49 protein-coding genes (2 of these 49 only partly in view) are annotated in these 56,249 nt (G+C 71.2%); 18 read left to right on the top strand and 31 right to left on the bottom strand.

Annotated features, from left to right (window positions below):
* Positions 1–1,399, top strand: the 3' portion of a protein-coding gene (cseC, locus tag ACFWYM_RS14255) for a two-component system sensor histidine kinase CseC (protein WP_384835202.1). The gene continues 38 nt to the left of window position 1, outside the view; the window shows 1,399 of its 1,437 coding nt (coding positions 39–1,437); its start codon lies off the left edge, out of view; it ends in the stop codon at positions 1,397–1,399.
* Between the two features lie 286 nt (positions 1,400–1,685).
* Here cseC and ACFWYM_RS14250 read toward each other — a convergent pair whose 3' ends face one another.
* A complete protein-coding gene (locus ACFWYM_RS14250; RefSeq protein WP_384835238.1) occupies positions 1,686–3,320 on the bottom strand; it encodes an MDR family MFS transporter in 1,635 nt (544 codons plus the stop codon).
* 187 nt (positions 3,321–3,507) lie between these two features.
* Between ACFWYM_RS14250 and ACFWYM_RS14245 the strand changes: the two genes are divergently transcribed.
* On the top strand, positions 3,508–4,089 hold the full coding sequence (locus ACFWYM_RS14245; protein WP_384835199.1) for a TetR/AcrR family transcriptional regulator: 582 nt from the start codon (positions 3,508–3,510) through the stop codon (positions 4,087–4,089).
* 52 nt (positions 4,090–4,141) lie between these two features.
* On the opposite strand, the gene ACFWYM_RS14240 is transcribed toward ACFWYM_RS14245, so the two are convergent.
* Entirely contained in the window at positions 4,142–4,798 is a 657-nt protein-coding gene (locus tag ACFWYM_RS14240) for a M23 family metallopeptidase (protein ID WP_384835196.1), read from the bottom strand.
* 509 nt (positions 4,799–5,307) lie between these two features.
* Between ACFWYM_RS14240 and ACFWYM_RS14235 the strand changes: the two genes are divergently transcribed.
* The 3 genes from ACFWYM_RS14235 (at position 5,308) to ACFWYM_RS14225 (ending at position 13,646) form a co-directional block, all read left to right on the top strand.
* Positions 5,308–8,400, top strand: a complete 3,093-nt coding sequence (locus tag ACFWYM_RS14235; protein ID WP_384835193.1) for an NACHT domain-containing protein — start codon at positions 5,308–5,310, stop codon at positions 8,398–8,400.
* Between the two features lie 18 nt (positions 8,401–8,418).
* A complete protein-coding gene (locus ACFWYM_RS14230; RefSeq protein WP_384835190.1) occupies positions 8,419–10,986 on the top strand; it encodes an NACHT domain-containing protein in 2,568 nt (855 codons plus the stop codon).
* Between the two features lie 92 nt (positions 10,987–11,078).
* On the top strand, positions 11,079–13,646 hold the full coding sequence (locus ACFWYM_RS14225) for an NACHT domain-containing protein (protein WP_384835187.1): 2,568 nt from the start codon (positions 11,079–11,081) through the stop codon (positions 13,644–13,646).
* Positions 13,647–13,743: 97 nt separating this feature from the next.
* On the opposite strand, the gene ACFWYM_RS14220 is transcribed toward ACFWYM_RS14225, so the two are convergent.
* On the bottom strand, positions 13,744–16,272 hold the full coding sequence (locus ACFWYM_RS14220) for an ATP-dependent Clp protease ATP-binding subunit (protein WP_384835184.1): 2,529 nt from the start codon (positions 16,270–16,272) through the stop codon (positions 13,744–13,746).
* A gap of 430 nt (positions 16,273–16,702) precedes the next feature.
* Between ACFWYM_RS14220 and ACFWYM_RS14215 the strand changes: the two genes are divergently transcribed.
* Positions 16,703–17,308, top strand: coding sequence for an SCO3374 family protein (locus ACFWYM_RS14215; protein ID WP_384835181.1), 606 nt, complete (start codon positions 16,703–16,705; stop codon positions 17,306–17,308).
* Here the strand turns inward: ACFWYM_RS14215 and ACFWYM_RS14210 are convergent.
* From ACFWYM_RS14210 to ACFWYM_RS14160, 11 genes are all read right to left on the bottom strand, one after another.
* Positions 17,287–17,622, bottom strand: a complete 336-nt coding sequence (locus ACFWYM_RS14210) for an Lsr2 family protein (protein ID WP_384835178.1) — start codon at positions 17,620–17,622, stop codon at positions 17,287–17,289. The genes ACFWYM_RS14215 and ACFWYM_RS14210 overlap by 22 nt on opposite strands.
* Positions 17,623–17,854: 232 nt before the next feature.
* Positions 17,855–18,388, bottom strand: coding sequence for an amino-acid N-acetyltransferase (locus ACFWYM_RS14205; protein WP_384835175.1), 534 nt, complete (start codon positions 18,386–18,388; stop codon positions 17,855–17,857).
* A 9-nt stretch (positions 18,389–18,397) separates the two neighbouring features.
* Positions 18,398–18,730 (bottom strand): BlaI/MecI/CopY family transcriptional regulator, encoded by a 333-nt coding sequence (locus ACFWYM_RS14200; RefSeq protein ID WP_384835172.1) that lies wholly within the window; start codon positions 18,728–18,730, stop codon positions 18,398–18,400.
* A gap of 203 nt (positions 18,731–18,933) precedes the next feature.
* Complete coding sequence (locus ACFWYM_RS14195; RefSeq protein WP_384835168.1) at positions 18,934–19,113, bottom strand: hypothetical protein; 180 nt, start codon at positions 19,111–19,113, stop codon at positions 18,934–18,936.
* Positions 19,114–19,126: 13 nt separating this feature from the next.
* Positions 19,127–19,729: a hypothetical protein gene (locus ACFWYM_RS14190; protein WP_384835165.1), complete on the bottom strand. Its 603-nt coding sequence runs from the start codon at positions 19,727–19,729 to the stop codon at positions 19,127–19,129.
* A gap of 95 nt (positions 19,730–19,824) precedes the next feature.
* Entirely contained in the window at positions 19,825–20,241 is a 417-nt protein-coding gene (locus ACFWYM_RS14185) for a hypothetical protein (protein WP_384835162.1), read from the bottom strand.
* A 71-nt stretch (positions 20,242–20,312) separates the two neighbouring features.
* Positions 20,313–21,119: a type III pantothenate kinase gene (locus ACFWYM_RS14180; protein ID WP_384835159.1), complete on the bottom strand. Its 807-nt coding sequence runs from the start codon at positions 21,117–21,119 to the stop codon at positions 20,313–20,315.
* A gap of 103 nt (positions 21,120–21,222) precedes the next feature.
* On the bottom strand, positions 21,223–22,239 hold the full coding sequence (gene nadC, locus ACFWYM_RS14175) for a carboxylating nicotinate-nucleotide diphosphorylase (protein WP_384835156.1): 1,017 nt from the start codon (positions 22,237–22,239) through the stop codon (positions 21,223–21,225).
* Positions 22,236–23,939 carry an L-aspartate oxidase gene (locus tag ACFWYM_RS14170; protein ID WP_384835153.1) on the bottom strand — a complete coding sequence of 568 codons (1,704 nt, stop codon included), beginning with the start codon at positions 23,937–23,939 and terminating at the stop codon, positions 22,236–22,238. The genes nadC and ACFWYM_RS14170 overlap by 4 nt, the downstream gene beginning before the upstream one ends.
* Positions 23,936–24,952 carry a pantoate--beta-alanine ligase gene (panC, locus tag ACFWYM_RS14165; RefSeq protein WP_384835150.1) on the bottom strand — a complete coding sequence of 339 codons (1,017 nt, stop codon included), beginning with the start codon at positions 24,950–24,952 and terminating at the stop codon, positions 23,936–23,938. Before panC ends, ACFWYM_RS14170 begins: the two co-directional genes overlap by 4 nt.
* Entirely contained in the window at positions 24,949–26,031 is a 1,083-nt protein-coding gene (locus tag ACFWYM_RS14160) for a Rossmann-like and DUF2520 domain-containing protein (protein WP_384835146.1), read from the bottom strand. Before ACFWYM_RS14160 ends, panC begins: the two co-directional genes overlap by 4 nt.
* Positions 26,032–26,191: 160 nt before the next feature.
* On the opposite strand from ACFWYM_RS14160, the gene ACFWYM_RS14155 reads away from it, so the two are divergent.
* Entirely contained in the window at positions 26,192–27,352 is a 1,161-nt protein-coding gene (locus tag ACFWYM_RS14155) for a threonine aldolase family protein (RefSeq protein WP_384835143.1), read from the top strand.
* Between the two features lie 22 nt (positions 27,353–27,374).
* Here ACFWYM_RS14155 and ACFWYM_RS14150 read toward each other — a convergent pair whose 3' ends face one another.
* The gene (locus ACFWYM_RS14150; RefSeq protein ID WP_384835140.1) at positions 27,375–27,593 is read right to left on the bottom strand and encodes a hypothetical protein; all 219 of its coding nucleotides are present in this window, start codon (positions 27,591–27,593) and stop codon (positions 27,375–27,377) included.
* Between the two features lie 240 nt (positions 27,594–27,833).
* Between ACFWYM_RS14150 and ACFWYM_RS14145 the strand changes: the two genes are divergently transcribed.
* Complete coding sequence (locus ACFWYM_RS14145; RefSeq protein WP_384835137.1) at positions 27,834–28,952, top strand: DUF5937 family protein; 1,119 nt, start codon at positions 27,834–27,836, stop codon at positions 28,950–28,952.
* Positions 28,953–29,006: 54 nt separating this feature from the next.
* On the opposite strand, the gene ACFWYM_RS14140 is transcribed toward ACFWYM_RS14145, so the two are convergent.
* Both ACFWYM_RS14140 and ACFWYM_RS14135 read right to left on the bottom strand, forming a co-directional pair.
* Entirely contained in the window at positions 29,007–29,681 is a 675-nt protein-coding gene (locus ACFWYM_RS14140) for a response regulator (protein WP_384835134.1), read from the bottom strand.
* A 59-nt stretch (positions 29,682–29,740) separates the two neighbouring features.
* The gene (locus ACFWYM_RS14135; protein ID WP_384835131.1) at positions 29,741–30,943 is read right to left on the bottom strand and encodes a sensor histidine kinase; all 1,203 of its coding nucleotides are present in this window, start codon (positions 30,941–30,943) and stop codon (positions 29,741–29,743) included.
* Between the two features lie 110 nt (positions 30,944–31,053).
* On the opposite strand from ACFWYM_RS14135, the gene ACFWYM_RS14130 reads away from it, so the two are divergent.
* Positions 31,054–32,130: an SAM-dependent methyltransferase gene (locus ACFWYM_RS14130; RefSeq protein WP_384835128.1), complete on the top strand. Its 1,077-nt coding sequence runs from the start codon at positions 31,054–31,056 to the stop codon at positions 32,128–32,130.
* Here the strand turns inward: ACFWYM_RS14130 and ACFWYM_RS14125 are convergent.
* Positions 32,095–33,249, bottom strand: coding sequence for an NADH-quinone oxidoreductase subunit D (locus tag ACFWYM_RS14125; RefSeq protein ID WP_384835125.1), 1,155 nt, complete (start codon positions 33,247–33,249; stop codon positions 32,095–32,097). The genes ACFWYM_RS14130 and ACFWYM_RS14125 overlap by 36 nt on opposite strands.
* Positions 33,250–33,347: 98 nt before the next feature.
* Between ACFWYM_RS14125 and ACFWYM_RS14120 the strand changes: the two genes are divergently transcribed.
* Together ACFWYM_RS14120 and ACFWYM_RS14115 are read left to right on the top strand one after the other, a co-directional pair.
* Positions 33,348–33,857 (top strand): PH domain-containing protein, encoded by a 510-nt coding sequence (locus tag ACFWYM_RS14120; RefSeq protein ID WP_384835122.1) that lies wholly within the window; start codon positions 33,348–33,350, stop codon positions 33,855–33,857.
* Between the two features lie 74 nt (positions 33,858–33,931).
* A complete protein-coding gene (locus ACFWYM_RS14115; RefSeq protein WP_384835235.1) occupies positions 33,932–35,206 on the top strand; it encodes a PH domain-containing protein in 1,275 nt (424 codons plus the stop codon).
* 82 nt (positions 35,207–35,288) lie between these two features.
* Here ACFWYM_RS14115 and ACFWYM_RS14110 read toward each other — a convergent pair whose 3' ends face one another.
* From ACFWYM_RS14110 to ACFWYM_RS14095, 4 genes are all read right to left on the bottom strand, one after another.
* The gene (locus ACFWYM_RS14110; RefSeq protein ID WP_384835119.1) at positions 35,289–36,458 is read right to left on the bottom strand and encodes a hypothetical protein; all 1,170 of its coding nucleotides are present in this window, start codon (positions 36,456–36,458) and stop codon (positions 35,289–35,291) included.
* Positions 36,459–36,700: 242 nt separating this feature from the next.
* A complete protein-coding gene (locus ACFWYM_RS14105; RefSeq protein ID WP_384835116.1) occupies positions 36,701–37,672 on the bottom strand; it encodes an ABC transporter substrate-binding protein in 972 nt (323 codons plus the stop codon).
* A gap of 36 nt (positions 37,673–37,708) precedes the next feature.
* A complete protein-coding gene (locus ACFWYM_RS14100; protein WP_384835113.1) occupies positions 37,709–38,392 on the bottom strand; it encodes an ABC transporter permease in 684 nt (227 codons plus the stop codon).
* Positions 38,389–39,117 carry an ABC transporter permease gene (locus ACFWYM_RS14095; RefSeq protein ID WP_384835110.1) on the bottom strand — a complete coding sequence of 243 codons (729 nt, stop codon included), beginning with the start codon at positions 39,115–39,117 and terminating at the stop codon, positions 38,389–38,391. Before ACFWYM_RS14095 ends, ACFWYM_RS14100 begins: the two co-directional genes overlap by 4 nt.
* Positions 39,118–39,272: 155 nt before the next feature.
* On the opposite strand from ACFWYM_RS14095, the gene ACFWYM_RS14090 reads away from it, so the two are divergent.
* Positions 39,273–40,430 carry an ABC transporter ATP-binding protein gene (locus tag ACFWYM_RS14090; RefSeq protein WP_384835108.1) on the top strand — a complete coding sequence of 386 codons (1,158 nt, stop codon included), beginning with the start codon at positions 39,273–39,275 and terminating at the stop codon, positions 40,428–40,430.
* Here the strand turns inward: ACFWYM_RS14090 and ACFWYM_RS14085 are convergent.
* Complete coding sequence (locus tag ACFWYM_RS14085) at positions 40,427–41,575, bottom strand: alpha/beta hydrolase (protein WP_384835105.1); 1,149 nt, start codon at positions 41,573–41,575, stop codon at positions 40,427–40,429. The two genes, ACFWYM_RS14090 and ACFWYM_RS14085, sit on opposite strands and share 4 nt — an antisense overlap.
* 228 nt (positions 41,576–41,803) lie before the next feature.
* On the opposite strand from ACFWYM_RS14085, the gene ACFWYM_RS14080 reads away from it, so the two are divergent.
* The 6 genes from ACFWYM_RS14080 to ACFWYM_RS14055 all read left to right on the top strand — a co-directional run bounded on the left by ACFWYM_RS14080 (position 41,804) and on the right by ACFWYM_RS14055 (position 46,742).
* Complete coding sequence (locus ACFWYM_RS14080) at positions 41,804–43,624, top strand: phosphatidylglycerol lysyltransferase domain-containing protein (protein WP_384835102.1); 1,821 nt, start codon at positions 41,804–41,806, stop codon at positions 43,622–43,624.
* Between the two features lie 54 nt (positions 43,625–43,678).
* Positions 43,679–44,548: a dihydropteroate synthase gene (gene folP / locus ACFWYM_RS14075; RefSeq protein WP_384835099.1), complete on the top strand. Its 870-nt coding sequence runs from the start codon at positions 43,679–43,681 to the stop codon at positions 44,546–44,548.
* Positions 44,545–45,033, top strand: coding sequence for a nuclear transport factor 2 family protein (locus ACFWYM_RS14070; RefSeq protein WP_384835096.1), 489 nt, complete (start codon positions 44,545–44,547; stop codon positions 45,031–45,033). Before folP ends, ACFWYM_RS14070 begins: the two co-directional genes overlap by 4 nt.
* A 200-nt stretch (positions 45,034–45,233) precedes the next feature.
* Complete coding sequence (gene folB / locus ACFWYM_RS14065; RefSeq protein ID WP_384835093.1) at positions 45,234–45,593, top strand: dihydroneopterin aldolase; 360 nt, start codon at positions 45,234–45,236, stop codon at positions 45,591–45,593.
* On the top strand, positions 45,590–46,201 hold the full coding sequence (folK, locus tag ACFWYM_RS14060) for a 2-amino-4-hydroxy-6-hydroxymethyldihydropteridine diphosphokinase (protein WP_384835090.1): 612 nt from the start codon (positions 45,590–45,592) through the stop codon (positions 46,199–46,201). Before folB ends, folK begins: the two co-directional genes overlap by 4 nt.
* Positions 46,202–46,250: 49 nt before the next feature.
* On the top strand, positions 46,251–46,742 hold the full coding sequence (locus ACFWYM_RS14055) for a DUF3180 domain-containing protein (RefSeq protein ID WP_384835087.1): 492 nt from the start codon (positions 46,251–46,253) through the stop codon (positions 46,740–46,742).
* Positions 46,743–46,781: 39 nt separating this feature from the next.
* Here the strand turns inward: ACFWYM_RS14055 and ACFWYM_RS14050 are convergent, their stop codons facing one another.
* From ACFWYM_RS14050 to dacB, 8 genes are all read right to left on the bottom strand, one after another.
* On the bottom strand, positions 46,782–47,780 hold the full coding sequence (locus ACFWYM_RS14050) for an aldo/keto reductase (RefSeq protein ID WP_384835084.1): 999 nt from the start codon (positions 47,778–47,780) through the stop codon (positions 46,782–46,784).
* Positions 47,781–47,932: 152 nt separating this feature from the next.
* Positions 47,933–48,928, bottom strand: a complete 996-nt coding sequence (locus tag ACFWYM_RS14045; RefSeq protein ID WP_384835081.1) for an aldo/keto reductase — start codon at positions 48,926–48,928, stop codon at positions 47,933–47,935.
* Between the two features lie 116 nt (positions 48,929–49,044).
* Positions 49,045–49,650 (bottom strand): GTP cyclohydrolase I FolE, encoded by a 606-nt coding sequence (gene folE, locus ACFWYM_RS14040; RefSeq protein ID WP_384835078.1) that lies wholly within the window; start codon positions 49,648–49,650, stop codon positions 49,045–49,047.
* A gap of 120 nt (positions 49,651–49,770) precedes the next feature.
* Positions 49,771–51,798 (bottom strand): ATP-dependent zinc metalloprotease FtsH, encoded by a 2,028-nt coding sequence (ftsH, locus tag ACFWYM_RS14035; protein WP_384835075.1) that lies wholly within the window; start codon positions 51,796–51,798, stop codon positions 49,771–49,773.
* Positions 51,799–51,997: 199 nt separating this feature from the next.
* Positions 51,998–52,558: a hypoxanthine phosphoribosyltransferase gene (hpt, locus tag ACFWYM_RS14030; protein WP_384835232.1), complete on the bottom strand. Its 561-nt coding sequence runs from the start codon at positions 52,556–52,558 to the stop codon at positions 51,998–52,000.
* A gap of 64 nt (positions 52,559–52,622) precedes the next feature.
* The gene (tilS, locus tag ACFWYM_RS14025; RefSeq protein WP_384835072.1) at positions 52,623–53,669 is read right to left on the bottom strand and encodes a tRNA lysidine(34) synthetase TilS; all 1,047 of its coding nucleotides are present in this window, start codon (positions 53,667–53,669) and stop codon (positions 52,623–52,625) included.
* 243 nt (positions 53,670–53,912) lie between these two features.
* A complete protein-coding gene (locus tag ACFWYM_RS14020; RefSeq protein ID WP_384835069.1) occupies positions 53,913–55,034 on the bottom strand; it encodes a zinc-dependent metalloprotease in 1,122 nt (373 codons plus the stop codon).
* Between the two features lie 152 nt (positions 55,035–55,186).
* Positions 55,187–56,249: the 3' portion of a D-alanyl-D-alanine carboxypeptidase/D-alanyl-D-alanine-endopeptidase gene (gene dacB / locus ACFWYM_RS14015; RefSeq protein WP_384835066.1), read on the bottom strand. Its footprint extends 434 nt past the window's final position; only the last 1,063 of its 1,497 coding nucleotides appear in the window; the start codon falls outside the window, past its right edge; the stop codon is at positions 55,187–55,189.

Genomic DNA, 56,249 nt, shown 5'->3' with positions numbered 1-56,249 from the left:
GCGTTCGGCACTCGGCAAGGGTGACGAGGGCCTGCGGGAGCGCGTCCGCACGGCGCTCGGCGAGGGGCTGCGCACGGGCGTGCGCTGGAAGATCAGTGCCGCCGTCGCCGCGGTCAGCGCCCTGGTCGCGGTGGCGCTGAGCCTGGTCGTGCACAACTCCGCGCGCGTCACGATGCTCGACAACGCGCGCGACCTGGCCGACGAGCGCGTCCAGATCGCCCAGCGGAACTACGAGGCGTCGCCCAAGCGCAAGCTGACCCCCTACCCGTTCGGCCAGAAGATCGACGACCCCGAGCTGCCCATGGAGCTGCGGGCGAAGATCGCCCCGGGGCGGCGCGCCACGTACATCAAGGAGAACTCGGACGGGGTGCCCGACATCTGGGCCGCCGTCCCGCTGAGCAACGGCCACATCCTGTCCGTGCACGACCGCTTCACGGACCGCAGCTCCACCGTCATGAAGGACCTCGACCAGGCCCTGGTGATCGGTGGCGTCGCGGTGATCTTCGGCGGCTGCGCCCTGGGCGTGCTGATCGGCGGCCAGCTGTCCCGGCGACTGCGCAAGGCGGCGGCCGCGGCGGGCGAGGTGGCGCAGGGGCAGTCGGACGTACGGGTGCGGGACGCCATCGGCGGTGTCGTACGGGACGAGACGGACGACCTCGCGCGCGCCGTCGACGCCATGGCCGACGCCCTCAAGCAGCGCCTGGAGGCCGAGCGCCGGGTCACCGCGGACATCGCGCACGAGCTGCGCACCCCGGTGACGGGGCTGCTCACGGCGGCCGAGCTGCTGCCGCCGGGCCGCCCGAGCGAGCTGGTCAAGGACCGCGCCCAGGCGATGCGCACGCTGGTCGAGGACGTCCTCGAAGTGGCCCGTCTCGACGGCGCCTCCGAGCGGGCCGAGCTGCAGGACATCATGCTCGGCGAGTTCGTCACCCGCCGCATCGGCGTGCTCAACGACGACATCACGGTCACCGTCGTGCACGAGTCGGAGGTCACCACCGACCCGCGCCGCCTGGAGCGCATCCTCGGCAACCTCCTGGCCAACGCCGCGAAGCACGGCAAGCCGCCCTTCGAGGTCAGCGTCGAGGGCCGGGTGGTCCGGGTGCGCGACCACGGCCCCGGCTTCCCCGAGTCGCTCCTCGAAGAGGGCCCCAGCCGCTTCCGCACCGGCAGCGCCGACCGCGCGGGCCACGGTCACGGGCTCGGTCTGACCATCGCGGCGGGCCAGGCCCGGGTGCTCGGCGCCCGCCTCACCTTCCGCAACATCCGCCCGCCGGGCGGCGCCGCACACGCCCCCGCCGAGGGCGCCGTCGCGGTCCTCTGGCTCCCGGAGCACGCCCCGACGAACACGGGCAGCTTCCCGATGCTGCAGCTCCCCGACAAGCCGAGCAAGTGGGTCTAGCCCACCGGACAGCGGGTTCTCGGCACCGTTTCACGCGGCGCTGACGTCCAGCCGGAGCTGCCCGGCCCACCCGCCCGGAGTCCTGCCGGGCTCAGCCGTCCGGAGTCCTACCCGGCTCAGCCGTCCAGAGTCCTGCCCGACTCAGCCCGTCCAGAGTCGTCCGCGGGTCGGTGGGGGCTGGTCGCGCAGTTCTCCGCGCCCCTTTGGGGCCCGGGACCGGACATGCGCAGGCCCCCGGCGCCGGGGGGACGCCAGGGGCCTGCGCGGCCGGGAAGTGACGGGCGGGTCAGACGGCCTCTGCCACCGCCTTGTCGCGCGCCTCAGGTGCGGCGTCCCCAGCCGCACCCCCGGCCGGTCCCTTGTCGCCGGACTCGGCCGGACCCGAGCCCCGCAGCGGCGTCTCCTTCACGAAGAAGGCCGCGATGAGCACGGCCACCGCGATCGCGGAGCCGAGCAGGAAGGCCGCGTGCGTGCCGGACGACACCGCGTGCTGGTACGCCTCCTTGGCCGCGACGGGGAGCTTGTCCAGGGCCTCCTTGGTCAGCTGCGCCGACTTCTCGGTGGCCTGGCCGCCCGTCGCACCGGCCCGCTCGGCCATCTCGTGCTGCACCCGGTTGTTGAAGAGCGCGCCCATGATCGCGACACCGAAGGACGAGCCGAGGGTGCGGAAGAGCGTGGCCGAGGACGAGGCGACGCCCATGTCCTTGAGCTCCACGCTGTTCTGCGCGACCAGCATGGTGATCTGCATCAGGCAGCCCATGCCGATGCCGAGCACGACCATGTACAGCCCCGTGGTGAACCGCGAGGTGCCGGTGTCCATCTGCGAGAGGAGCACGAGCCCGGCGACCATGAACACGCCGCCGACGATCGGGAAGAGCTTGTACTTGCCGGTGCTGGTGGTGAAGCGGCCCGCGAAGAACGAGACGGCCATCATCGCGAGCAGCAGCGGCAGGAGCAGCAGGCCGGAGTTGGTGGCCGAGGCGCCCTGCACCGCCTGCTGGTAGAGCGGCAGGAAGAGCATCGCGCCGAACATCACGAAGCCGGTGATGAAGCCGATCACGGACATCAGCGAGAAGTTGCGGCTGCGGAAGATGTGCAGCGGCATGATCGGCTCGGCGGCCTTGCGCTGGACGAAGACGAAGCCGACGAGCGAGGCGATGCCGATCCCGATGAGCTCCATGATCATGGCCGAGCCCCAGGCGTACTCCGTGCCGCCCCAGGTGGTGACCAGCACGAACGCGGTGATGCCGATGGTGAGCAGCGCGGCGCCCAGGTAGTCGATCCGCCCCTCGGCCCGCTTCTTGGGCAGGTGCAGCACGGCGGTCACCATGGCGAGGGCGACGACGCCGATCGGGACGTTGATGTAGAAGGCCCAGCGCCAGCCGAGGTGGTCGGTGATGGTGCCGCCGACGAGCGGTCCGCCGATCATCGCGACGCCCATCACGGCCGTCATCATGCCCATGTACTTGCCGCGCTCCCGCGGCGGGACCAGCTCACCGATGATCGCCATGACGCCGACCATCAGTCCGCCCGCGCCGAGGCCCTGGATCGCCCGGAAGCCGATCAACTGCCCCATGTCCTGGGCCATTCCGCTGAGTGCGGAGCCGGCCAGGAAGATGACTATGGACGAGAGGAAGGCGCCCTTCCGTCCGTACATGTCGCCGACCTTGCCCCAGATCGGGGTGGAGGCCGCGGTCGCGAGCGTGTAGGCGGTGACCACCCAGGACAGGTGCTCCATGCCGCCCAGGTCGCCGACGATGGTCGGCATCGCGGGGCTCACGATCATGTTGTCCAGCATCGCGAGGAGGATCGTGATCATCAGCGCCATGAGCACGACGCGCAGACTGCGCGGCTGCGGCTCGGCGACACCGGCGGCACCGGCGGCCGCCGTGCCTTCCGCCGTCCCCTCCGGCTTCCCCATCGGTTTCTTCATTTCCGTCGTCATGATCCCCACTCCCCGTATGTTCCCCAGCTACTTACTTGCCGCCCGGCAAGTTGACTACACTGAGGGAAGGTAGACCCCTAACTAGCCGGGCGTCAAGTAAGTTCATGACGGGCAGGCGTACATCGGGCAATACACCGGCACGAGGAGCACGAGGAGCACCACGATGAGCACGGGCACAGGCAAGCAGCAGCGCCGCGGGGACACCCGCGAGCGCATTCAGAACGTGGCCCTGGAGCTCTTCGCCGAGCAGGGGTACGAGAAGACGTCGCTGCGCGAGATCGCGGAGCGGCTCGAGGTCACGAAGGCGGCGCTGTACTACCACTTCAAGACCAAGGAGGACATCCTCACCAGCCTCTTCGAGGATCTGACGGGCCCCATCGACGAGCTGATCCTCTGGGGCAAGGAGCAGCCGCGCACCCTGGAGACCAAGCAGGAGCTGCTGCGCCGCTACAGCGACATCCTCACCGCCGCGGCGCCGCTCTTCCGCTTCATGCAGGAGAACCAGGGCACGGTCCGCGACCTGAAGTCGGGCGAGGAGTTCCGGGGCCGGATGCTCGCGCTGTACGACATCCTCAAGGACCCGGACGCCCCCATGACCGCCCAAGTGCGGTGCTTCAGCGCCCTGTTCACCATGCACGCGGGCCTGTTCGCGCTCAAGGACGCCGAAGGCGACCCCGAGGAGAAGCGCAAGGCCATCCTGGAGGTCGCCGTCGATCTGGTCGCACAGGCGCACAAGGACGCCTGACGGGTCGTACGGGGGTGGCCGTACGAGGGAGGGCCACCCGGGGGGGGTGGGGTCAGACGGTCACGCCCTGCGCGCGCAGGAAGGCGACCGGGTCGACCGCGGAGCCGTAGTTCGGCGTCGTGCGGATCTCGAAGTGCAGGTGCGGGCCGCTGGAGTTGCCCGTGTTGCCGGAGAGGGCTATCTGCTGGCCGGTGCCGACGGCCTGGCCGATGCGGACGTCGACCCGCGACAGGTGCGCGTACTGCGAGTACGTGCCGTCGCTGTGCTTGATCACGATCGCGTTGCCGTACGCCGGGCCGTCCCCGGCGCCGTTGCCGCCGGCCTTCACGACGGTGCCGCCGTGCACGGCCGAGACCGGGGTGCCGACCGGCACCGCGAAGTCCTGGCCCGAGTGCTTGTGGGACCACATGCTGCCGCCGAGACCGAAGGTCGCCGAGAGCGTGTAGTGCTGCACCGGGTCCTGCCAGGCGGCGGCCTTCTTCGCGGCGGCCTGCTGGGCCTGGCCCGCGGCCTTGGCCTGGGCGGCGGCCTGCGCGTCGAGGGAGGAAGCGGCCACGGCGGGCAGCGCACCGGCCTGGACGTCGCCGTCCGCGGCGGAGGCGACCCCGGCACCCAGCATCGCGGTGACTCCGACGCCCGCGGCGACGGCCGCGACCCGCGTACGGAGCAGGGGGGAGCCGGGATGGTGGGACTTGGCGCGCTTCGACATTTCGGATGACCTCCGGGGCTTTACGGCTGAGGGGGTACGTGGGGCCGCCACATCCCGGGGGCCCCGGGGGCATGACGGCCATGACAGACACGACGGGACCCGGCCCACGTGCAGCACGTGTCGCCGGGTCGGCCTCACCTTGGTAACCCGCCGCCCCACCCCCGCCCAAAACGCCCATCTACTACCCAAAGCCGTAGTGAAAGGTCGGGATTTCCTCTCCTTGACACGGCCAAAAGGGGACAAACACCCATCGGTCTCGTATCGAAATCTCTCGGGCCGCGAAGGTTTGGCCCCAGGTCGCGTCCGCCCCGCTCCCCCGCCACCTGCGGCCCGGCCGCTCGTCACGCCGGACGCGACGAAGGTCCCGGAGGTTGCGGACCGAAAGTCCCGACGTCGCGCACGGGCACATCCACTATTCCGCCTAGTACCGGACAAATCGCCTGTGCGTCATGTCACCGCGCTCTAAGATCCACCACCCCGGGAATGTGACGGCCGCTACGCTCGCGCGCATGGATCCGGCGGTCATCGGCACCGGCTCGCGGCTCGCCTCGCGGGCCGTCTCCCCCTTGGTGAAGAAGCTGTTCGTGCGGCCGGGGCCGGGCGCGGGGCTCGCGGACAAGCCCGTGCGCCTGGACGCCCTCGTCTCCTTCACGGGAGAGAAGCGGAAGCTGACCGGGAAGGACCTGGCGAAGCTCGCGCGGGAACTGGTCCACCAGGCCCTGCGGGCGGGCGAGCGCCCCATCGCCCCCGACGAGCAGCGGGCGGTCGCGGACGCCCTCGCGCGGACGCTGCATGCGCTGGGCGACCTCACGCTCACAGATGTGGAGGCGGTGGAGCTGGGCCATGAGGCGCTGGCGCGTCGGCTGCGGGAGGCGGCCGCGGCCGGTGATCTCCCGTCCCCGGAGCATTACCTGTCGGCGGACGCCACGTACTTCTACGAGCGCCTGCTCACCGCGACCTGCCTCCAGATCCTGCACTTCTTCACACAGCGGTCGACGTTCGTGGCGGCGACGCTGGTGGCGCAGAGCCGGAGGCAGGGTCAACTCATCGCGCTCGTGGACGAGTTGATCGCGCGGAGTCCGTTGCCGGGGGCGGAGGACGTGGCGTTCGAGGAGCGGTACCTGGCGTATGCGGCGAGGCGGCACGGGAAGCTGACGATCTTCGGGATCGATCTGGCGAACTCGCCGGGGAAGTGGCCGCTGGACGCGGCGTACATGTCGCTGGAGGCGACGAGCGGGGCGGCGATCACGAGGTCCGAGTACGTGCGGCAGCAGGAGCTCGGCGGCTGGCGCCCACCCGTCTCCATCGACGAGGACGAGGCGCTCGAGGCGACGATCCGTGAACTGAACCTGCGCGCCACGGCCCCCCGCCCCGCCGACCAGGCCCTCACCACCCACGACCGCGTCCTCCTGCGCGGCGAGGCGGGCTCCGGCAAGACGACACTGGTCCAGTGGCTGGCGGTGAGCGCGGCCCGGCAGGGCGCCCCGGACGACGACCGCATGTCCTACCTCCACGACCGCGTCCCCTACGTCCTCCCCCTGCGCACCCTCACCCGCCACGGCGAGCGCCTCCCCGCCCCCAAGGACTTCCTGGCCGCCGTGGACTGCCCCCTCTCCGGCGAGCAGCCGAACGGCTGGGAGTCCCGGGTACTCCGCGCGGGCCGCGCCCTCGTCCTCATCGACGGCATCGACGAGGTCCCCGACACCGAGCGCGCACGCACCCGCGCCTGGATGAGCGACCTCATCGACGCGTACCCCGGCAACCGCTGGCTGGTCACCTCCCGCCCCTCCGCCGTACGCGAGGACTGGCTCGCCGACGAAGCCTTCACCGAGCTCACCCTCTCCCCCATGGGCTCGGCCGAGGTCGCCGCCTTCATCAGGCGCTGGCACAGCGCCGCGACGACGGGCGCCGCCGACGAGGACACCGCCCTCTCCACGTACGAGAGCCAGCTCCTGGAAGCGGTCAGGACCAAGCCGGATCTCGGCCTCCTCGCCACCAACCCCCTGATGTGCGGGCTGATCTGCGCGCTCCACCGGGACCGCCGCGGCTTCCTCCCCCTCGGCCGCAAGGACCTCTACACGGCAGCCCTGTCGATGCTCTTGATACGCCGGGACCGTGAACGTCACATGGATGTACCGGAGTTGCGAGAGGAGCCCCAGCTCCAGCTTCTCCAGCGGCTCGCGTACTGGCTGATCCGCAACGGCCGTACGGTGATGGACCGTTCACGGGCCGAGACGATCATCGCGGACGCGCTCCCGTCCGTGCCGGAGGTCGCCGCGCTCGGCGACGCGCACGCCGTCTTCGAGCACTTCCTCCAGCGAAGCGGCCTGCTGCGCGAACCCGGCCCGGACACGGTCGACTTCATCCACCGCACCTTCCAGGACTTCCTGGGTGCGCGGGCGGCCGTGGACGAGGGCGACTTCGGGGTGCTCGCGCAGCACGGGGCGGACGACCAGTGGGCCGATGTCATACGGATGGCGGTGGCACAGGGGCGGCCGCGGGACCGGGCGGAGCTCTTGGAGGAGCTGATCGCGTTCGGGGACGCCCGCAACGAACAGGAGCGCATGCGGGTGCACCTCCTCGCGGCGGCCTGTCTGGAGCACGCGGCGGAGCTGGCGCCTGCCGTACGGGGAGAGGTGGAGCGGCGGACGGCTGAGCTGATCCCGCCGCGCACCCCACAAGAGGCCAACAAGCTCATAGAGGTGGGACCCGTGGTCCTCGATCTGCTGCCCGACCCCGGTGAGTTGAGCGACCGGGATGCCTGGCTCGTGGCGCTCACCGCGACGAACATCCCCTCGGATGCCGCGGTCCCCTTCCTCTCGCGGCTCGCCCGCCATCCCGGGCTCGCCTCCCGCAGCCAGCTCATGTGGGGCTGGAACCGCTATGACTGCCGCCTGTACGCGGAGCACGTGATCGCCCAACTCAACGATGGAGAGACAGAGTTCACGCTGCACAACGCGGACCAGGTCATGGAGCTGGAGCGGCTCGGGATCCATCCGAAGCTCCTGGGCATCCTCGCGACTGTCTCTCCCGCGACCGCCTCCCGCCTCATCGTGGCCTGCGAGCCGACCTCCCTGAGCCTGTGGGCGCCCCCAGCCCACCTCTCCCCCGAGGCCCTGGCTGCCCTACACCGCCTCGAAGCCCTCCGTCTCTTCGACATCGATGAGCACTGGAGCCTCTCCCTCTTCCCCACCGAGGCCCCGCTGCGCACGATCGGCCTCTACGACTCCTCTGCGCGGATGCGCCAGGACGACTTCGAACTCCTGGAGCGCTGGCCGGAGTTGCGGTGGCTCATTTTCGGAGGCGAAGCGCTCCCTGCCTCGGCCGAGCACTGGCGGATCCTCGCCCGCCTGCCCCTCCTGGAGAAGCTGAACCTGCCGATCGAGGCTCTGGCACACGCGCCTCACGGTCTGCGCCTGCCGGGTGTCAAGGCGGTGTCGCTCAACGACATGGCCGTTTGGGCCAGCCCGCGCACCGACGTCGAGCACCTCATGGCGCTCTTCCCCAACCTGGCCGAGCTGAGGGTCCCCGCGCCTTGGCACACCGAACTCGGCCCTCTCCCCGCCTCCATCCGACTCGACGTCTACCACCTATCCTCCTGACCTGAGACCCTCCCCCTCATGCCCGACCCCACAGCCTTAGGCGCCCGCCTGGCCTCCACAGCAGTAACCCCCCTCATCAAGAAGCTCTTCCTCCAGGCCCAGCCCGGCGCCGCCCTGGTCGACAAGCCCATCCGCATATCCGCCCTGGTCACCTTCGGCCACGAGAAACGCAACGTCACCCCGAAGGACGTCCAGAAGGTCGCCGACGAACTCGTCCGCCGCGCCCTCACGTCAACGCCCGCGCACGAACGCCCCGTTGACGCCTCCGAGGCGCTCGCCGTCCGCAACGCCCTCGCCCACTCCCTCACCGCCCTCGGCACCATCACCATCGAGGACTACGAGGCGGTCGCGCTCGGACCGGAGGAGTTCGCGCGGACGCTGCGCCGGCAGTCGGGCGCCGTCATCACCGCCTTCGGGCTCAGCGAGAGCGGCGAGCTCCTCTACGACCGCCTCCTGCACACCGCCGCCCTGCACATCCTGAACTTCTTCACCCGGCGCTCCACGTACATCGCCCGCATGCAGACCGTCCAGACCCAGCAACTGGCCAGGCTGATCACGACAATTGACGTACTTCTGGACCGCCTGCCGTCGCAGTCCGCCGAGGACGCCGCCTTCGAGGCGCGGTACGCCGACCACATCGCCGCCCGGCACGGCACGCTCACCATCTACGGGCTCGACGTCCACGCGGGGACCAGCGAGTGGCCGCTGGACACCGCGTATCTCAGCCTGGAAGCGGAAAGCGGACACTTCGGGGACGACGGCACCCACGTGACCGCCGAGCAGATCCTCGCCCAGCAGGACCACGTGCTGCTGCGCGGCGTCGCCGGGTCCGGCAAGACCACACTGGTCCAGTGGCTCGCGGTGAAGGCGGCGGACCGGACGTACGAGCACGGGCTCACTCACCTCATCGGACGGGTGCCGTTCGTGCTGCCGATGCGGCGGATCGTGCGCCCGCGCACCGAACTCCCCATTCCCGGCGACTTCTTGAGGGCCGTCAGCTGCCCCGTCGCCGGTGAGCAGCCGGCCGGCTGGGTGGAGCGCGTCCTGCGGGCACGGCGCGGCGTGCTCCTCGTCGACGGGATCGACGAGATCTCCGAGGAGCGCCGCGAGTCCGCCAAGCGGTGGCTGCGCGAGCTGATCCACACCTTTCCCGGCAACCTGTGGCTCGTCACGTCGCGCCCCTCGGCCGTGCCCGACAAGTGGCTGGACACCACCGGCTTCGCGGAGCTGACGCTCTCCCCGATGGGCCGGGACGACGTCGCCACCTTCGTACGCCGCTGGCATCGTGCCGCCGGGGCCGACGAGACCATCGGGATGGCCCTGCTGCGCTCCGTGCGCACCGCCGACGAACTCAACCGGCTCGCCACCAACCCGCTGATGTGCGGCATGCTCTGTGCCCTCCACCGCGACCGGCGCGGCTTCGTGCCGCAGGACCGCAAGTCCCTGTACGAGGCGGCCCTGAGCATGCTCCTGGAGCGCCGGGACGTCGAGCGGGAGGTCGACGGCCGGGGCGAGGTGCGCATCCCGTACGCGCAGCAGATCCAGTTCTTCCAGAAGCTGGCGTGGTGGCTGATCCGCAACAGCCGTTCGGAGATGGACCGTTCGGAGGCGCTGCACATCATCGGGCAGGCACTTCCCTCGGTGCCCGTGCCCGGCACCCCCGAAGAGGTGTACACCTCGCTGCTGCTGCGGTCCGGGCTGCTCCGCGAGCCCGCCGAGGGTCGCGTGGACTTCCTGCACCGGACCTTTCAGGACTATCTCGGGGCGCGGCTCGCCGTGCAGGAGCTCGACTTCGACCTGCTCCTGAACAACGCCGACAAGACCGAGTGGGAGGACGTCATCCTGCTCGCCATCGCGCACGCACGGCCCAAAGAGGCCGAGCTGATGCTGCGGCGGCTGGTGGAAAGAAGGGGCACCCCGCGCGGGAAGCTGCTGGCCGCCTCCGGGTTGCCGTACGCGGCGGAGCTGGCGCCGGACGTACGCGCACTCGTGGAGGAGGGAGTGGAGTCGCTGATTCCACCGCGCACGCTGGTACAGGCTGATCAACTGGCTCATGCAGGAGGCGAGTTGGTGCTCGCGCTGCTGCCAGGCCCGGAGGACCTCAGCAGCCGGACCACGGCGTACCGCGTGGTCGAGGCGGCGGCCCGCATCGGCAGCGACAGCGCCCTGCACTTCCTGACCCGCTTCCGCACCTACCCGGGCGAGGCGGTCCAGAAGACCCTGGCCGGGGCCTGGGACCGCTTCGACCGGGAGCGCTACGCCCATGAGATCCTCGCCCACCTGCCCGAGCAGCACCGGGTCATCGTCCGCACCCGCGAGGACCTGGAGACCCTCCGCGCCATCGGCGGCTGGGCCGACATCCGCGTCAAGGGCGCCTACCGGGTGGAATACCTCACCGAACTCATCGTCGCGGACCGACTCACCCACCTCTCCGTCGAAGCGCCCCACCCCGTCGAAGGGCTCACCTGGCTCGCCGCCTTCCCGAACCTCCAGGAGGTCTACGTGGAGTCGGAGGTGCCCTCGGCCATCGCCGAGCAGGTACCGGCCTGGATCGTCCTCACCACCCCGCGCGCCAGAGGGAGTTGACCTACCCTTGACTGCTTGAGCCCATCACCGACGACCGCTTGAGCCCACCACCGATGACCGCTTGAGCCCACCACCGATCCCAGGACGTCCCCATGCCCATGGAGCCCGTCGTCCGCATCCCGTCCACCACCGCGGCCCCCCTGATCCAACGGCTCTTCCAGATCCCGTCCGACCCCCCGACGGCCCCCGAGCTGATCGCCGCCCGCACCACCTGGCGCGGCCCGCACGCCCCGGCAGGCCCGGACGACGTGCACCACACCGCGGGCGAGCTGATCCAGCTGGCCGCCGAGACCCACTCCGCCCCGACGGCCGAACTCGAAGCCGTGGCCCAGGTGTTGACGCGGACGCTGCTCGCCGCCGGAGAGCTCGACCTCACGGACGCCGACGCGGTGCGGCTCGGCCCGCAGGACTACGCGCGCCGGCTGCGGGGCGCCGTCCAGGGCGCCGACCGGGCCCTGACGCCGGATGCCGCGTGGTTCCACGACGAACTGCTCGTCGCCGTCTGCCTGCACGTCCTGCACCATCTCGTGCGCCACTCCCCGTACATCCAGCGCCACCTCCCGGAGCGCTCCAGCCGGATCCGTCAGCTCGTGGACCTGAACGACACCGAGGCCGCCGCCCGCCAGCCCGAACGCCCGCGTGAGGACGTCGAGTTCGAAGCCGCGTACGCCGAAGAGGTCGTGCGCCAGCACGGCTGGCTGCGCATCGTCGGCGTGGACTTCGCCAACGCGCCGGACCGCTGGCCCCTGGAGGACACCTACCTCAGCCTGGAGGCCGAGGAGTCCAGCGGCAGCGGCGTCGCGGGCGAGCAGCGCACCGTGCTGCTCGCCGACCGGGCCCTGGAGGGGCACGAGCGGGTCATGCTGCGCGGCGTCGCGGGCTCCGGCAAGACGACGCTGGTGCAGTGGCTCGCCGTGGCCACCGCCCGTGCGGGCGCCCGCGTCCCCTTCGTCCTGCCCGTACGCCGGTTCGCCCGCGAAGGGTTCCCGGCCCCCGACGACTTCCTGAAGGCCGTGCGCCACCCCCTGGCCGACCGGGCTCCGGAGGGCTGGGTCGTGCGCACCCTGCTGTCGGGCCGCGCCCTCCTCCTCGTCGACGGCATCGACGAGGCCCCGGAGGAGACCAGGGGCGCCCTGCGCGACCAGCTCCGCCGACTGCTGCGCATCTACTCCGGCACGGGCTGTCTGGTCACCTCGCGGCCCTCCGCCGTCGAGGACGGCTGGCTCGCCGAGGAGCGCCTCGCGGACGAGGGCTTCGCGGAGCTGTCCCTCGCCCCCATGTCCCGCGACCAGGTCACCCGCTTCGTCCGCGACTGGCACACGGCGGCCCGCAGCGACGACCACTGCCGCGAACAGCGCGACCGGGACGAGCTGAAGGAGTACGAGCAGCGCCTCCTGCACTCCGTACGGCTCTACCGCGAGCTCCGCCAGCTCGCCACCAACCCGCTGATGTGCGGCCTCATCTGCGCCCTGAACCGGGACCGCTCCGGTTCGCTGCCCAAGGGCCGCAAGGAGCTCTACGACGCGGCCCTGGAGATGCTCCTGCAGCGCCGCGACCCGGAGCGCGACGTCCTGTACGCGGACGACGTACACCTCCAACAGGGCCCGCGCGAGCTTCTGTTGCGCAAGCTCGCACAGGCGATGCTGGACGAGGGCGTCTCGGAGCTGCCGCGCGAGCGGGTCGTGGCGATCCTCGACGAGGCGCTGCCCGCGATCCCCTCCGCGCGCGCCCAGGGCGACGGCGAGAAGATCTTCAGCCATCTCCTGCACCGCACCGGCCTGCTGCGCGAACAGGCGGACGTCTCCGTCGACTTCACCCACCGCACCTTCCAGGACTACCTGGCCGCGAAGGAGCTGGTGGCCCACGGCCGGCTGCTCTCCCTCGTCGACCACGCCCACAAGCCGGCCTGGGAGGAGGTCATCCGCATGGCCGCCGCCCACGCGCGCCCCGATGAGTGCGCCGAGTTCCTGGAGCGGCTCCTGTCCGCCGCCCCCAAGCTGCGCCGCCCGCAGGTCAACCACCGCCGTCTGATGGCCGTCGCCTGCCTGGAGCACGTCACGGAGCTCGACCCGGCGGTACGGGACCTCGTCCACGAGCGCACGAAGCACCTCGTACGCCCGACGACGGAGCTGGCCGCCCGGGGCCTCGGCTGGGTCGGCCCGATCGTCCTGGAGCAGCTCCCCGACCCCGAGCAGGTCACCGACGACGCACAGGCGCTGCTGCTCGCCATCACCGCGACCCGCGTCGAGGACGACGCCGCCATCGACTACCTGGCCCGGCTGCGCGACCGCTCCTCCCTCAGCGTCCGCAACGAACTGGCCCGCTCCTGGCGCCGCTTCGACACCGAGCGGTACGCCCGCGAGATCATCGCCCACCTGGACCCGAAGGGCCTGTACTTCCCGGTCTCCGACACGGCCGAGCTCGCGGCGCTGCGGAGCCTGGGCGGGCGGCCCCGGGTCGAGCTGGTCGGCGTCATGGAGACCGCGGAACTCCGCGAGGGCCTGGAGCGCGAGAGCCTCACCCACCTCTGGCTCAACGCGGGGCCCGTCGACCCGGACATGGCGTGGCTGGCGCACTTCCCGAACCTGCGGGTGCTGCGCGTGAATCCACGGCTGCCGCGGGTGCGGAACGTCCCGGAGGGAATCACGATCACGGCGTAGCCGACAAAGAAGCCGACAAAGAAAGGGGCTGCCCCGGACCGTGTGAAACGGTCCGGGGCAGCCCCTTCAAGCATTCAGGCGCGGTCGCGCCCGGAGGCTATGCCTCCTTGCTCAGGTTCGGTCCGGCTCCGCCGCCCGCCGCCTGCTCGATCGGCGGGACGTCCGGCAGCGCCGTCTTCTCCTCGCCACGGAAGGTGAAGGTCTGGGTCTCGCCCTCGCCCTCCGTGTCGACGACCACGATGTGGCCGGGGCGCAGCTCGCCGAAGAGGATCTTCTCCGAGAGGGTGTCCTCGACCTCGCGCTGGATCGTGCGACGCAGCGGCCGCGCGCCGAGCACCGGGTCGTAACCCTTCTTGGCGAGGAGCTCCTTGGCGGACTGGGAGAGCTCGATGCCCATGTCCCGGTCCTTCAGGCGCTCGTCCACCTTGCCGATCATCAGGTCGACGATCTGGAGGATGTCGTCCTGGCTGAGCTGCGGGAAGACCACGACGTCGTCGACGCGGTTGAGGAATTCGGGGCGGAAGTGCTGCTTGAGCTCGTCCGACACCTTGTTCTTCATGCGCTCGTAGTTGGACTTCGTGTCGCCCTGAGCCGCGAAGCCCAGGTTGAAGCCCTTCGAGATGTCACGGGTTCCAAGGTTGGTCGTCATGATGATGACCGTGTTCTTGAAGTCCACGACGCGGCCCTGGGAGTCGGTCAGGCGACCGTCCTCCAGGATCTGCAGGAGCGAGTTGAAGATATCCGGGTGGGCCTTTTCGACCTCGTCGAAGAGAACCACCGAGAACGGCTTGCGCCGCACCTTCTCCGTGAGCTGGCCGCCCTCTTCGTAACCCACGTAACCGGGGGGCGAACCGAAGAGACGCGAAACCGTGTGCTTCTCGCTGAACTCCGACATGTCGAGGGAGATCAGCGCGTCCTCGTCACCGAAGAGGAACTCGGCGAGCGCCTTGGAGAGTTCGGTCTTACCGACACCGGACGGACCGGCGAAGATGAACGAACCGCCGGGGCGCTTCGGGTCCTTGAGGCCCGCACGCGTACGCCGGATCGCCTTCGAGAGCGCCTTGACGGCGTCCTTCTGGCCGATGACGCGCTTGTGCAGCTCGTCCTCCATGCGCAGCAGGCGGGAGGACTCCTCCTCCGTGAGCTTGAAGACCGGAATGCCGGTGGCGGTCGCGAGGACCTCGGCGATCAGCTCGCCGTCGACCTCGGCGACGACGTCCATGTCGCCGGCCTTCCACTCCTTCTCGCGCTTGGCCTTGGCGGCCAGGAGCTGCTTCTCCTTGTCGCGCAGGGAAGCGGCCTTCTCGAAGTCCTGCGAGTCGATCGCGGACTCCTTGTCGCGGCGGACACCCGCGATCTTCTCGTCGAACTCGCGGAGGTCCGGCGGCGCGGTCATCCGGCGGATGCGCATCCGGGAACCGGCCTCGTCGATCAGGTCGATCGCCTTGTCCGGCAGGAAGCGGTCCGAGATGTACCGGTCGGCCAGGGTCGCGGCCTGGACGAGGGCCTCGTCGGTGATGGACACACGGTGGTGCGCCTCGTACCGGTCGCGAAGGCCCTTCAGGATCTCGATGGTGTGCGGCAGCGACGGCTCCGCGACCTGGATGGGCTGGAAGCGGCGCTCGAGCGCGGCGTCCTTCTCCAGGTGCTTGCGGTACTCGTCGAGCGTCGTCGCACCGATGGTCTGGAGCTCACCGCGGGCGAGCATCGGCTTGAGGATGCTCGCGGCGTCGATCGCGCCCTCGGCGGCACCCGCACCCACGAGGGTGTGGAGCTCGTCGATGAACAGGATGATGTCGCCGCGGGTGCGGATCTCCTTGAGCACCTTCTTCAGGCGCTCTTCGAAGTCACCGCGGTAGCGGGAGCCGGCGACCAGCGCGCCGAGGTCCAGGGTGTAGAGGTGCTTGTCCTTGAGGGTCTCGGGCACCTCGCCCTTGACGATGGCCTGGGCGAGACCCTCGACGACGGCGGTCTTGCCGACGCCGGGCTCACCGATCAGGACCGGGTTGTTCTTGGTACGGCGGGACAGCACCTGCATGACCCGCTCGATCTCCTTCTCGCGCCCGATGACCGGGTCGAGCTTGGACTCACGAGCGGCCTGGGTGAGGTTCCGGCCGAACTGGTCGAGCACCAGGGACGTGGAGGGCGTGCCCTCGGCAGGACCGCCGGCGGTGGCGGTCTCCTTGCCCTGGTAGCCGGAGAGCAGCTGGATGACCTGCTGCCGCACCCGGTTGAGATCGGCGCCCAGCTTGACCAGGACCTGGGCGGCGACGCCCTCGCCCTCGCGGATCAGGCCGAGCAGGATGTGCTCCGTGCCGATGTAGTTGTGGCCCAGCTGAAGGGCCTCGCGGAGCGAGAGCTCCAGGACCTTCTTGGCACGGGGGGTGAAGGGGATGTGGCCGGACGGGGCCTGCTGGCCCTGACCGATGATCTCCTCCACCTGCTGGCGGACCGCCTCGAGCGAAATCCCGAGGCTCTCCAGGGCCTTAGCGGCGACACCCTCGCCCTCATGGATCAAGCCCAGGAGGATGTGCTCGGTGCCGATGTAGTTGTGGTTGAGCATCCGGGCTTCTTCCTGAGCCAGGACGACAACCCGCCGCGCGCGGTCGGTGAACCTCTCGAACATCGTTAATCGCTCCTCAGAGCGGTCAGGCAGTAAGGGGTCGGTCCCCTCCCTGTCCTTCCGCAGCTTAGTCCCGCAAGCGGGGACCGCTCATTCCAACTGCCGACACCCGTCCTTGGCCTCCTGCCCCGAACGCCGACATCTGCTCCAACCTGATGGTGCGAGACGATGTTCCCGCAGGCCAAGCAGTTACCCACTCCGCCACTACGCCGATGGCGAACGTGCGGCTGCTTCGCGAGCGTGTCGCCCCTCCCCACAAGGGATGTCTTACCCGTAAGGACTGACACTCCATGCGGCGCACCCCGGTTCCCTCCGCTACGGGCGAACACCCTTGCGCCGCCGAACCACCTCGCACGCCCCCATTTCGGACACACACCGTATCCGAGCGACGACCCGGCGTAACCCTTGGCGGGCTTGGGGTGTTGCTCCGGACATGGTCCCCACGGTGCCCCACCCCCGGCCCCCGCTCGACCGGAACGATCCGGTCCGGCGGTGGTACGAGCACGAGCTCGGCTGGGCGACCGCTCCGGGCACCCCGGTGCGGCTGCGCACGGGGCTGCGCTTCGACGTCCTGGAGCTGCCCGTGGAGGCGGGCCGCGCGGTGCTGCACCACCTCGGGCCGAAGGCGCCGGTGGCGGTGCAGGGCGGGGTGATGCGCATCCTGGTGGCCGCGGGCGGGGCGGACGAACTGCCGGGGCTGCTCGACTGGCTGGAGTGGGGCGGACTGCCCCTCGATCTCAGCGCGATCGGCGCGGGCGGGACGATGGAGGCCCCGCTGCCCCCGGGCCTGACGGGCGACCACCCGGGCCTGACAGGCGTACAGGGGGCCGCTGTCTGGCTGCGACCCCCCGAACCGGGATGTGAGGTGGAGCCGACGCTTCCGGCGCTGCCTTCCCTGGCGTCCCCCGACGGCCAGGGCCCGCTCCCCGGCGGCGGCACCGCGGGCTCCGGTCTGGTACGGCTCGTGGACACGGCGGCAACGCAGTGCCACCGGGTCCGGCTGCGGCGAATGTGCCGTCAGCCGTTGGCCTTCTCGTAGGCCTCGCGGATCGACGCGGGCACCCGGCCGCGGTCGTTGACCTCGAAACCGTTGTCCTTCGCCCAGGCGCGGATCGCCGCGGTGTCCTGGTTGCCGCTCGCGGCGGGCGTACGGCCCTTGCCGCGGCCGCTGGCACGCCCTCCGGTACGACGACCACCCTTGAGGTACGGCTCGAGGAGGCCACGGAGCTTGTCCGCGTTCGCGGTGGTGAGGTCGATCTCGTACGACTTACCGTCCAGCGCAAACGTCACGGTCTCGTCCGCCTCGCCACCGTCGAGGTCATCGACAAGAAGGACCTGAACCTTCTGTGCCACCGGATTTCCTTTCATCGATAACTTCTGGGCCGGTCCACGCGGCGTGAGGTGAGCCGCTGAATCGCCGTCCCCTGTTATATGCAGTACTGCAGTACGTCGGAAAGCAAACCGCTTTTGCTGGAAAAACACAAACCCCTGGGAGAGACCCACAGCCCCGAGCGGCCTGGAAACATGCGCGTTTCGGACATAGGCGACCGGGGCAAGGGGACTGCCCGGAATAGCTTCGCGACGATCACAGATGCAGAAGCATCCGGCTGTTGCCCAAGGTGTTCGGTTTCACTCGTTCGAGGCCGAGGAACTCCGCGACGCCCTCGTCATAGGAACGCAGGAGCTCGCTGTAGACATCTCTGTCGACCGGGGCCTCGCCGATCTCCACGAAGCCGTGCTTGGCGAAGAACTCGACTTCGAAGGTGAGACAGAAAAGGCGTCGGACACCGAGCCAACGTGCTGTCTGCAGCAACTTCCCGAGGATCTGGTGCCCCACTCCGGCGCCCTTGACCACAGGGCTCACCGCGAGTGTGCGCACTTCCGCTAGGTCTTCCCACATGACGTGGAGGGCGCCGCAGCCGACGACCTCCCCGTTGTCGTCGCGTTCCGCGACCCAGAACTCCTGGATCGACTCGTAAAGCGTCACGGTCGCTTTGTCGAGCAGGATGCCCTCACGGGCGTACGAGTCGAGGAGCTGGCGCACGGCCGGAACATCGGAGGCCCGGGCCCGGCGTACGGTGACCGCTTTCGCGCTGAGTTCGGCTGGCTCTGCTGGCATGGACGGACGCTATCGCCCCGGGGGCCGCTCCGTTGCCCCGGGGTTCTCCGGTCCTTGCACGATGCGCATCGCGTCGCTGAGCGCTTCTCGTTGTTCCGGCGACATCATGCCGAAGAAGGCGACGAGTGCGGCGGCGGGGTTGTCGCTCTGGGACCAGGCTTCGTTCATCAGTGCGGCCGCGTACGCGGCGCGTGTGGAGACGGCCTCATATCGATAGGCCCGCCCTTCCGCTTCACGGCGCACCCAGCCCTTCTGGTGGAGATTGTCCAAAACGGTCATGACCGTGGTGTAGGCGATGGACCGTTCCTGCTGAAGGTCTTCCAGGACTTCTCGAACGGTCACGGGGCGGTTCCACTTCCACACCCGTGTCATGACTGCGTCTTCGAGTTCTCCCAATGGACGAGGCACAGCAGAACAATAGTGGGAGATGTCACTAATGGCGTGATGGACGTGGCATACCTGTCATTTCCGCAACAAAAAGGGCGCACGACTCGGAATACCGACGAGTCGTGCGCCCTGGTCGGGCGTCGGGGGCGTGCGCCCGGTCAGGCGCCGCCGGTGTTCGGGGTCTGCCGGACGGCTTCGGCCCGGGCGACGGCGGCGTCCACGGCCGCGTCCTCCTTGGCCTTGTTGGCGCCGCCCTGGGTCTTCACGATCGTCACGATGAGACCGATGAAGAACACAGCCATCACTACGGGGGGTACGAGCGCGGAGACGTAGTCCATGCCCCCAGGGTAGCTAGCCCGCCTCGAGGTGCTGCGCCGGGTCCTCGGGCGGGGCGGGGCGGCGCTTGGGAGGGAAGACCTCGGCCGGGGTGGGGACGGGGCGGGGGTGCTCGGGCGTGGGGGCGGGGCGCTCGGCGGGCGGCTTGGGGCGGGGGTCCTCGGCGCCGCGGCCGCCGGGCAGGGCGAGCAGTCGGGTGCGCGACGCGGGCACCGCGGCCGGGGCGGGCGCCGCCGCGGGGACGCAGCGGCCCGCGAGGCGGGCGCGCACGGCCTGTTCGGCGAGGGCCCGGCAGCGGTCGAGGAGGGCGGCCGCCACGGGGTTGCCGCGCAACGCGCGCAGCGCCGCGAGGTCGTCGGTGCCCGGCTGGTACCCCGAGCCGAGCACCTCCTCCAGGAGCGTGAGATAGCCGGCCGCGGTGCCGGGCAGGGCCGCCCGGTAGCGGGCCAGGTCGGCCGTCAGGAAGGCGCGGAGCCGGGCCGCCTCGCGTACCGCCTCGTCGACCGAGCCGGCGAGGCGGAGGCAGTCCTGGACGTCCGCGTCGGAAGCGGTACTGGGGTGCAGGGCGAGGGCCAGAGCCCGGCGGAGCACACGCAGCTCCTCCGCGCCGAAGGCCATGCCTCCGCGTGATCCGTATGGCGTGGGCATGGGCCGAGATTACGCGCCAATCGGACAAAATCCGCTTAACGCCAATTTCTGGCGTGGCCCGGGTGTCAGTCGGGGCGGCGGCGGGAGAGCGCGAACGCGACGGCGCCGACGCCGAGCGCTGCCGCCGCGAGGACCGCGATCCAGACGAGGAGGCCGGCGCCGGTGTCGGCCAGCGGGGCGTCCTTGGTGATGTGCGGCTCGCCGTCCGGGCGCGCGGGCTCCTGCGGGCGGGTGGGGGCCGGGGTCTCCGTGACGGTCACCGTCTCGGTGGCGCCGGGAGCACCGGGGGTGTCGGGGGTGTCGTACGACGTGAAGTGGGCGGTGTCCGGGCGGACTTGGGGTGGTCCGCCGGCGGCGGGCGCGGCGGCCGCAGGGGCTGCCAGCGCGGTCAGTGCGGCCGCGGTCGTCGCCGCCGCGGCCCAGCGCCTTTTACGTCTCGCCCTGGTCTTCGTCTTCGTCACCCAGCCACGCCCATCAGACACCGCCCCAATTCCCGTCCCTGCGCAGACTCTTGCAGGGCCGGGATGGTTGTGCGCGACTTCTTGACGGGTCGTCAGCTGCGCGAGACGTTCCGCTCGTAGACCAGGCGCAGGCCGATCAGGGTCAGCCAGGGCTCGTGCTCGTCGATCACGGATGCCTCGCCGAGGACCATCGGGGCGAGGCCGCCGGTGGCGATGACCGTCACGTCGTCCGGGTCGCCGCCCGCGCCCGCCAGTTCGCGCGCCATGCGGTGCACGACGCCGTCGACCTGGCCCGCGAAGCCGTACAGGATGCCCGCCTGCATGGCCTCCACGGTGTTCTTGCCGATGACGCTGCGCGGCCGGGCCAGCTCGATCTTGCGGAGCTGGGCGCCGCGCACGCCGAGGGCCTCCACGGAGATCTCGATGCCGGGGGCGATGACGCCGCCCGCGTACTCCCCGCGCGCGGAGACCGCGTCGAACGTCGTCGCCGTGCCGAAGTCGACGACGATGGCCGGTCCCCCGTAGAGCTCGACCGCCGCGACCGCGTTGATGATGCGGTCGGCGCCGACCTCCTTGGGGTTGTCCATGAGGATCGGTACGCCGGTCTTGATGCCGGGCTCCACGAGGACGGCGGGCACGTCTCCGTAGTAGCGGCGGGTGACCTCGCGCAGCTCGTGCAGGACCGAGGGGACGGTCGAGCAGATCGCGATGCCGTCGATGCCGTCGCCGAGCTCCTCGCCGAGCAGCGGGTGCATGCCCATCAACCCGTTGAGCAGGACGGCGAGTTCGTCGGCGGTGCGGCGGGCGTCTGTGGAGATGCGCCAGTGCTCGACGATGTCCTCGCCGTCGAAGAGGCCCAGCACGGTGTGGGTGTTGCCCACGTCGATGGTCAGCAGCATGCGGCGCCTTCCTCTCCGCGCGCCGTGCCGAGGACAGAGGCGACAGGGGTGGTGGGTGGGGCGACGGGCGGGCGGGTGTTGCCCACGTCGATGGTCGACAGCATCAGTCCCGCACCGCTTCCCGCAGGTCGAGGCCGATGTCGAGGATCGGCGACGAGTGGGTGAGGGCGCCGACCGCGAGGTAGTCGACGCCGGTGTCCGCGTACGCGCGCGCGTTCTCCAGCGTCAGGCGGCCCGAGGACTCCAGGAGGGCGCGGCCGTCGACGATGGCGACGGCCTCCTCGGTCTCCCCCGGCGTGAAGTTGTCCAGGAGGATCAAGTCGGCGCCCGCGTCCACGACTTCGCGGAGCTGGTGCAGCGTGTCGACCTCGACCTCGATCGCGAGGTCCGGGAAGAGCTCCCGTACGGCCTTGAAGGCGGGGGCGACGCCGCCCGCGGCCACCACGTGGTTGTCCTTGACCAGGGCCGCGTCCGAGAGCGACATGCGGTGGTTGACGCCGCCGCCGCAGCGGACCGCGAACTTCTCCAGGGAGCGCAGGCCCGGCGTGGTCTTGCGGGTGTCGCGCACCTTCGTCTTCGTGCCCTCCAGGGCGTCCGCCCACGCGCGCGTGGCCGTCGCGATGCCGGAGAGGCGGCACAGGAGGTTGAGGGCGCTGCGCTCGGCGGTGAGCAGGTCGCGGGTGCGGGTGGTGACGCTCAGGAGCTTCTGGCCCGCCTCGACCCGGTCGCCGTCCTCGACGTGCCGCTCGACCTCGAACTCCTCCGCGCAGACCACGGAGATGACCGCCTCGGCGACCCGCAGGCCCGCGACGGTGCCCGCCACGCGCGCGGTGAAGTCGCCGGTGGCGACGGCGTCTTCGGGGATGGTGGCGACCGTCGTCACGTCCACGTTCTCCGGCGAGAACTCGAGGTCCTCGGCGATCGCGAGGTGGGCGAGGTCCTCGATCTGGAGGGGGTCGAGCCCGGCCTCGGTGAGTGCCTGCGCGAGGGCGGGGTCGAGGCCGCACTCGTCCATGCCGACGGCCTCGGCGTCGGATCCGGCGCCACAGCCGCAGGCGTCGCCGCAGCCGCCGCCGGTCGGGGCGAGAGGGAGCTCGTCGGGAGTGCTGCTCACGGTCACTTCTCCTGGGTGCGGGGGAATCGGGCGGTCTCGGTGGTGTACGCGGCCTGGGTCCTGTTGGGATTCAGGCGTACGACGATATGGCGCCGCCAGGTGGCGTCGTCCCGCTCGGGGTGGTCTTCGCGCCAGTGGCAGCCCCGGGTCTCCTCGCGGCGCAGCGCGGCGGCCACCAGGACCCGGGCCACGCACAGGAGGTTGGTGGCCTCCCAGGTGTCGACACCGGGCTCGGCGGTCTTGCCCTCCTCGTCGAGGGAGCCGGCCGCTTCGGCGTGGATGCGGGCGAGCTGGGCGGCCGCCTGGGTCAGGGACTCGGCGGAGCGGAGCACTCCGGCGCCCTCGGTCATGATCCGCTGGATGGCGAAGCGGGACTCAGGGGGCAGCAGCGGGTGGACCGGCGTCTGCGTGGCGACGGTTTCCGTGGGCACGCGCGCGTGGAGGGTGTTCTCACGGTGGCTCTCGACGATGTCCGCCGCGATCCGCTCCGCGTAGACCAGGCCCTCCAGAAGGGAGTTGGAGGCGAGGCGGTTGGCGCCGTGGACGCCGGTGCAGGCGACCTCGCCGCAGGCGTACAGGCCCGCGACCGTGGTGCGGCCCCGCGGGTCGGTGCGGACGCCGCCGGAGGCGTAGTGCGCGGCCGGGACGATCGGGATGGGGTCCGTGACCGGGTCGATGCCGTGGGCGCGGCAGGTGGCGAGGATCGTGGGGAAGCGGGTCTCCCACATGGCGGCGCCGAAGTGGCGGGTGTCCAAGTACATGTGCTCGGCGCCCTGTTCCTGCATGCGCCGCGTGATGCCCTTGGTGACGATGTCGCGCGGGGCGAGCTCCGCGAGCTCGTGCTGGCCCACCATGAAGCGGACCCCGTCCGCGTCGACGAGGTGGGCGCCCTCGCCCCGTACCGCCTCGGAGACCAGCGGCAGCTGGCCCTCCGCGTCCGCGCCGAGGAAGAGCGCCGTCGGGTGGAACTGCACGAATTCGAGGTCGCTCACCTCGGCGCCCGCGCGCAGGGCGAGCGCGACGCCGTCACCGGTCGACACCGAGGGGTTGGTCGTCACCGAGAAGACCTGGCCCATGCCGCCCGTGGCGAGCACCACCGCGGGGGCGTGCACCGCGCCGACGCCGTCGTGCTGGCCCTCGCCCATGACGTGCAGGGAGACCCCGGCCGTGTGGCCGTCGGGGTCCGTCAACAGGTCCAGGACCAGGGCGTTCTCGATCGTCGGTACGCCGCGCGCGCGGACCGCTTCGACGAGGGCTCGGGAGACCTCGGCGCCGGTCGCGTCGCCGCCCGCGTGCGCGATGCGGCGGCGGTGGTGGCCGCCCTCCCGGGCGAGCTCGATGCCGCCTTCGGAGTCCCTGTCGAAGTGGGCGCCGGCCTCGATGAGGCGGCGCAGCGCGCCGGGGCCCTCGGTGACGAGGGTGCGCACCGCCTCCTCGTCGCACAGGTCCACGCCCGCCACGAGCGTGTCGTCCAGGTGCTGTTCGGGGGTGTCGCCCTCGCCGAGCGCCGCCGCGATGCCGCCCTGGGCCCAGCGCGTGGAGCCGTCGTCCAGGCGGGCCTTGGTGACGACGACGGTCTTCAGGCCGGCCGCCGAGCAGCGCAGCGCCGCGGTCAGTCCGGCCACTCCCGAGCCGACGACCACGACGTCGGCGGCGAGGGACCAGCCTGGTGCGGGGGCGTGCAGCCGTATTCCGGTGGCACTCATACTCGGGCTCCGAACGTCAGCGGGATGTTGTCGATGAGGCGGGTGGCGCCGACCCGGGCCGCGACGGCGAGGACCGCCTCGCCGGTGTGGTCCGGCCCGGCCTCCGTGAAGTCGGCCGGGTCGACGAGCGCCAAGTAGTCCAGCTCCAGCGGGGGTTGGAGGCGGGCGGCCTCGTCCAGGACCTGGCGGGCGGCGGCGCGGACGGCCGCGGGGCCGCCGGGCGAGGTGCGCGGGGCGGACTGGGCCACCGCGTGCGCGTCGGCCGCCGCGCGGGACTCGCCGAGGGCGCCGAGGGCCGCGGCACGCGCGTGCGTGGCGGGTGCCTCGGCGGCCCGCGCGCGGAGGGCCTCCTCGGCCGCGTGCCGGTCGCGGCCCGCGAACAGGGCGTGGGACAGGGCGAGGGCGGTGCGGCGCTCGGCGGGCGACAGGAAGCGGTTCCGGCTGGAGAGCGCCAGGCCGTCGGGCTCGCGGACCGTGGGCACGCCGACGATCTCCACGTCGAAGTTCAGGTCGGCCGCCATGCGGCGGATGAGGGCGAGCTGCTGGGCGTCCTTCTGTCCGAACAGGGCGACATCGGGGCGGGTGAGGTGGAGCAGTTTGGCGACGACGGTGAGCATCCCGTCGAAGTGGCCGGGGCGCGCGGCCCCTTCGAGCCGGGCGCCCATGGGGCCCGCGCTGATGCGGACCTGGGGCTCGCCTCCGGGGTAGACCTCCTCCGCGGAGGGCGCGAACACGACGTCCGCGCCCGCCTGTTCGGCCGTCTTCACATCGGCTTCCAGGGTGCGCGGGTAGCGGTCGAGGTCGGCGCTCTCGTCGAACTGGAGCGGGTTCACGAAGACCGACACGACGACTTCGCCGCCCGCTCCCTCGGGGCCCGCCATGCGGCGTGCGGTGCGGATCAGCGTGGCGTGGCCCTCGTGCAGGGCGCCCATGGTCATCACCACGACGCGGCGGCCGTCGCCGCCCCGCGCGCGGGTGCGCAGCTCGTCGGCGGTGTGCACCAGTGCGGTCATCGGTCTCCCCCATCGGTGCCCGGCCCATCGGTGCCCGGCCCGTCGGTGCCCGGTCCGTCCGTGCCTGTCCCGTCCGCGCCCGGCTCCTCCGGACGCGGCCCGTCCGTGCCCGTCCCCCCGCGCGGGCCCGTGCCACCGCCCACGCTGCCCGCGAGGACCCCGAGGAGGTCCTCGGCGAGCTCCGGCTTGAGCAGGCCGTGGGCGAGCGCGCGGTCGGCGGTGGCGCGGGCCATCGCCAGATACCCGGCCACCGTCTGCGGCGCGTGCTTGCGCAGCTCCGCGACGTGGGCCGCCACGGTGCCCGCGTCCCCGCGCGCGACCGGGCCCGTGAGCGCCGCGTCGCCCGAGCGCAGGGCGTTGTCGAGCGCGGCGCCGAGCAGCGGGCCGAGCATGCGGTCGGGGGCCTCGACGCCCGCGTCCCGCAGCAGCTCCATGGACTCGGCGACCAGCGTGACCAGGTGGTTCGCGCCGAGCGCGAGCGCCGCGTGGTAGAGCGGCCTGGCCTCCTCCTGGATCCACTCGGGCTCGCCGCCCATCTCGATGACGAGCGCCTCGGCCGCGAGCCGCAGCTCCTCGGGCGCGGTCACGCCGAAGGAGCAGCCCGCGAGCCGCTGGACGTCCACGGGCGTACCGGTGAAGGTCATGGCGGGGTGCAGTGCGAGCGGCAGCGCCCCGGCCCGCAGCGCGGGGTCCAGGACTTTCGTGCCGTACCGCCCCGAGGTGTGCACGAGGAGCTGGCCCGGGCGGACGGCGCCGGTCTCGGCGAGGCCCTCCACCAGGCCGGGCAGCGCGTCGTCCGGCACCGTCAGGAGCACCAGGTCCGCGCGCTCCAGGACCTCGGCGGGCGGGACCAGCGGGACGTCGGGCAGCATCGTGGCGGCCCGGCGGACCGAGGCGTCCGAGACGCCCGAGACGGCCATGGTGCGGTGGCCTGCGAGCTCCAGGGACGCGGCGAGTGCGGGGCCGACGCGGCCCGCGCCCACGACGCCGACGGTGAGCCGGGCCGGGCGGTCCCTCGGATCGGGGTGCTGCCGGGGTCCTGGGCGGTCCCCGGGGGCCGGTTGCTGAGGTGCGTTCACGTGCTGACGCCTTCCGTTCCAGTCCGCTCGGGGTACCGGACGCCTCCGGCCCGAGAGGGGCCGGACCATTTCTCGTCATGTTAACGCGAATGCTTCAGGGCGCGTCGAGCGCTGTCCACAGGCTGTGGGCATTCGTACGACCGGGAGCGATGATCTGTGGATGACTGCGAACGACGAGGCGCCCTCCGAGCGCGCCGAAGTGACCCCGGAGCGGCGCCAGGCCGCGGTCCGCGGGGCCGAGCGCCTGCTGGCCGACCAGCCCCTCTTCACGCCGATCGGGGTGCGCCTCGCGGACCTGGCCGCGCGGGCGGCGGACGTCGTGGGCCCGGAGCAGCGGCCCGACATGTACGGGGACGGGGTCGTCGCCGCTCTGGAGGAGCGGGTCGCGGAGGTGCTCGGCAAGGAGGCTGCGGCCTTCTTCCCGACGGGCACGATGGCCCAGCAGGTCGCCCTGCGCTCCTGGGCGGGCCGCACCGGGAACGCGACGGTCGCCCTGCACCCGCTCGCCCACCCCGAGGTCCACGAGCGGGACGCCCTCCAAGTGGTCAGCGGGCTGCGGGTGGTGCACCCGACGCACGAGCCCCGGATGCCGACGGCGGACGAAGTGCGGGACTTCGAGGAGCCCTTCGGGACGCTGATGCTCGAACTGCCGCTCCGGGAGGCCGGTTTCGCCCTGCCGACCTGGCAGGAGCTGGAGGCGACGGTGGCGGCGGCCCGCGAACGGGACGCCGTGGTGCACTTCGACGGGGCACGCCTGTGGGAGTGCACCTCGCACTTCGGGCGCCCGCTGGACGAGATCGCCGCTCTCGCGGACACCGTGTACGTGTCGTTCTACAAGTCGCTCGGCGGCCTGGGCGGGGCCGCGCTCGCCGGGCCGAGCACCCTCGTGGAGGAGGCGAAGGCGTGGCGGCACCGCTACGGGGGCCAGGTCTTCCAGCAGTTCCCGACCGCCGTGTCCGCACTCCTCGGACTGGAGCACGTGCTGCCGCGCCTTCCCGAGTACGTCGACCACGCGCGCGTGGTCGCGGACGCACTGCACGAGGGCTTCCAGGAGGCCGGGCTGCCCTGGTTCCGCGTGCGCCCGGAGCGGCCGTACACGCACCAGTTCCAGGTCTGGCTGCCGTACGACGCGGACATGCTCACCGAGGCGTCGGTGCGCCAGGCCGAGGAGACGAGGACCCTGCTGTTCGGGCGCTGGTTCGCGGACGGGCCGCACGGCCTGTCCGTCACGGAGGTCACCGTGGGCGAGCCGGGCCTGGGCTGGATGGCCGCCGACGTGAAGGCGGCGGTCGCGGACTTCCTGGCCCGGCTGCCCCGGTGACCTCCCGGCACCGCACCGGGCCTTACGTGCGGTGCGGTGCCCGGTGGCCGGTGAGGAAGCGGGCGAGGGCGGCGCGGAACCGGCCGTGCGCGTTGCGCTCCTGGACGACGGCCTGGAAGCGGCCGTAGTCGCGCAGTTCGCGGACCGCCTGCCAGTCCTGCTGCCCGGGGGCGGGCGGGGTCGGGGCCTGGTGCTGGGCGGCACGGTAGGTGTCGAGCAAGTACTGCTGGGTGAGGCTCATGGCATCTCGCCTTTCATGACAAAGGCCGCTTACCGGACACCCGTAAGTCAAGTGTGGGCCGGGTGCGGGCAAGAAGTCAGGTGGATGGGTCGCCGGAGGTGGCCCGACTGTGGTCGACCGTCGGCCGGGGCTCCCCCGGTGACCACCACACTGCGCCCGCCGCACCGGGCCCGTCGCGTCGATTGACGGCGATCGTCAATCGACGGCGACGCTGTCAGTGGCCGGGTGCACCATGGCGTCATGAGCGTGCACATCGAGATCGCGGGACTGCCGCAGGAGCGGATCTTCTTCGAGCCGTCGCCCCTGGCCGAGCTGGGCGTGGCCCTGCACGCCCTCGCCGAGCCCGGCCACCACCCGGGCCTGCACGGCTGGGCCACCGCGACCACCGCCTCGCTCAAGCCCGACCTCGCCGACCGGCTGCACGAGGCCGACTTCCTGTGGCGGAACACGTTCTCGGACATCTTCATGCCGTTCGCCGGCCTCACCGACGGCACCGGCCGCCCGGGCACGACGCTCACCGAGGAGCTGGACCTCCTGGACCGCCTGGACGACGAGCGATTCGTCGCCGCCGCCCTGGAGTTCACCTGCGGCACTTCGTACAACGTGGGGGCGCCGTCCCCCCTCGTCGACAGCTACCGCCGCGAGCGCGCCCTGGAGCTGGCCGCGACCCGGGGCACCAGGCAGCTGGACTTCGCCGAGCGGCTGCTCCTCGACCCGCAGACCGTCCGTGCCTGGGTCCGCCGCCTCCTGGAGGACTGCGACGAGGCGTTCTTCGCGGACACCTGGCGCCGGGTCCGCCTGGAGCTGGCCGCCGACGCCCGCCACAAGACCGAGGTGCTGCGCCACAAGGGCCTCGCCGAGATGCTGTCGACGGTCTCCAGGGCGCTCTCCCTGGACGAGCGGGCGCAGCGCATCGTCGTCGACAAGCTCCCCCTGGGCTCCACGACCGCCGTCGACCCCGCGGTCGGCGCCGGGCTCCTCTTCGTGCCCTCGCACTTCGCCTGGCCGCACCTGATGGTCCTGCACGCCCCCGGCTGGCGCCCCGTCGTGCACTACCCGGTGGCCGCGCCCGAGCTCACCAACCCCACCTCCGTGGAGACCCTGGAGAAGCGCCTGACCGCGCTCGCCCACCCGGTGCGGCTGCGGCTCTGCCGGAACATAGCCCGCGCGCCGTACACGACAGGGGAGTTGGCGCACGCGAACGATCTGAGTGCGCCGGAGGTGTCCCGGCACCTCGCGGTGCTCAAGAAGGCGGGCCTGGTCACCACCCAGCGCCGCGGCCGGTACGTGATGCACCAGCTGGACGTCACGGTGGTCGCGCGGCTCGGCAGCGACTTCCTGGAGGGCATCCTCCGGTAGCCGGCAGGCATCCTCTGTGCAGAAGAGGCACCCTCCGGTGACTTGAGGCGCCGCTCAGGCGCCGCCGCCCCCGGCCCGCACCAGGCCCGTCTCGTACGCGAGGACGACCACCTGCACCCGGTCGCGCAGATCGAGCTTGGTCAGGATCCGCCCCACATGCGTCTTCACGGTCGCCTCGGAGAGGACGAGCCGCGCGGCGATCTCGCCGTTCGACAGGCCCTGCGCGACCAGCACCATCACCTCGCGCTCGCGGTCGGTGAGCCGCTCGAGCTCCTTGAGCTGGGGCTGTCCCCCGGCGCTCGGCAGCATCGGCGCGAAGCGGTCGAGCAGCCGCCGCGTCGTGGACGGCGCGACCACGGCGTCACCGCTGTGCACGGAGCGGATGGCGGCCAGGAGCTCGCCGGGCGGCACGTCCTTCAGCATGAAGCCGGACGCGCCCGCCTTGAGGCCCGAGAAGGCGTACTCGTCGAGGTCGAAGGTGGTCAGGATCAGGACCTTCGGAGGGTTGGGGTCCTGGCAGATCCGCCGGGTCGTCTCCACACCGTCCAGCTTCGGCATGCGGACGTCCATCAGGACCACGTCCACCGCGGTCGACCGCAGCGCCTCCAGGGCCTCGACGCCGTCGCCCGCCTCCGCGACGACCTCCATGTCCGGCTGCGCGGCCAGCACCATCCGGAACCCGGTGCGCAGCAGCACCTGGTCGTCGACGAGCATCACGCGGATCGACATCGGGGGGTCCCTTCAGGGAAATCGGCGACAAGGAGTGGGCTGTGGGGTGATGACAGGTGTCAGTGTGCAGGCTTGAGCGGCAGCAGGGCGCTGATGCGGAACCCCCCGCCGGGGCGCGGCCCCGCGTCCAGCGTGCCGCCGACCATACCGACCCGCTCCCGCATGCCGATCAGGCCGTGCCCGCTGCCGTCGGCACCGCCGTCCTCGTAGAGCTCGTGCGGTGCGCCCTTGCCGTCGTCCTCGACGAGCAGCCCCAGGCCGTCGTCGAAGTAGACGAGCCGGACGCTCGCCCCGGCGTTCTCACCGCCGTGCTTACGGGTGTTGGTGAGCGCCTCCTGGACGATGCGGTAGGCCGTGAGCTCCACGCCGCTGGGCAGCGGGCGCGGGGTGCCCTCGACCTTGAAGTCCACGGGCAGACCCGCGGTGCGCACCTGCTCGATGAGCTCGTCGAGCTGCTCGACGTCGGGCTGCGGGACGTACTCCCCGCTCTCCTGGTGCTCTCCGGTGCGCAGCACACCAAGGAGGCGGCGCATTTCGGCGAGCGCCTGGCGGCCGGTCCCGGAGATCGTCTCCAGGGCCTGCTTGGCCTGGTCCGGGGCGGCGTCCAGGACGTACGCGGCGCCGTCGGCCTGGACCACCATCACGGAGACGTTGTGCGCGACGACGTCGTGGAGCTCACGCGCGATGCGTGCCCGCTCGGCCGCCACCGCGACCTTCGACTGCGCCTCGCGCTCCTTCTCCAGGCGGTCGGCGCGTTCCTCGAGCTGGGCGAGGTAGGCGCGCCGGGTGCGGATGGAGTCGCCGAGCACCCAGGCGAGCGCGAACGGCACTATCAGGAAGCCCGTGAAGAAGATCTGGCCGAAGGTGCTGGCATTGTTCTCGGGCCAGCGCAGCTGCGCGAGCGGCGCCGCGCACAGGCCGCCCACGAGGGCGAACCGGGAGGCCCACTTCGGGCCGTCGGCCGCGGCGGTGTAGATGATCACGAGCATCGCGAAGTTCGCGACGTTCGTCTCCACCCCGAGGATCAGCTGGACCACGCCCGTGAACGCGGCGAGCAGCAGCATCTTCTCCGGCGCCCGGCGGCGCAGCGCCACGACGAGGCAGAGGGTCAGCAGCACGGGCAGCGCGACGAGGCGCGGTTCCTGCTGCTCCGCGTTGGTCTGCGCCACCAGGCTCATGCCGGAGATCCCGAGCAGGATGACGGCCCAGAAGCTGTCGACCCCGGTCGGGTGTCTGCGGAGGAAGTCGTAGAGGCGCTGCACGTAACCCAGCGTAGGCAGGCTCACGGCGCCCCGGGGTCAACCGGAGGTCCGATCCGTGCCTCGAACGCGTACTCCCCAAGGTGGAGGCCCGGCTTAGCCTTCTCGCTGTGATGAACGAGGCCCAGGGGACGAATCGGGACACGCGGCAGGGCTCGCGCGGCTGGCGCGAGGCGATGGAGGCCGCGCTGTACGGGCCCACGGGCTTCTACCGGAGCCCCGAGGGACCCGCGGGACACTTCCGCACCTCGGTGCACGCCTCACCGCTGTTCGCGGGCGCGGTGGCGCGGCTGCTGTGCCTCGTGGACGAAGTCCTTGACCACCCGGACGAGTTGGCCTTCGTCGATCTGGGGGCGGGCCGCGGCGAGCTGACGGCGGGCGTGCTGGCCGCGCTGCCCGCCGACGTGGCGGCACGCACGCGTGCGTATGCGGTGGAGCTGGCCGAGCGCCCTCAGGATGTCGACCCGCGCATCGCGTGGGTCTCCGCCCCGCCCACCGGCGTCACCGGTCTCCTGTTCGCCAACGAGTGGCTCGACAACGTCCCCCTGGACGTCGCGGAGGTCGCCCCCGACGGCACGGCCCGCCTGGTTCTCGTACGCGAGGACGGCACCGAACACCTCGGGGAGCCCGTCACCGGGGCGGACGCCGAGTGGCTGGAGCAGTGGTGGCCGCTGCCGCCGGAGCCGGGCCTGCGCGCCGAGATCGGGCGCCCCCGGGACGCGGCGTGGGCGACGGCGGTGGCGTCCCTGGAGCGGGGCCTCGCGGTCGCCGTGGACTATGCGCACGAGCGCGGCGCACGCCCGCCCTTCGGGACGCTGACGGGCTTCAGGGAGGGCCGCGAGACGGCACCGGTTCCGGACGGCACGGCCGACGTTACGGCCCATGTGGCGCTCGACGCCTGCGCGGACGCCGCCGGGGTTCCCGGTGGGCGGCTGCGCAGCCAGCGGACGGCGCTCGGCGCCCTCGGGGTGAGCGGCGGACGCCCGCCGCTGTCCCTCGCCTCCAGCGACCCGGCCGGGTATGTGCGCGCCCTCACGCGCGCGGGCGAGGCCGCCGAGCTGACGGCGCGCGGCGGTCTCGGCGACTTCGGATGGCTGAGCAAGGCGGTCGGGGTCGCGGACCCGCTGCCCCTCGACCCGCCCCCGGCCGGTCCCCTACTTGTCGATGTCCCCGACCACGAAGAAGAGTGACCCCAGGATCGCCACCATGTCGGCGACGAGCTGGCCGGGCAGCAGCACGGCGAGGGCCTGGATGTTGTTGTACGAGGCCGAGCGGAGCTTCAGGCGGTACGGGGTCTTCTCGCCCTTGGACACCAGGTAGTAGCCGTTGATGCCGAGCGGATTCTCCGTCCACGCGTACGTGTGCCCCTCGGGCGCCTTCAGGACCTTCGGGAGGCGCTGGTTGATCGGGCCCTGCGGGAGGTCCGCGATCCGGTCGAGGCAGGCGTCCGCGAGGTCGAGGGCGTTGTGGGTCTGCTCCAGGAGGCACTCGAAGCGGGCCAGGCAGTCGCCCTCCTCGCGCGTGACGACCTTCAGGGTGTCCTGCAGCTCCCCGTACGCGAGATAGGGCTCGTCGCGGCGCAGGTCGAAGTCGACTCCGGAGGCGCGGGCGATGGGGCCGCTCACTCCGTAGGCGTGCACCGCCTCTTCGGAGAGCACGCCCACGCCGCGCGTCCGTCCCCGGAAGATCTCGTTGCCGAGCACCAGCCGGTCGTACACATCCATGCGGGAGCGCACCGACGCGACCGCCGCCCGCGCGCGGGACGTCCAGCCCGCGGGCAGGTCCTCCTTGAGGCCGCCCACGCGGTTGAACATGTAGTGCATGCGGCCGCCGGAGATCTCCTCCATCACGTTCTGGAGCTCCTCACGCTCCCGGAACGCGTGGAACACCGGCGTGATGCCGCCCAGTTCGAGGGGGTACGAGCCGAGGAACATCAGGTGGTTCAGGACCCGGTTCAGCTCGGCGAGCAGCGTCCGCGTCCACACCGCGCGCGGGGGCACCTCCATGCCGAGCATGCGCTCCACGGAGAGCACGACGCCAAGCTCGTTCGAGAACGCCGACAGCCAGTCGTGCCGGTTGGCCAGCATCACGATCTGCCGGTAGTCACGCGCTTCGAAGAGCTTCTCCGCGCCTCGGTGCATATAGCCGATGACCGGTTCGGCGTGCTCGATCCGCTCGCCGTCCAGGACGAGGCGCAGCCGGAGCACGCCGTGCGTGGACGGGTGCTGGGGGCCGATGTTGAGCACCATGTCGGTGCTCTCCGCCGCACCGCCGATGCCGAACGTGGTCGTCTCCGTCGAGGGGCTCATGCGCACAGTCTGTCGTACGCGCGCGCGGGTGTGACCTCCCGTCCCGCCCCGCCACCCGGTCCGGGGGCGCTGTCGGACGCGGTCCGTACGCTTGAGGCATGGAAACGGGGACGGCACAGACGGCGGAGCCACCGGGGCAGCGGCCCGAACCGGTGTGGACGGGGCTGCCGAAGGCGCTGCTCTCGATGCGGCGGCTCCTTCTCGTGGCGTGGATGGTGCCGATCGCGGTGGCCCTCGGTGTGCTGCTCGGGCTCTTCGTCGGGCCGGTGTGGGCGGCGTTCGCGGTGCTGCCGCTCGCCGCCCTGGCCTGGGGCTGGCCGATGCTGGGGCGCAACTGGCGCTCGTGGCGGTACGCGGAGCGGTCGGACGACCTCCTGATCAGCCGGGGCGTGCTCTGGCGCGAGGAGACGATCGTGCCGTACGGCCGCATGCAGCTCGTCGAGGTGACGTCCGGGCCCGTGGAGCGGCACTTCGGGCTCGCCAGCGTGCAGCTCCACACGGCCGCCGCCGCGACCGACGCCCGCATCCCCGGCCTGCTCCCCGAGGAGGCCGAGCGCCTCCGCGACCGGCTCACGGAGCTGGGCGAGGCCCGATCGGCGGGACTGTGAGCGACGTACGCGAGTCGGAGGAGGCCAAGGACCCCCAGGGCCAACCGGGCTCCGAAGACGTACGAGAGCGGCGTCTGCACCCCTTCACGCCTCTGCGCCGCGCCTGGGCGCCCGTCGCGGTCGTCGTGGGCTGGGCGGTGCACGACCCGAGCGGGGCGCAGCGGCGGGCCGCCGAACTGACCGCCACCACCCTCCTCCTGGGCCTCGCGGCCGTCCTCGTGGCCGGCGCCGTCTACGGCCTGCTCAGCTGGTGGTTCACGCACTTCGCGGTCACCGACACCGAACTGCGCATCCGCACCGGGCTGTTGTTCCGGCGCACCGCCCACATCCGCCTGGACCGGCTCCAGGCGGTGGACGTGACCCAGCCCCTGGTCGCCCGGATCGCGGGCGTCGCCAAGCTGAAGCTGGACGTCGTCGGCGCGGACAAGAAGGACGAGCTGGCCTATCTCGGCCAGGAGGAGGCCGCCGTGCTGCGGGCCGAACTCCTCGCGCGGGCGGCCGGGTTCGCCCCCGAGCAGGCCCGCGAGGTCGGCGAGGCACCGGTGCGCGGCCTCCTCCATGTGCCGCCGCGCATGCTCGCCGTCTCCTTGCTGCTCACCGGTGGACCGTGGGCGATGCTCGTCGCCGCGCTCGTCGTGCCGCCCCTGTTGTGGATGGCCACCCACAGCGTGTGGACGGTCATCGCGACGGGGCTGCCCATGCTGGGCGGCGCGTTCGCCTCCAGCGCGGGGCGCTTCATCGGGGAGTACGACTGGCGGGTGGGCGAGTCCCCGGACGGGCTGCGCATCGACCACGGCCTGCTCGACAAAGCCCACGAGACGGTGCCTCCGGGGCGGGTGCAGACGGTGCGCGTCGTGGAGCCGATGCTGTGGCGGCGGCGCGGGTGGGTGCGCGTGGAGCTGGACGTGGCGGGCTCGTCCAACAGCGTCCTGGTGCCGGTCGCGACGCGCGAGGTGGCGGAGTCGGTGATCTCCGGGATCCTGCCCGGGGTGCGGGTCCCGGCATCCGATGAGTTCTCCCGGCCGCCCACGCGCGCGTGGTGGTGCGTTCCCGTCTGGTGGCGGGGGTTCGGACTCGCGGTCACCGACACGGTCTTCGCGGCCCGGCACGGCCTGCTGCGCCGCCGCACCTCGCTCGTGCCGCACGCGAAGGTGCAGAGCGTGCGGCTGATGCAGGGCCCCTGGGAGCGCTACAGGGGCGTCGCCGACATCCTGGTGGACACGGGCGCCAACAAGACGGTGACCGCCCGCCTGCGCCCCGCGGAGGAGGCGGCCCGGCTCCTGGAGGCCCAGGCCGACCGCTCCCGTACGGGACGCAGGGAGGCGGCCCCGGACCGCTGGATGACGTGAGGGAGGGCCCTTCCTCAGGCACTTGATGACGTGAGGGAGAGCTCTCCCGCAGGCTTCCTCCCGCAGGATCCCTCGGACTTCCTCAGGCTTGCAGCGCCGTCCGCAGCCGGCCCACGTCGATCTGCTCGGTCTCGTCGTGCGCGGTGAGGTCGATGACCTGGCCCACGCCCCGCTCGGCGTCGTCGGGCGAGCCCTGCTTGAACTCCGCCTCGGACTCCGCCTTGTGGACCGCGAGGGCCTCCTCGCCCACCACGTCGGCGAGGTCCTCGTTCTGCACGGCCTCCAGGGCGGCCGGGGCCGCCGCGGCCTTCGCCACGCTCTTCGTACCGAAGAAGTCGAAGCCGCCCTCCACGGCCGGGCGCCGCACCGGCGCGGGCGGCACAACGGCGGCCGCGGCCGGAACCGTGAAGTGCTGCCCGGCGACCGGGTGTTCCTGGCCCCGATCGCGGCCCTGGCTCTCGGCCGTCCCCGACGTCCCCTCCGAGGCCACCTCAGGCTGCCCCTCCGAGGCCACCTCCGACTGACCCGTCGGAGCCGCCTCGGACTGCCCCGACGGGGCCTCGCCCGTGCCGCTCTCCGCGGCAGCCGCCCCCGCGGAACCGCCCTTCTCCAGGCGTGCCAACGCCGCGTTGGCACGCAGGTACAGCGACGGCGTGGGGCTGGTGGCCGGACGGGCATGGCGGGCCGGAGGGGCCGGCTGGGCCGCAGGGGCCGGGCGCGCGGCCTGCTCGGGCCCGGTCGTCGTGGTCCGTGCGTTCCGCACGGGAGCACCCGGCGGCAGCGCCCGCGCCGGGGCCGTCGCCTCGATCGCGAGGAGACGGCGTCCCTCCAGCGCGCTGGCCCGCTCGGTCTCCGCGGTCGCGTACCGCCGCAGCAGCGCCGCGTGTTCGTTGCGCAGCGCCGCCAGCTCGGCCCGCTTCGAGCGCAGCTTCGTCTCCAGCTTGCCCCGCAGCTCCCGGGACTCCTCGAGGTCGGACTCGAACTCGGCTATCCGCTCCTCGTGCCGCCACTCGTCGCTCGCCCGGGACCTGGCGAGGTCGGCGACGCGTTTGCCCGCCGTGAGGTCCCAGCGGCGCATGACGAAGGAGCCGACGACGGCCGCCGCCGCGGCGGCCGAGACCAGGCCGCGGAGCACGACAGGTTCCGTGAAGGCCCAGGCGCCGCCGGCGCAGAGGACGGAGAAGCCTGCGACCGCCGAGGGAGGAAGCAGCCTGTGCAGGGGTGGGGAATGGCGGTGACGTCCACGTGGCATGGCCAGAAACTTACCGCGCGTAGGCGAAGTCTGGTGCCCCGCCTAGCAAAAATACGGGCAGCTCACCAATATCTTCGCTCAACTCCCCTCCCAAGGGGCACACTTCGACGAAAGTTCAGTCGAAACTTCAACTGACCGGCCGCCACTTCAACTGACCGGCGACCGCTTCAACTGACCGTCCGGCCCTTCCCCGGACCGGTCGGGCAGTTGAAGCCCGTCAACGCCCCGTCCGCCTCAGCGGGTCAGATGAGGCCCTTCGACTTCAGATACTCCTCGGCGACATCCGCTTCCTTCTCGCGCTGCTCGTCGACCTTCCTGTTGAGTTCAACAAGATCATTTGTGGTCAGCGTCTTGGTGAGCTTGGCGAGCGCGTCGGCTATGCCCTTGTCGCCCGCGGACTTGGCATTCACGACCGGAAGGATGTTGTCCGCGTTCTGCAGCTTCTTGTCGTCCTCCAGAAGCACCAGGCCGTAGCTCTTGAGCGTCGCGTCGGTCGTCGTGGTCAGCATCATCTGGTCCGTGCCGTTCTTCACGGCCTGCTTGGACTGTGTGGTGCCGACGCCCTTGGGGTCGATTCCGTCGACGTCGATGCCGTACTTCGACTTCAGGCCCGGCGCGCAGAAGGGCCGCGTCTCGCATTCGTCACCGGCCGCGATCTTGACCTTCTGACCCGACTTCCCGAGATCCGAAAGGGTCTTGAGCTTGTGCTCCTTCGCGTAATCCTTGGTCACCGCGAACGCGTTCTGGTCGACCGCACTGCCGGCGGGCAGCACCTTCAGGCCCTGGGGGTCGGCGAGCTTCTTCAACTCGCTCACCGTGGCGTCAAGATCACTCGACGCCACGGGCTTCGCCTTCGGGCCGTTCTTCTTCAGGTTGAGGAATTCGGCGAGCGTCGCGGCGTATTCGGGAGCGACATCGATCGCGCCCTTCTTGAGCTGAGGCTCGTACACCTCGCGGTTCTGCACGATCTGCACCGACGCGTCATATCCCGCGTCCCGCAGCACGCCCGCGTACAGCTCGGCGAGGACCTTCTGCTCGGTGAAGCGGGCCGAACCCACCACGAGCGAGCCCTTCTTGTCGCCGCCCGACTTGTCCGAGCCCTTGTCCTTGTTCTCCAGGCTGTCCCCGCCGCACGCGGTGAGCCCCGCGGTCAGCGCCACGACGGCCACGGCCGCCCCTGCCATCCGTCGCGCGCGACGCGTGTTGCTCTTCATCGGTGAACCACCATTCGAGATCTGGAGAATCGACATTCAGCGCGCGGCGGCCTTCGACCGTCCCCGCATGGGATCAAAGACCCGCCCGGTGACCACCAGGACCCCCTCCACGGCGAGGGCGAGCATCGCCACGAGGAAGGCGCCTGCGACCACTTGAGGCGTGTTCTGGAGGTTGAACCCGGCCGTGATGATCCGCCCGAGTCCCCCCTCGCCCGCCATCGCGGCCAGCGTGGCCGTGGCCACCACCTGCACCCCGGCCGAGCGGACCCCGGTCATGATCAGCGGGTACGCCAGCGGCAGTTCGACGCGCAGGAACAGCTGACGGCCGTTCATGCCCATCCCGCGCGCGGCCTCGACCACCGACCGGTCCACCTCGCGCATCCCGATGTAGGCGTTGGTGAGCAGCGGCGGGATCGCGAAGAGCACCAGGGCGATCAGCGTCGGCGCGTCCCCGTGCTCCCCGAGCGGGGTGAGCGTGAGCAGGATCAGCAGGGCGAGGGTGGGGACCGCACGGCCCACGTTCGAGATGTTGACCGCGAGGGTGCCGCCCTTGCCGATGTGGCCGAGCAGCAGCGCTAGGGGCAGCGCGATCGCGCACGCCACCGCGAGGCACACCCCGCTGAAGTACAGGTGCTCGGCGAGGCGGTGCCACACCCCCTTCTCGCCCTGCCAGTTGGCGCCCGTGGTCAGCCAGTCGTACGCACCGGATATCGCGTTCATGCGGGTTCAGCCACCTTGACCGGGTCCGCCTTGCGCGAGGCGCGGCCGGGACGTATTCGATGGGCCCTCGTCCACGGCGTGAGCAGCCGCTGGAGGCCGAGCAGCAGCAGGTCGGCGACGACGGCCAGGAGCACGCACAGGACCGAGGCCGTGAGGACCTGCGCCTTGAAGGACGTGTCGAGGCCGTCCAGGATCAGCGTGCCGAGGCCGCCGTGGTCCACGATCGCGCCGACCGTGGTCAGGGCCACTGTCGACACCGTGGTGATGCGGACGCCGGCCAGCAGGGCGGGCAGCGCCAGCGGCAGTTCCACCTCCCACAGGAGGCGCAGCGGCCCGTACCCCATGCCGCGCGCGGCGTCCCTGGCCTCTTCGGGGACGGCTCTGAGGCCCGCCAGGATGTTCCGCACGAGGATCGTCAGTGAGTAGAGCACCAGACCCGTCACGACCAGGGACGCCGAGAGTCCGAAGAACGGCAGCAGCAGCGAGAACATCGCGAGGGACGGGATCGAGTAGAGCACCGTCGTCACACCGAGGATCGGGCCGCCGAGGAACGGCCAGCGCCGCGCGAGCAGCGCGAGCGGCAGCGAGACGGCGACCCCGATGGCGACCGCGGCCATGGTGATCCCCACGTGCTGCAGCGTCGCGTCGGTCAACTCCTGACTGCGGGTGCGGAGATATTCGCCGCAGATCCAGTCGTTCGTCACCAGACAGTTCTGCTCGCTCACGCGCCCCACCTCCCCCGAATCCGCGGCCGTATGCCGAACGCCCGGACGCTTTTCCCCCGTGTCTGGCGACCCTAACCCCCAGCACTGACAATCGGTGAGACTCGTCGTACTGGCGCAACATGGCCTTCACACTCCGCCCGCCACAATGGGGAATCATGATCCGGTTCGAGCACGTCACCAAGCGGTACGCGGACGGCACCACGGCCGTCGACGACCTGTCCTTCGAGGTCGCGGAGGGTGAACTGGTCACGCTGGTCGGCCCGTCGGGCTGCGGCAAGACCACGACGATGAAGATGGTGAACCGGCTGATCGAGCCCACGTCCGGCCGGATATTCCTCGAAGGCAAGGACATAGCGGGCGTCGATCCGGTCCAACTCCGGCGCCGCATCGGCTATGTGATCCAGCAGGTCGGCCTCTTCCCGCACAAGACGGTCCTGGAGAACACCGCGACCGTCCCGCACCTCCTCGGCGTGAAGCGCGCCAAGGCCCGCGAGCGCGCCGCCGAGCTCCTCGACCTGGTCGGCCTCGACCCGGCCACGTTCGCTTCCCGCTACCCCGAGCAGCTCTCCGGCGGCCAGCGCCAACGCGTCGGCGTGGCCCGGGCGCTGGCGGCCGATCCGCCGGTGCTCCTGATGGACGAGCCGTTCGGCGCGGTCGACCCGGTCGTACGGGAGCGGCTGCAGAACGAGTTCCTCCGCCTCCAGCAGGCCGTACGCAAGACCGTGCTGTTCGTCACACACGACATCGAGGAAGCCGTCCGGCTCGGGGACCGCATCGCCGTCTACGGGCACGGCCGCATCGAGCAGTTCGACACCCCGTCCACCGTCCTGGGCGCGCCCGCCACGGACTACGTAGCGGACTTCGTCGGCGCGGACCGCGGCCTGAAGCGGCTCTCTGTGACGCCGATCGAGGAGGGCGACCTGGAGCAGCCGCCCGTCGTGCACCTCGACGACCCGCTGCCCGCGGCGCTCGACGCCCGCTGGGCCGTCGTCCTGGACAGCGAGAACAACCTGCACGGCTGGCTCTCCGCCGAGCACGCGCGCCTCGGCAAGGGCACGGTGCGCGAGCACGCCCGCCGCATGGAGGCGTGGCTGCCGGTCGGCGCGAGCCTCAAGCAGGCGTTCGCCACGATGCTGCAGCACGACGCGGGCTGGATCGCCGTCATCGACAAGGAGAGCGAGGGACGCTTCCTCGGGGTCCTCACACCGGCCCGGCTGCACGAGGCGCTGCGGCGCTCGACGGCGGCCGATGCGCGCGACATCGCGCGCGGGGACGTGGAGTTGGAGTCGGTGACGTCGGTCGCCGGGGCCTAGCCCTTGGCGCCCGCCGACCCGGGCGCCTGGTCCCCGAGCCGCCCGCTGATCCACTGGAGGGTGGCGGGGATCTCGCGCCGCCACGTGTTGAAGTTGTGCCCACCGCTGTCGAGCGTGATGGACGAGACCCTGGTGGGCGACTTCACCTTGTCGATGAACTTCAAGGTGTCGTGGTAGTTGTCCTCGCCCTTCTTGCTGCTGCTGACGAGGAGGGAGGTCTTGGGCGGCGGCATGTGGTCGAGGTACCACATCAGGTTCGCGCGGTTCTCCAAGTCCTTGTTCCCGTGGAAGAGATCGCCCGTCGTGACGTCGATGGGCGCCTTGTAGTACGCGGACAGGCCCGCCCCCGCGGCGTAGACGTCGGGGTGGTGCATCGCGAGCTTCAAGGCGCAGTAGCCGCCCGTGGAGTCGCCGATGATGCCCCAGTTGCCGGGCTTCTTGCTGACCCTGTAGTGGTCGGATATCGCCCCGGGCAGGTCCTTGGCGAAGAACGTCTCGGTCTGCGGGCCGCCGGGGATGTCCACGCACTCGGTGTCCCGGGGCGGCGCGACGGTCGGCCGCAGCATCACCAGGATCATCGGCTGCATCTTGCCGTCCTTGGCCTGCTGGTGGGCGGTCTGCGGGTAGTGCAGCCCCTTGATGAGGGCCTCGGCGGTGCCGGGGTAGCCGGTGAGCACGACGGACGCGGGGAACGTGCGGTCCTTGTACTGCGGTTGGAAGTACTCGGGCGGCAGATAGACGTACGCCTGGCTGGCTATGTTCGAGGTGAGGCCGGAGACCTTCACCTTCTGGATCTGGCCGCCGGTCCTGGGCGTCCCGCCGCCCGGCACGTTCACGGTCTGCTTGCCGTCCACCTTGACGGGCCCGTGCGCGCCCGGACCGGTGTCGTGGTCGACGACCACGCCCTGCTCGGTCTCCTGGCCGAAGAGGTCGGCCCACGTCGCGTAGAAGCCGAATGCCTGGTTGGCGGCGAGGCCGACCGAGGCGAAGATCGCCACCTGGGTGGCGAGCAGCAGCCCCACTCGGCCCGTCACGGCCTTCCAGGAACGCCGGGCCAGCCGGGGCCACAGCCAGACCGTCCCGATGAACAGGACGACGGCCAGTAGCACCGCAAGTGCCAGCACTTTGTTACTCGTGAGACCCATGAGGTGATCCTGCCTGCGCTTTCTTCCTGGTGCTCGCGCCCGGTCCCGCGGGACGCTTTTGTCGATCCGGCAGGAGACAGTTTTCGGTCGCTTTTGCCAAGGGGAGTGAACCCACGTCCCCGACCCGACGTCCTAGAGGGCGCAATGTCGCCGGATGCCGCTTTGGCACCGGAATCAAGGTCTCTCGCAGAACCACGGGATGCGATGTCTGTCAGGATAGATGGGGAAATGTCGGGCACGGTTCCGGTTGATGACAGCCGGAACGACGCCAGCCGGATCAGGCGGATCCTTCGCGGACCGCGCCCCGAGGCCGTCCCGACCTTCGTCGCGAGAGCCTGCACTCTCGTCGGCCTGCTCAACATCGCGGCAGGCGTCTTCCCGCGCTTCCGGCACAGCCGGATGCACGCCATCGCCGAGGTCCTGCCCGGCGCCCTCGGCCCCTTCGCCGCCGCCCTGGCGCTCAGCTGCGGCGTCCTGCTGCTCCTGCTCGCCCACGGCCTGCGGCGCAACAAGCGGCGGGCCTGGCGGGCCGCCGTGGTGCTGCTGCCCGCGGGCGCGGTGGCGCAGTTCGCGTACCGGCACTCGGTCATCGGCGTCCTGATCTCCGTCGGCCTTCTCGCGCTCCTGTTGCGCCATCCGGGTGAGTTCAAGGCCCTGCCGGACCCGCGCAGCCGCTGGCGGGCACTGGCCAATTTCGTCCTCCTGGGAGCGGGCTCCATCGGCCTCGGCCTGGTGATCGTCAGCGCCCACCCGAACAAGGTCGTCGGCGACCCGAGCATCACGGACCGGCTGGCCCACGTCATGTACGGCCTGTTCGGCCTGGAGGGCCCCGTCGACTACGCCGGGAACACCTCCTGGACGGTCGGCGCCTCCCTGGGCGCCCTCGGCCTGGTCACCGCCATCACCACGATCTACCTGGCCTTCCGCCCCGAGCACCCGGCCGCCCGTCTCACCGACGACGACGAGGCCCGGCTGCGCACCCTCCTGGAGAAGCACGGCAGCCGCGACTCCCTCGGCCACTTCGCGCTCCGCCGCGACAAGGGCGTCGTGTTCTCGCCCAGCGGCAAGGCGGCGGTCACCTACCGCGTCGTCTCCGGAGTGATGCTCGCGAGCGGCGACCCGATCGGCGACGTGGAGGCATGGCCCGGCGCGATCGAGCGCTTCATGGACGAGGCGAAGGCCCACTCCTGGACCCCGGCCGTCATGGGCTGCTCCGAGACCGGCGGCCAGGTCTGGACCCGCGAGACCGGCCTCGACGCCCTCGAGCTGGGCGACGAGGCGGTGGTGGACGTCGCGGATTTCTCCCTGTCCGGGCGCGCGATGCGCAACGTGCGCCAGATGGTCAAGCGAATCGAGCGCAATGGCTACGAGACGCGGGTCCGGCGCATCCGTGACCTGGGCGAGGCCGAGCTGGAGCGCATCCAGCTCGCCGCCGACGCCTGGCGCGGCACCGACACCGAGCGCGGCTTCTCCATGGCGCTCGGCCGCATCGGCGACCCGAACGACGGGGACTGCCTGATCGCCACCGCCCACAAGGCCGACGAGGAGCCGGGCCCGTACGGGGACCTGAAGGCCGTCCTCCACTTCGTCCCCTGGGGCAAGGACGGCGTCTCCCTGGACCTCATGCGCCGCGACCGCGCGGCCGACCCGGGCATGAACGAACTGCTCATCGTGGCCGCCCTGCAGGCCGCCCCGAAGCTCGGCATCGCCCACGTCTCGCTCAACTTCGCGATGTTCCGCGCCGCACTCGCGCGCGGGGAGAAGATCGGCGCGGGCCCGGTCCTGCGCGCCTGGAGGGGCCTGCTCGTCTTCCTCTCCCGCTGGTTCCAGATCGAGTCGCTGTACAAGTTCAACGCGAAGTTCCGGCCGCGCTGGGAGCCCCGCTTCGTGGTCTACCGCTCCTCCAAGGACCTGCCCCGCATCGGTTTCGCCGCGATGCAGGCCGAGGGCTTCGTGACGCTGGGCCTGCCCGGTTTCCTCCGCCGCGGAGCCCCCAAGCGCCGCCCCTGCCCGCACCACGCCCACGACCACGAGGTGCAGGCGGCCTAGGGCCTGTCCCCACAGCGGCATGGCGGCCCCGCGCGCGGGCCTAGGCTTGGAGGCATGAGTACGTTGCGTGGGCGGGGCCAAGTCGCCGGGCTGCCCGAGTGGGACCGCTGTGCGGTCATGGGCGTCGTGAACGTGACGCCCGACTCCTTCTCCGACGGCGGCCGCTGGTTCGACACCACGGCCGCCGTCAAGCACGGCGTGGACCTGGCCGCCCAGGGCGCCGACCTCGTCGACGTGGGCGGCGAGTCGACCCGGCCCGGCGCCTCGCGCGTGGACGAGGACGAGGAGCTGCGGCGCGTGGTCCCCGTCGTGCGGGGCCTGGCCGCCGAGGGCGTCACGGTCTCCGTGGACACCATGCGCGCCTGTGTCGCCCGGCAGGCGCTCGCCGCGGGCGCCGTCCTCGTCAACGACGTCAGCGGGGGCCTCGCCGACCCCGCCATGGTCCCCTCCGTGGCCGCCGCCGGGGCCCCCTTCGTGGTCATGCACTGGCGCGGCTTCCTCACCGACATCAACGTCAAGCCGGTGTACGAGGACGTGGTCTCCGAAGTCGTCGCCGAGCTCCACGCGCGCGTGGAGGCCGCCGTCGAGGGCGGCATCGCGCCGGAGCACATCGTCGTCGACCCGGGCCTCGGCTTCTCCAAGGAGGCCGAGCACGACCTGGCGCTCCTGGCCCGTCTCGACCGGCTCCAGGAGCTCGGCCGCCCCCTCCTGGTCGCCGCCTCCCGCAAGCGGTTCCTCGGCAGTGTCCTCGCGGGCCCCGAGGGCGCCCCGCCGCCCGCCCGCGAGCGCGACGCCGCCACCGCCGCCGTCTCCGCCATCGCCGCCCACCAGGGCGCCTGGGCGGTGCGCGTGCACGAGGTGCGGGCGACGGCCGACGCCGTCCGCGTGGCCCGCGCCGTGACCGGAGCGGCGGCCCCCCGGTGACGGGCGCATCGGCTCCCAAGGAGACCGACGCCGAGCAGGTCGAGACCGCCAACACGGCGTTCTACGAGGCCCTGGAGCGCGGCGACTTCGACGCGGTGTCCGGCCTCTGGCTGGAGGACGGCGAGTACCACGAGGACGCCGAGATCTCCTGCGTGCACCCCGGCTGGCCGGTGCTCACGGGCCGCGGCGAGGTCCTCAGGTCGTACGCGCTGATCATGGCGAACACGGAGTACATCCAGTTCTTCCTGACCGACGTGCACATCGGCGTCGCCGGTGACACCGCCCTGGTGACCTGTACCGAGAACATCCTCAGCGGCGGCCCCGCGCCCGAGGCCGGCGAGGAGCTCGGCCCGCTCGTCGGTCAGCTCGTCGTCGCCACGAATGTGTTCCGGCGCACATCCGAGGGCTGGAAGCTCTGGTCACACCACGCGTCACCCGTGCTTGCCGAATCCGACGACTCCGAGAGCGACGAGACACCCTCATGAGTGGGTAGGGGCCAAGAAGTGGTTGGGATCACACCGCCTGGGTAGGGGCGGCTACCAGCCCGGACCGCCGTGTTCCGCGAGGGGTCGGGCCCCCCGCGGGCGAGCGCTGTCGGTGCTCGCAGGTAGATTCGATTGAGGCTGCTGTGCCGACCGCACTCGGTACAGGACGGCCGTTACCGACGATTGCAGGAGTGATTCGCGTGGATCGTGTCGCGCTGCGCGGCCTGAAGGCCCGCGGGCACCACGGTGTCTATCCGCGGGAACGCGAAGAGGGCCAGACCTTCATCGTGGATCTTGTCCTTGGCCTGGACACCCGGGCGGCCGCGGCCGACGACGACCTGGCGAAGACCGTGCACTACGGCGTAGTGGCCGAGGAGGTCGTGGCCGTCGTCCAGGGCGAGGCCGTCGACCTGATCGAGACGCTCTCCGAGCGCATCGCCCAAGCCTGCCTGAAGCACGACGGCGTCCTGGAGGTCGAGGTGACCGTGCACAAGCCGGACGCCCCGATCACTGTCCCGTTCGACGACGTGACCATCACGATCACCCGGAGCCGAGTATGACTGCGCCCTTCAAAGCAGGTCAGAGCGACCCGACCGTCCAGCCGGTGCCCGCCTCCGTCGTGGAGCAGGTGGATGCCGCCGACACGACCCTGTCGAACCCGAAACGCGCCGTGATCTCCCTCGGCAGCAATCTCGGCAACCGCCTGGAGACCCTCCAGGGCGCCATCGACGCCCTCGAGGACACCCCCGGCCTGCGCGTGAAGGCCGTCTCCCCGGTGTACGAGACGGAGCCCTGGGGCGTCGAGCCGGGCACCCAGCCGACGTACTTCAACGCGGTCGTCGTGGTGAAGACGACCCTCCCGCCCTCCTCCCTCCTGGAGCGCGCCCACGCCGTCGAGGAGGCGTTCCACCGCGTCCGGGACGAGCACTGGGGCCCCCGCACGATCGACGTGGACATCGTGGCGTACGCGGACGTCGTCTCGGACGACCCGGCGCTCACCCTCCCCCACCCACGCGCGCATGAACGTGCCTTCGTGCTCGCCCCCTGGCACGACATCGAGCCCGAGGCGCAGCTCGCCGACCGCGGCCCGGTGGCCCAGCTCCTGGACACCGTCACCCGCGAGGGCGTCGCGGCACGCGCCGACCTGGAACTCCGGCTGCCCGAGTAATCGTTAGGGTCTACCGGGTACTCGCACAGGGAACAGGGGAAACGGCACTGTGAAGCAGCTGCGCGTCCGGACGCTGGCCGGACTCTTCGTGGTGGCCGGCGTGCTGTCCTGGGCGGGTGCCCGCCTGTGGGACTCGGTCGGTTCGCTGCCGCGGGTCCCGCTGGCCGCGCCCATCGTCCTCGCGGTGATCGCCGCGGTGCTGCTGGCGACGGCCCTCTCGCTCCGGGCCCGGCTGCGCGCCCAGCGCGAGCGGCGCCCCGGCGCCAAGGGCGTGGAGCCGATGATGGCCGCCCGCGCCGTCGTCTTCGGCCAGGCCAGCGCCCTGGTCGCCGCCCTCGTCGCCGGGATGTACGGCGGCACGGGCGTCTTCCTGCTCTCGTACCTGGACGTCCCGGCCCGCCGCGACCAGGCGATCTACGCCGGGTTCTCGACCCTCGCGGGCATCGCGGTGATAGCGACCGCCTTCTTCATGGAGCGCGTCTGCAAGCTCCCTGAGGACGACGACGAGGACGGCCACGGGGGCGCGGCCTCCCCGGTCTGACACGCCCCACACCGGCCTGACCGCGCCCCACGCCCGCCCTTACAGCAGCGTCCCGCCCTCGACCCGCGTCTCGTCGAGGATCCCGTCGAGCCGGGCGAGGACCTCCGCGTCGAGCGTCACGCGCGCGGCGGCGAGGTTCTCCTCGATGTGACCGGGCGTACGGCTGCCGGGAATCGGCACGACGTTCGGGTCCTGGTGCAGCAGCCAGGCGAGCGCCAACTGCGCCGGGGTGATGCCGAGTTCCTCGGCGATGCCGCGCACCGGGGCGAACCGGTCGTTGTTGGCCTTCAGGTTGGCGGCGTCGAAGCGCGGCGAGTTCTGCCGGAAGTCCCCCTCGTCGACCTTGCCGACCTGCCCCGTCAGGAACCCGGCCCCGAGCGGCGACCAGGGCACCAGACCGACCCCCAACTCCCTCGCCGTCGCGAGCAGTTCCGCCTCGGCGGGCCGCCACATGGACCACTCGATCTGCACCGCGGAGACCGGGTGCACGGCGTGCGCGGCCCGCAGCTGCTCGGCGGTCACGTTGGAGAGCCCCAGATGACGTACGAGACCGTCCTGGATCAGCTCCGAGACCGCCCCCACGGTGTCCTCGAAGGGCACCTGCGGGTCCGGGAAGTGCGGGTAGTACAGATCGATGTAGTCCGTCCCGAGCCCGCGCAGGCTGGCCTCGGCATAGCCGCGCACATGCTTGGGCTCGGCGTTGACCGCCAGCTCCCCGAAGGCGTACCCCACGGGGAACGGGTGCGCCTCGACGCCCTCGGGAAGCCGGAAGCCGAACTTGGTGGCTATCGCGACCTGTTCGCGGCGGCCCTTCAGGGCCCTCCCGACGAGCCGCTCATTGTGTCCGTCGGCGCCATAGCCGTCCGAGGTGTCGATGAGCGTGGCACCCGCATCGAGCGCGGCGAGCAGCGCCCGCTCGCCCCGCTCGTCGTCGACCTCCCCGTACACACCGGGCGAGAGCACCATCGCTCCGTAGCCGAGCGCGGAAACCTCAAGACCGCCGAGCCGGCGGGTGGGCAGTGACTGCTGCTGAGCCATGACAGGCATCTCCGTCCGAGACATACGCAAGAACAGGTCCGTAACTGTGATCCGTTACGCCCCGGAGTCTTCCGCCACCCCGCACCGCCGTCCAATGCCTGTTCCCATAACCACCGGCTATCGAAGGGGTCCCTCCTGCGGAAAACCCCCGGCTACAGCAGCGTCGCGCCCTCGACCGGTGTCTCCTTGAGGATCCCGTCGAGCCGCGCCAACACATCTGGACCGAGGACCACTTGTGCTGCGGCGAGGTTCTCCTCGATGTGCTTCGGCGTGCGGCTGCCCGGAATCGGCACCACGTTCGGGCCCTGGTGCAGCAACCAGGCGAGCGCCAACTGACCCGGAGTGACGCCCAGTTCGGCGGCGAAGCCCCGCACGGGCACGAACCGGTCGTTGTTGATCTTCAGGTTGGCGGCGCCGAAGCGCGGCGCGTTCCACCGGAAGTCGCCCTCGTCGACCCTGTTGACCTGCCCCGTCAGAAAGCCGGCCCCGAGCGGCGACCAGGGCACCAGACCCACCCCCAACTCCCGCGCCGCCGCCAGCAGTTCCACATCGATCGGCCGCCACATCGCCCACTCGTTCTGCACCGCCGCGACCGGGCGCTCGGCATGCGCCGCCCGCAGCTGAGCAGCCGTCACGTTGGAGAGCCCCACATGCCGTACGAGACCGGCGTCGATCAGCTCGCCGACCGCCCCCACCGTCTCCGCCAACGGCACCTGCGGGTCCGGGAAGTGCGGGTAGTACAGATCGATGTAGTCCGTGTCCAGCCTGCGCAGACTGGCCTCGGCATAGCCGCGTACGTACCTCGGGTCACCGTTGACCACCAGCTCGCCGAAGGAGTACCCCACGGGGAACGGGTGCGGCTCGGCGCCCTCCACGAGCTGGAGGCCGAACTTCGTGGCGAGCACGACCTGTTCGCGGCGGCCCTTCAGGGCCTTCCCGATGAGCCATTCGTTGTGCCCCTCGGGGCCGTAGTCGTCCGAGGTGTCGATGAACGTGACGCCCGCGTCGACCGCCGCGAGCAGCGCACGCTCACCACGCTCGTCGTCGACCTCCCCGTAGATCCCCGGCGAGAGGGGCACCGCCCCATAGCCGAGCGCGGACACCTCGAGACCGCCGAGCCGACGGGTGGGCAATGACTGCGGATCCATGAAAGGAATCTCCGTCCGTGATGAACGTCAGACCGTGATCCCCCACGACCACCAGTCTTCCCCACCACGGATCGGTGTCCCCTGCAACAGAAGGGAAGTTGAGAGAAATCCTCTGTTCAGCGCCCGATGATCAAGCTCATCGCCTCATTGCGCGTCGCCGGATCCCGCAGCTGGCCGCGGACCGCCGACGTGATCGTCTTGGCGCCCGGCTTGCGCACCCCGCGCATCGTCATGCACATGTGCTCGCACTCGACGACGACGATCACCCCGCGCGGCTCCAGGATCTCCATCAGGGAGTCCGCGATCTGTGTGGTCAAACGCTCCTGCACCTGCGGGCGGCGCGAGTACACGTCCACCAGGCGGGCCAGCTTCGACAGGCCGGTGATCTTCCCGTCCGTCGACGGGATGTAGCCGACGTGGGCGACGCCCACGAACGGCACCAGGTGGTGCTCGCAGCTGCTCTGCACCTCGATGTCCTTGACCAGGACCATCTCGTCGTGCCCCAGGTCGAACGTCGTCGTCAGGACGTCCTCGGGCTTCTGCCACAGACCCGCGAATATCTCCTTGTACGCGCGTGCCACGCGGCCGGGCGTCTCCCTGAGGCCCTCCCGGTCCGGGTCCTCGCCGACCGCGATCAGGAGCTCCCGCACGGCATTCTCGGCTCGCTTCTCGTCGAACTCACCGATCGTGCCCTCGCCGTCGAGCGTCACGGGGTCGGTCATCTGTGCCTCGTTCCTGTGCGTGTCACGCCTGGTTCACCGCGCGGCCGGAAAACGCCGCGCCCCCCAGGCTAAAACCTGGGGGGCGCGGCATCCATTCCGGGCCTGCTGGGGCAGGTGGGATCAGCTCTCGGGGCGGTCCTCCGGGGCCACCTCGATGGGCTGGGTCTCACCCGGGGCGGCGGTCACCGCGGGGGTGGCGCCGTTCGCCCCGTTCGTCAGCGACAGCTCCTTGGGGGAGAGCACCGGCGGGCGGGTCGAGGGCGTACGCCGCGAGGAACCGGTCCACGCCGGGCGGGCCGGGCGCTTCACGATCGGCGCGAAGATCTCGGCGATCTGCTCCTTGCCGAGGGTCTCCTTCTCGAGGAGCTGGAGGACCAGGTTGTCGAGAACGTCGCGGTTCTCGACGAGGATCTCCCACGCCTCGTTGTGCGCGGTCTCGATGAGCTTCTTGACCTCTTCGTCGACCAGCGCCGCGACCTCTTCCGAGTAGTCCCGCTGGTGCGCCATCTCGCGCCCGAGGAACGGCTCGCTGTTGTCGCCGCCGAACTTGATCGCACCGAGGCGCTCGGTCATGCCGTACTGCGTGACCATCGCGCGGGCCGTGGTCGTGGCCTTCTCGATGTCGTTGGCCGCGCCCGTCGTCGGGTCGTGGAAGACGAGCTCCTCGGCCGCGCGGCCGCCCAGCATGTACGCGAGCTGGTCCAGCATCTCGTTGCGCGTGGTCGAGTACTTGTCCTCGTCCGGCAGGACCATGGTGTAGCCCAGGGCCCGGCCGCGCGACAGGATCGTGATCTTGTGGACCGGGTCCGAGTTCGGAGACGCCGCCGCGACCAGGGCGTGACCGCCCTCGTGGTACGCGGTGATCTTCTTCTCCTTGTCGGACATGATCCGCGTGCGCTTCTGCGGACCGGCCACGACGCGGTCGATCGCCTCGTCCAGCATGGAGTTGTCGATCAGCTTCTTGTCGCTGCGGGCGGTGAGCAGCGCGGCCTCGTTCAGCACGTTGCTCAGGTCCGCGCCGGTGAAGCCCGGCGTACGGCGGGCGACCGCGGACAGGTCGACGTCCGGAGCGACCGGCTTGCCCTTCTGGTGGACCTTGAGGATCTCCAGACGGCCCTGCATGTCCGGGCGGTCGACGGCGATCTGCCGGTCGAAGCGGCCGGGGCGCAGGAGCGCCGGGTCGAGGATGTCCGGGCGGTTCGTGGCGGCGATCAGGATGACCCCGCCCTTCACGTCGAAGCCGTCCATCTCGACGAGCAGCTGGTTGAGCGTCTGCTCGCGCTCGTCGTGGCCACCGCCGAGACCGGCGCCGCGGTGACGTCCCACCGCGTCGATCTCGTCGACGAAGACGATCGCCGGGGCGTTCGCCTTGGCCTGCTCGAAGAGGTCACGGACTCGGGAGGCACCGACACCGACGAACATCTCGACGAAGTCGGAACCGGAGATCGAGTAGAACGGCACCCCGGCCTCACCGGCGACGGCACGCGCGAGCAGCGTCTTACCGGTACCGGGCGGGCCGTAGAGCAGCACACCCTTGGGGATCTTGGCGCCGACGGCCTGGAACTTCGCCGGCTCCTGGAGGAACTCCTTGATCTCGTGGAGCTCCTCGACGGCCTCGTCGGACCCCGCCACATCGGAGAAGGTCGTCTTCGGGGTGTCCTTGGTGATCAGCTTGGCCTTGGACTTCCCGAAGTTCATGACCCGGGAGCCGCCGCCCTGCATCTGATTCATCAGGAACAGGAAGACGACGACGATGAGGACGAAGGGGAGCAGCGAGAGCAGGATCCCGACGAAGGGGTTCTGCTTCGACGGCGAGACGGTGTACCCGTCCGGAATCTGCTTGTCCTGGTACTTGGCCTGCAGAGTCTTGGCGATCTCGACGCCCTGGTCGCCGATGTAGCTCGCCTGGATCTTGCTGCTGTCCTTGACCTTCTGGCCGTCCTTGAGCTCGACCTTGATGATCGACTCGTCACCGGTGGTGAGCTTGGCGGACTCGACCTTGTTGTCGTTGATCGCCTGCACGACCTGGCCGGTGTCCACCGTCTTGTAGCCGCCGGACGAACCGACGACCTGCATCAACACGACCACGGCAAGGACGGCCAGCACGATCCACATGACTGGCCCACGGAAGTATCGCTTCACGTCCATCCATACGGAGCGGAATTCGCCCCGTCCCTCCTGCCATAGTGAGTTTGATAAAGACTGTTCTTCGGACGGTACCCCAGCATTGTGACCCGAAGCCGCACGGGACGGCTGCCAATCCCGCCTTCGCATGCTCCAACGGCGGGAAACGGGTGAGGGTTCCCAAGCGTCCTACAGAGGTTGAGCCGTGCGCCAGCGGCGCCGCTCAGCCGCCGTACACGTGCGGCGCGAGCGTGCCGACGAACGGCAGGTTCCGGTACTTCTCCGCGTAGTCAAGGCCGTAGCCCACGACGAACTCGTTGGGGATGTCGAAGCCGACCCACTCCACGTCGATCGCGACCTTGGCGGCCTCCGGCTTGCGCAGCAGCGTGCACACCTTGAGGGAGGCGGGCTCGCGCGAGCCGAGGTTGGAGAGCAGCCAGGACAGCGTCAGCCCGGAGTCGATGATGTCCTCGACGATCAGGACGTGCTTGCCCTTGATGTCGGTGTCCAGGTCCTTGAGGATGCGGACCACTCCGGAGGACTGGGTGCCCGCGCCGTACGAGGACACGGCCATCCAGTCCATCGTGAGCGGGGTGGACAGGGCGCGCGCCAGGTCCGCCATGACCATCACGGCGCCCTTGAGGACACCGACGATCAGCAGGTCCTTGCCCGCGTACTCCACATCGATCTTCGCGGCCAGCTCGGCCAGCTTCGCGTCGATCTCTTCCTTGGTGATGAGCACCGACTGAAGGTCGGTGCCCATGTCTTTCGCGTCCACCCGCATCACTTTCGGTCGTCCCACCGGCCGGGCCGGGTCTCCCTGATCCCCCTGCGGAACAGGACCCTCGTCAGCCTTGCCGGATGACCAGTCTGCCACCCTGCCGCTGAGCGACCACCTTGCCCGGGAGATTGATGGCTCCCTGGCCGCGCCAGCCCGTGATCAGCCGGTCGACTTCCTCGATGTGGCGCGCGAAGAGCGAACCGGCCGGCGCCCCCGCCTCGATGGCGGCACGGCGCAGGATCCGGCGGCGCACCGCGGGCGGCAGGGCGTAGAGCTTGGCGCACTCCAGGAGCCCGGCGGGGTCGCGCACCGTCGACTCGGCCTGGGCGGCCCACTCGTCGAGCGCGTCGGCGTCGTCACGGGACAGCTGGGCCGTCCGGGCGAGGGCCTCGACGACGCCCTTGCCGAGCGCCTTCTCCAGGGCGGGCAGGCCCTCGTGGCGCAGGCGGGAGCGGGTGTACGCGGGGTCGGTGTTGTGCGGGTCGTCCCAGACGGCGAGGGATTGGACCAGGCACGCCTTGCGGGCGGTCTGCCGGTCGATGTGCAGGAAGGGGCGGCGGTAGCGGCGGGGCGCCGCGGGGGTGCCGGAGACGGCGGCCATCCCGGACAGCGAGCGGATGCCGGACCCGCGGGCCAGGCCGAGCAGGACCGTCTCTGCCTGGTCGTCACGGGTGTGGCCGAGCAGGACCGCGGCGGCGCCGAGGCGCTCTGCGGCGGCGTCGAGCGCGGCGTAGCGGGCGTCGCGGGCGGCCGCCTCGGGGCCGCCGTCCCGGCCGACGTCCACGGCCACGGACTCCACGGGGTCCAGGCGCAGGCCGGTGAGCCGGGCGACAACCTCCGCGGCGCGCAGGTCCGAGCCGGGCTGCAGGCCGTGGTCGACGGTGATGCCGCCGGCGCGGATGCCGAGCTTGGGGGCTTCGAAGGCGAGGGCGGAGGCCAGCGCCATGGAGTCGGCGCCGCCGGAGCATGCGACGAGCACGAGCGGCGGGGGCGGCGGCTCGTGTGGGGTCTGTGGGGGGACGTGCTCGATGCGCTGAGCGTGTTCGGTCAGTACGTCGTGGAGTACGCGGCGGACCGCCAGGCGTATCGCCGCGACCGCAGGATGGGGACCCATGTCCGGTATCCCTTCAGGAAATGTCGGTGTGAGCCTCGGACCAGTCACTGAAGACCAACTGGGGAAACCGAGTCTCGTCACGCCCCGGAAGACCCGGACGCCTCGAGAGTTCGGTCACTCAGAGTGTGTCGATGGTGACAGAGCCGAGCCGTTACCCGAGCATTGCACGCCTACCCATGGCTCACGGTCCCTCGGACGGGTGATTGCGGGGGCGTTCTCCTGCCACCGGCCGCATCCAGTTCCTCACTCTGCCTTACGGTGCACCCGCGCGACCCAGTCCGCCGGTTTGGCGATCTCCGCCTTGGTCGGGAGCGTGTTCGGAGAGGTCCAGACGCGGTTGAAGCCGTCCATGCCGACCTCCTCCACGACGGCGCGCACGAAGCGCTCCCCGTCGCGGTACTGGCGCAGCTTCGCGTCCAGGCCGAGGAGCTTGCGCAGCGCCTGGTCGAGGCGGCTCGCGCCGCGGGCCCTGCGCTCCTTGAACTTCTCGCGGATCTCGGCCACCGACGGCACCACGGCCGGGCCCACGCCGTCCATCACGAAGTCCGCGTGGCCCTCCAGGAGGGACATCACGGCGGTGAGGCGGGCGAGGATCTCGCGCTGGGCGGGGGTCTGCACCAGCTCGACGATGGAGCGGCCGCCGTCGTCCTGCTCCCCCTCGGGGCGGCCGCCCGCGAACGACTGGGCGGCCTCGCGCACCCGCTCCAGGACCGTCGTCGGGTCGACCTCGGTCTCGCCCAGGAACGACTGGATCTCGCCCTCGAGGTGGTCGCGGAGCCAGGGGACGGCCGAGAACTGGGTGCGGTGCGTCTCCTCGTGCAGGCAGACCCAGAGCCTGAAGTCATGCGGGTCCACGTCGAGTTCGCGCTCCACGTGGACGACGTTCGGGGCGACGAGGAGGAGCCTGCCGCCGCCGTTCTCCCCGGCCGGGAGCTCTCGGGTGGCGGGGGCGAAGGTCTCGTACTGGCCGAGGACGCGGGAGGCGAGGAAGGAGAGCAGCATCCCGAGCTCCACGCCGGTGACCTTGCCGCCGACCGCGCCGAGCACCGCGCCGCCGGGGCCGCTGCCGCGCTTGTCCTGCATCTTCTCCAGGAGGGGCTTGAGGATCTCCCGGAACCCCGCCACGTTCGCCCGGACCCAGCCTGCTCGGTCCACGACGAGGACGGGGGTGTCGTGGGTCTCGTCCGTCCCCATCCTGGTGAAGGAACGGACGTGCTCCTCCGAGGACTTGGCGTGCCGTCGCAGCTCCGCGACCACCGCGCGCGCCTCGTCCCGGCTCACCTCGGGGCCCGGCCGCACCAGCCGGGTCGCGGTCGCCACCGCGAGATTCCAGTCGACCATCTCGGCACCACCGATGCTCGTCATGGCGTCAACGGTACGTGGTCGGCTCCGCCTGGGGAGGGGGGTTGGTCCCCGAGGTTGCTCCTGGCTTGCCCCTAGGGGGTGGGTCGACCCCCGGGGCTTCGCCCCCGGTCCCCCCATCGGCCTTCGGCCTCGTCCTCAATCGCCGGACGGGCTTATTCGTCGCGGCAGCCGCAGTTCGCCAAGGACGAGGCCATGTGGTCCAGGGCCGCCTGCGCCGCCTGGGGGTCCGTCGTGCCGTCCGCCATGAAGGCGAAGACCAGGAAGCGGCCGTCCGCGTCCACGACCGTGCCCGCGAGCGTGTTCACGCCCGTGAGCGTGCCGGTCTTGGCGCGGACGACGCCCGTGCCCGGGGACTCCTTGGGGTAGCGGTCGACGAGGGTGCCGGTGAAGCCCGCCACGGGGAGGCCCGTGATCACGGAGCGGAGCTGGGGGCGGGCCGGGTCGGCGGCGCGGGCGAGCAGGGTGGAGAGCAGCTCGGCGGAGATGCGGTCGGCGCGGTCCAGGCCGCTGCCGTCGGCGAACTTCGTCCCGGGGAGCGGGAGTTCGAGCTTGCCGAGCTGCTTCTCGACGGCCTTGCCGCCGCCGTCGAAGCTCGCCGGCTCGTCCGAGGCGAGCGCCGTCTGGCGGGCGAGGGCCTCGGCGATGTCGTTGTCGCTGTGCGTCAGCATGCGCTCGACCAGGGAGGACAGGGGCGGGGACTCGACCTTGGCGAGGGATTCGGCGTTGTCGCCCGCCTTGGAGGGGCCGGGGGCGTCGGCCGAGACGTCCACGCCGTGGTCGCGGAGGAGGTCCGCGAACTTCTTGGCCGCGTCGGCCGCCGGGTCACCCGCGCGCGGGGCGGGGCCCGAGGAGGAGTCGTCGAGCCGGCCCTCGTCCGCCATCAGGGCGCTGACCGGCGAGAGGTTCTCGTTCGGGCCGATGGGGTGCAGGGGCGGGCCCGAGTACAGCGACGTGTCGTACGAGATCTTGATCTTGCTCTCGTCGCGGTCCTTCAGGGCGCGGGCCGTGTCCTCGGCGAGGTCGCGCAGGCTCGCGGACTGCGCCACGTACTTGCCGTCCTTGCGGGCGGTCAGCGTGGGGTCGCCGCCGCCGACCAGGACGACCTCCTTGGTGCCGGGTTCGATGACCGCCTTCGTGGCGATGCGGTGGTCGGCGCCCGCCGCGGAGAGGGCCGCGACCGCCGTGGCGATCTTGATCGTGGACGCGGGCGTCGCC

Source organism: Streptomyces sp. NPDC059009 (assembly GCF_042740175.1).
Taxonomy (GTDB): domain Bacteria; phylum Actinomycetota; class Actinomycetes; order Streptomycetales; family Streptomycetaceae; genus Streptomyces.
This window is presented reverse-complemented; position numbering and strand designations above follow the sequence as displayed.

Excerpts from the sequence above, each read along its gene's own strand:
- ACFWYM_RS14250 (WP_384835238.1), bottom strand. The coding sequence starts at position 3,320 with ATGGGGAAGCCGGAGGGGACGGCGGAAGGCACGGCGGCCGCCGGTGCC.
- ACFWYM_RS14245 (WP_384835199.1), top strand. The coding sequence starts at position 3,508 with ATGAGCACGGGCACAGGCAAGCAGCAGCGCCGCGGGGACACCCGCGAG.
- ACFWYM_RS14240 (WP_384835196.1), bottom strand. The coding sequence starts at position 4,798 with ATGTCGAAGCGCGCCAAGTCCCACCATCCCGGCTCCCCCCTGCTCCGT.
- ACFWYM_RS14235 (WP_384835193.1), top strand. The coding sequence starts at position 5,308 with ATGGATCCGGCGGTCATCGGCACCGGCTCGCGGCTCGCCTCGCGGGCC.
- ACFWYM_RS14230 (WP_384835190.1), top strand. The coding sequence starts at position 8,419 with ATGCCCGACCCCACAGCCTTAGGCGCCCGCCTGGCCTCCACAGCAGTA.
- ACFWYM_RS14225 (WP_384835187.1), top strand. The coding sequence starts at position 11,079 with ATGCCCATGGAGCCCGTCGTCCGCATCCCGTCCACCACCGCGGCCCCC.
- ACFWYM_RS14220 (WP_384835184.1), bottom strand. The coding sequence starts at position 16,272 with ATGTTCGAGAGGTTCACCGACCGCGCGCGGCGGGTTGTCGTCCTGGCT.
- ACFWYM_RS14215 (WP_384835181.1), top strand. The coding sequence starts at position 16,703 with ATGGTCCCCACGGTGCCCCACCCCCGGCCCCCGCTCGACCGGAACGAT.
- ACFWYM_RS14205 (WP_384835175.1), bottom strand. The coding sequence starts at position 18,388 with ATGCCAGCAGAGCCAGCCGAACTCAGCGCGAAAGCGGTCACCGTACGC.
- ACFWYM_RS14195 (WP_384835168.1), bottom strand. The coding sequence starts at position 19,113 with ATGGACTACGTCTCCGCGCTCGTACCCCCCGTAGTGATGGCTGTGTTC.
- ACFWYM_RS14190 (WP_384835165.1), bottom strand. The coding sequence starts at position 19,729 with ATGGCCTTCGGCGCGGAGGAGCTGCGTGTGCTCCGCCGGGCTCTGGCC.
- ACFWYM_RS14180 (WP_384835159.1), bottom strand. The coding sequence starts at position 21,119 with ATGCTGCTGACCATCGACGTGGGCAACACCCACACCGTGCTGGGCCTC.
- ACFWYM_RS14170 (WP_384835153.1), bottom strand. The coding sequence starts at position 23,939 with ATGAGTGCCACCGGAATACGGCTGCACGCCCCCGCACCAGGCTGGTCC.
- panC (WP_384835150.1), bottom strand. The coding sequence starts at position 24,952 with ATGACCGCACTGGTGCACACCGCCGACGAGCTGCGCACCCGCGCGCGG.
- ACFWYM_RS14155 (WP_384835143.1), top strand. The coding sequence starts at position 26,192 with ATGACTGCGAACGACGAGGCGCCCTCCGAGCGCGCCGAAGTGACCCCG.
- ACFWYM_RS14150 (WP_384835140.1), bottom strand. The coding sequence starts at position 27,593 with ATGAGCCTCACCCAGCAGTACTTGCTCGACACCTACCGTGCCGCCCAG.
- ACFWYM_RS14145 (WP_384835137.1), top strand. The coding sequence starts at position 27,834 with ATGAGCGTGCACATCGAGATCGCGGGACTGCCGCAGGAGCGGATCTTC.
- ACFWYM_RS14140 (WP_384835134.1), bottom strand. The coding sequence starts at position 29,681 with ATGTCGATCCGCGTGATGCTCGTCGACGACCAGGTGCTGCTGCGCACC.
- ACFWYM_RS14130 (WP_384835128.1), top strand. The coding sequence starts at position 31,054 with ATGAACGAGGCCCAGGGGACGAATCGGGACACGCGGCAGGGCTCGCGC.
- ACFWYM_RS14125 (WP_384835125.1), bottom strand. The coding sequence starts at position 33,249 with ATGAGCCCCTCGACGGAGACGACCACGTTCGGCATCGGCGGTGCGGCG.
- ACFWYM_RS14120 (WP_384835122.1), top strand. The coding sequence starts at position 33,348 with ATGGAAACGGGGACGGCACAGACGGCGGAGCCACCGGGGCAGCGGCCC.
- ACFWYM_RS14110 (WP_384835119.1), bottom strand. The coding sequence starts at position 36,458 with ATGCCACGTGGACGTCACCGCCATTCCCCACCCCTGCACAGGCTGCTT.
- ACFWYM_RS14105 (WP_384835116.1), bottom strand. The coding sequence starts at position 37,672 with ATGAAGAGCAACACGCGTCGCGCGCGACGGATGGCAGGGGCGGCCGTG.
- ACFWYM_RS14100 (WP_384835113.1), bottom strand. The coding sequence starts at position 38,392 with ATGAACGCGATATCCGGTGCGTACGACTGGCTGACCACGGGCGCCAAC.
- ACFWYM_RS14090 (WP_384835108.1), top strand. The coding sequence starts at position 39,273 with ATGATCCGGTTCGAGCACGTCACCAAGCGGTACGCGGACGGCACCACG.
- ACFWYM_RS14085 (WP_384835105.1), bottom strand. The coding sequence starts at position 41,575 with ATGGGTCTCACGAGTAACAAAGTGCTGGCACTTGCGGTGCTACTGGCC.
- ACFWYM_RS14080 (WP_384835102.1), top strand. The coding sequence starts at position 41,804 with ATGTCGGGCACGGTTCCGGTTGATGACAGCCGGAACGACGCCAGCCGG.
- folP (WP_384835099.1), top strand. The coding sequence starts at position 43,679 with ATGAGTACGTTGCGTGGGCGGGGCCAAGTCGCCGGGCTGCCCGAGTGG.
- folK (WP_384835090.1), top strand. The coding sequence starts at position 45,590 with ATGACTGCGCCCTTCAAAGCAGGTCAGAGCGACCCGACCGTCCAGCCG.
- ACFWYM_RS14050 (WP_384835084.1), bottom strand. The coding sequence starts at position 47,780 with ATGGCTCAGCAGCAGTCACTGCCCACCCGCCGGCTCGGCGGTCTTGAG.
- ACFWYM_RS14045 (WP_384835081.1), bottom strand. The coding sequence starts at position 48,928 with ATGGATCCGCAGTCATTGCCCACCCGTCGGCTCGGCGGTCTCGAGGTG.
- folE (WP_384835078.1), bottom strand. The coding sequence starts at position 49,650 with ATGACCGACCCCGTGACGCTCGACGGCGAGGGCACGATCGGTGAGTTC.
- ftsH (WP_384835075.1), bottom strand. The coding sequence starts at position 51,798 with ATGGACGTGAAGCGATACTTCCGTGGGCCAGTCATGTGGATCGTGCTG.
- hpt (WP_384835232.1), bottom strand. The coding sequence starts at position 52,558 with ATGCGGGTGGACGCGAAAGACATGGGCACCGACCTTCAGTCGGTGCTC.
- tilS (WP_384835072.1), bottom strand. The coding sequence starts at position 53,669 with ATGGGTCCCCATCCTGCGGTCGCGGCGATACGCCTGGCGGTCCGCCGC.
- ACFWYM_RS14020 (WP_384835069.1), bottom strand. The coding sequence starts at position 55,034 with ATGACGAGCATCGGTGGTGCCGAGATGGTCGACTGGAATCTCGCGGTG.